Raw genomic sequence first — 56,422 nt, forward strand, 5'->3', positions numbered from 1 at the left:
CCCAGACCAGCCATCGCATGAGGGCCAGAGGCCGCCAACTTCGCCCCGCCTCAGAACCCAACTAAAACAACCAACGTCCAAAAAACAAACCCGCCGAAAATATCGGCGGGTTTGTCAGCAGTCTGAGCCCCGGATTTTGGTCCGGGGCTTTTTGTTGTCAGTTTATCTTCGGGGGCTGGCTGAGGTCCGTTGCAGGCGGCGCGGGCGTTGCGGGTGCCGGCGCGGGCGGCTGGCCGGGCAGGCCGTTCATCGGCGGCAAGCTCAGTCCGGGCATTTGCGGTGGGCCGCCGCCCGGGGCTCCCAGCGGGGGCAGCGACAAGCCGTTGCCGCCGAAGCCCGGCACTTCGATCTTGATCGAGTTCGGATCGACTTTCGGTCCCTTGTCCAGCCAATACGTTACCGATTGTGGCCAGAAGATCACGATCGCGACGAGGACCAGCTGCATGCAGACCCAGGGCAGGGCGCCCATGTAGATGTCCGACGTCTTGACGCTGCGATCGGCAATGGAGCGCAGGTAGAAAAGCGCGAAGCCGAAGGGCGGGTGCATGAAGCTCGTCTGCATGTTGACGCAGATCAGCACGCCGAACCAGATCAGGTCGATGCCGAGGGCTGAGGCGACCGGCGCCAGCATCGGAATGACGATGAAGGCGATCTCGAAGAAATCGAGGAAGAAGGCCAGCACGAATATGAAGATGTTGACGAAGATCAGGAAGCCGACCGGGCCGCCGGGGATGCCCGACAGCATGTGTTCGATCCAGCGCGAGCCGTCCATGCCTTGGAAGACCAGGCTGAAACAGGTCGAGCCGATCAGGATCATCACCACCATCGAGGTGATGTGCATGGTGGAGCGCATGGCCTCCTGCATCAGCGGCCAGGTGAGGCGGCGGTGCATGGCGGCAAGCACCATTGCGCCGACAACACCGAGCGCACCGGCTTCGGTGGGGGTTGCGAGCCCCATGAAGATCGTGCCGAGAACCAGGAAGATCAGCACGATCGACGGGATCATCCCGGACAATACCCGCAGGAGCAGCGCCCAGTTGAAGTCGCCCCGCACTTCTTTCGGCAGCGGCGGCATAGAGGCCGGCTTCAGGATCGACAGGATCAGGATATAGCCCATGAAGATCGCGACCTGCAGGATCGATGGGCCGATGGCGCCGAGATACATGTCGCCGACCGATTTGCCGAGCTGGTCGGCAAGGACGACCAGCACCAGGGACGGCGGAATGACCTGGGTAATGGTGCCGGAGGCGGCAATGACGCCGGTGGCCAGCCTCGGGCTGTAGCCGTAACGCAGCATGATCGGCAGCGAGATTACGCCCATGGTGATGACGGATGCCGCAACGGTGCCGGTGATGGCGCCAAGCACGGCGCCGACGAGGATTACCGCGTAGGCAAGGCCGCCGGGAACGCGGCCGAACAGCTTGCCTGTTCCCTCGAGCAGATCTTCAGCCAGTCCGCAGCGCTCCAGTATGGCGCCCATGAAGGTGAAGAAGGGGATGGCGAGCAGCAGGTCGTTGGAAACGATCCCGAAGAAGCGCAGCGGCAGGGCCTGCAGGAAGGCCTCGGTGAAATGTCCCGTGGCGATGCCGATGATGCCGAAGAACAGGCCGACGGCAGCCAGCGAAAAGGCGACCGGAAAGCCGTAGAGCATGAATAGAACCATGCCCACGAACATCGCCGGCGGAATAATGCCGAAATCAAACAATGGTGTTCCTCCGGTCCGGCTTACTGCAGCGGTTTTTCGTATTTCGTATCGATCAGGATGTAGCCGGTCAGGGCGGCGATCCGCTTGATCAACTCGGAGATCCCCTGAAGCGACAGCAGCCCGAAGCCGAGAACGAGGATGAACTTGACCGGCCAGCGGATCAGGCCGCCGGCATTGGCAGAGATCTCATGCTGTTGGTAAGAGGACAGGAAAAAGGGCCAGCAGAGCCAGGTCAGGAAGATGCAGGCCGGGATCAGGAAGACGATGAGGCCGATGATATCGATCCAGATCCTCGCTTTGTCGGAAACGGAGCCGTAGATGAGGTCGACGCGTACATGTTCGTTCATACGCAGCGTGTGTGCTGCACCGAGCACAACGATGAAGGCGAAGAGATACCATTGGATCTCGAGCCAGCCGTTGGAGCTATAGTTGAACGAGTAACGGATGAGTGCATTGGCGGCGCTGATCAGGCAGCAGAGCAGCACCATGTATTCGGACAGTTTGCCCATGAATTGGCTGACCGCATCGATCAGCCGGCTGACCGTCAGCAAAGCCGGCATGCCTTTCCCCCTTTTTATCGTGCCTGTTTCGACACGTTCTCCTCTCTGGATTGGTAGACTAGGGTGTTTCAAATTGGAAGATTAAAGGGGGCGTGTTGGAATATAGTCTTATGCGAAGCGCACGCCGCAGGCACTGCCGACGACTCCCTGGCACTGCCGACAATCGAGCATGGCGGGCCCGGAATCAAAGATCTCCTTGTAGCTGCGTAAACCTTTATGAAACCAGGATTTTCGCGTTATGGTTTCAAAAAATTCAACCAAATCTATGGTTTGGACGAAATCAATTTTTAAAGGGTTCGCAGTAAGGTCTCGCCGCACAGGAAAAGCATGGATGAAGCCACATAACCCGGGCAGGGTTCCAACGGATGTGTATCTGTCGTTTGTGAGTTCCCTTTCTGGGAACCGCATGACGTTGCTCGTCGGTGTTATCGTTCACGCGGCGACTTGCCTCGCAATCGCCGCCAAGACGCAGTCTTTCCTGTATCTCATCCTCGCCGCTGCCTTCGTCCTTGTGTTCGGCGGACGCATGGCGATCTTCTGGCAGTTCGATCGCGTCGACAAAGAAAGACTCTCGTACGCCGGAATCCAGCATTGGGAGCGAATTCTCGTGGCCGGCGCTGCCGGCACCACGACACTCCTGGGCATTGCCAGCGGTTATGCCATATTTTTCTTGGGCGATGGTTTTGCGGAGCTCGCCTGCATTGCCGTGACCATGGCCACCATGGTTTCCGTCGTCGGCCGCAACTACGGTTCGCGCATGGCGATCGACCTGCAGACCTTCTCTTGTTGCCTGCCGATGATCATCTGCAGCCTGATGGCGCTGGACTTCTATCGTGGAATCCTGTCGATTTTTCTCATCCCATTCTGGCTGACGACACGGGCCATGGCCAACGGGGTGCGCGAGTTTCTCTACGAGAATGTCATTGCGCGCCGGGAAATCACCGTGATCGCCGACCGTTTCGATACAGCGCTTAATAACATGCCGCATGGCCTCGTCATGGTCGATCCCGAAAACCGTATCCAGGTAATCAACCGCAAGGCCTGCGAACTTCTGAAGATCGGCGACCCCGAGCGCTTGAAGGAGCGCGACCTCAGCGCGGTCCTGCGTTACGGCGCCCGCTACAGCTTTATGGATTCCACGCAGCCGGAGCTCATCCTCCGCCAGATGACCCAGGTCGCCGATGGCAAGCTGTCACGCATGCTCATCCATTTTCCCGAGGATCTGTCGCTTGAATTCTCCGCAAGCCGCCGGCCTGATGGCGGCGCGGTGCTGATCTTCGAAGACGTGTCCAGCCGCGTGAAGGCAGAGCAGAAGATCTTGCACATGGTTCGATTCGATGCTCTGACCGGGTTGCCGAACCGCGAGTATTTCAGCCATCTCGTGCAGGACTATCTGAACAAGCACCCGAAAAAACGCGGGCCTGTTGCGTTCATGGTGCTTGATATCGACGAGTTCAAACACGTCAACGACATGCGCGGCCATATCACCGGCGACCATCTTCTCTGCGCTATCGCCAACCGCATCGAGGAGCAGGCGCGCAAGGCCATCGTCGGCCGTCTGATGGGTGACCAGTTCATCCTGTTCTTCCCGCATGCGAAGGATATGGAAGCGCTGGACGCAGAAGTTCGTCGTTTGCATGCTGCCATCCAAGGCAACTACGAAGCCGATGACGTGACCTTCTTGGTTTCGCTGAGCGGTGGCTTTGCGCTTCTTGAAAGCGATGCCTTCGCGATGGAAGAGTGGAGCATCAAAGCCGACCTGGCATTGTTCGAAAGCAAGTCGAAACAGCGCGGCGGTATTGCAAGCTTCGAGCGCGAGATGGATGGCCGCTACATCGAGCAGCAGAAGCTCAAGGCCGATCTGCGCGAAGCGGTCGGGATGCAGGGGCTCAGCATTGCCTACCAGCCGATGTTCAAGGCCGACGGCTCGCGTATTGAATGCGCCGAAGCGCTTGCTCGCTGGGTGCATCCGGAAAAGGGTGCCATTCCGCCCGACGTGTTCATCCGCCTGGCGGAAGAGATGGGCATCATCTCGGACATCACACGCTTCATCCTGATGAAGGCCTGCGCAGATTGTATGACTTGGCCCGAGCATATCGCGGTCTCGGTGAACCTTTCCGCCAGAGATCTGCGGGATGCAGACATTCTTTCCGCGGTTTCCGAAGCACTGAGCGCCTCGGGTCTGGGGCCCGAGCGACTGCATCTCGAAATCACCGAGAGTTGCTTGATCGACGAGCCGGCCGCTGTGCGCGCCATCCTGGCGGACCTGCGGGCGCGCGGCATCACGATCGCCATCGATGATTTCGGCACGGGTTTCTCGAGCCTCAGTTACCTCGACACGCTTCCGCTTGATATCGTCAAGATCGACCGGTCCTTCCTGCGAAACATCGTCGAGGACGACCGCCGCCTCAAACTGCTGCGCGGTACCGTCAATCTGGCGCGTGAACTTGGCCTCAAGATCGTCACCGAAGGTGTAGAGACGACCGAGCAGTTGGCCCTTCTCAACAAGTATCGTGCGACCGATCTCGTGCAGGGCTATGTTTTCTCGCCGGCCGTTCCGGCGCAAAATATCGCGATCCTTTCGCAGAGCCTTGCGGGCGGCCCCACCCCGCGCCGCCGCCCTAAGGTAGCCTGAATCTCAAATTTTCAGCTTGTGGAAGCGGCCCATGCCGCTCCGTTCCCTGGCGAACGCCGTTAACCTTAACAATTCAAATATAACGCAAATTATCGTTGGTTCCTTGCCGTCGGCTGTTTTTTCGGATGATTAATGAATTATTAACCGATCAGCCGAGGAACCATGGTGGATACTCCTGTAACAACGAGCGATTTCAGTAATAAGCTTCTTGGAATTCTAGATCATATTGAATACCGCCGCATGGAAAGCAGCGAGGACATGATCGAGGTGGAGCGCCTGCGCTACAAGGCTTACAAGGCCCATGACGTGCTGGCACTGGCTCCGAAGGGACTGTTGGACGCGACCGATTTCGACAGTCACGCGCATGTCTTCGGTATTTATTATTACGGCGAGTTGGTCAGCACGATACGGCTCCATTATGTTACACCTGAGCATCGCGTCAGCCAGTCCGCGGGTGCCTTTCCGTGGGCGATGGACGCGCTGCTCGATGCCGGGCTGACACTGATCGATCCGGCGCGGTTTGCCGCCGATCCTGATCTGACGGCCGATCTGCCTTGGATTCCCTATCTGACGTTGAGACCCAGTATCGTCGCGGCCGCATACTTCCGCGCGGACCGCGTCCTTCAGTTCTGCCGGCCTCCGCATGCCGCATTCTACAAGCGGGTCTTCTATGCCGATACGATCGTGCCCGGTCAGCTGGCAAAGAACTACGGAATCGACATGACGTTGATGGCAACGAACGTGATTGAAGTGGGGCGCAAGCTGCTGACGCGCTATCCGTTCTTTATCTCCAGCGCCAGCGAACAGCGCATGATGTTCTCGCGCATTCCGGAGGACACGCTGCCGCCCCTCACGATCATCCCCACAGCTCGCTTCGTGCCGAACGGTCAGCTTGGGACGGATCTCCCCCTCTGATCTGCGATGCATCGCGAAATGGAGAGTGTCGCACCAACTGCGGCATTCTCCTGCATTGCGCTTTTCCCAGGCTTTGTGTAATGCCTGACAAGGGAATTTCCAGGCGCAAGCCTTGGGAAATAATGGCATTCGTGGCCGCGTCTCAAACCGGCCAGGCATTTTGAGGGAGACGATATTCATGGCTGAGCATCACACCGGACCTGCAGAAGTCGGCGCGCCGATGGACTATAAGGAACACGAGCAGACCTACCTCATGTTCCTTGCCGCTGCTAAGTACGGCACGCTGTTTCTCGTCGCTCTCCTGCTTGGCATGACGGCTGGCTTCTTCACCGGTGCTGGCTTCCTCGGCGGCCTCGTTGTCCTGCTAATCGTCTTCATCGCCGGCCTCGTTCTGCTGCGTTAAGCGCGGCGCGGGGAGGGCGCTTTTCCAAGCTTTGACTGAATGTTCGGGCTGAGCAGGGGGACCTGCGGCAGGCTGGCTGACCCGGAGGAGGGGCGGTTGGGCAATATTGTTTTTGTGGCGAAGGAAACCACGGGGGATGAGACGCGCGTCGCTGCGTCCGTCGAGACCGTAAAGAAGATGATTGGGCTCGGTCTCGACGTCGTCGTCGAGTCCGGAGCGGGCACCAAGTCGAAAGTTCCGGATGCGGAATTCGAAGCGGTCGGCGCGCGGATTGGCTCGATCGGTGCGGCGGCGACCGCGGATGTGGTATTGAAGGTCCGTCGTCCGACGGACGAGGAGATCGGCGGCTACAAGGGGGGCGCGGTCGTCATCGCGGTCATGGATCCCTACGGCAATGACGAAGCGATCGCCGCCATGGCCAAGGCCGGGCTCTCCAGTTTCGCTATGGAGTTGATGCCGCGCATCACCCGAGCGCAGTCCATGGACGTTCTTTCCTCGCAGGCAAACCTCGCAGGCTATCAGGCGGTCATCGAAGCGGCTGCGGTTTATGACCGTGCCATGCCGATGATGATGACGGCGGCCGGCACCGTTCCCGCGGCCAAGGTCTTTGTCATGGGCGCTGGTGTTGCCGGCTTGCAGGCTATCGCCACGGCGCGCCGTCTCGGCGCCGCGGTGTCGGCGACCGACGTTCGCCCCGCGGCCAAGGAGCAGGTTGCCTCTCTGGGCGCCAAGTTCATCGCCGTCGAAGACGAAGAGTTCAAGGCGGCCGAAACGGCCGGCGGCTATGCCAAGGAAATGTCCAAGGAATACCAGGCGAAGCAGGCCGCCCTTGTGGCCGATCATATCGCCAAGCAGGACATCGTCATCACCACGGCCCTGATCCCGGGGCGTCCGGCTCCGAAGCTGGTCTCGCGTGAGATGCTGAAATCGATGAAGCCGGGTGCGGTTGCGGTCGACCTTGCCGTCGAGCGCGGCGGCAATATCGAAGGCGTCAAGCCGAACAAGGTCGCCGACGTCGACGGCGTGCGCGTCATCGGCTTTTCGAATATGGCCGGCAGGATCGCTGCCAGCGCCTCCCAGCTCTACGCCAAGAACCTCGTCACCTTCCTTGAGACCATGGTCAACAAGGAAACGAAGTCGGTCACGCTCAATCTCGAGGACGAACTGATCAAGGCGACGATGCTGACACATGCAGGCAATGTCGTGCACCCGGCGTTCGGCGCAAAGAAGGGGGATAACTGATGGCCAGTGAAGCAATGGACAAGGCGCTGGAGCAGTTGAACCAGGCCGTGAATGCCGTGGCGGCCGCGGCCGCCCATGCTCCAGAGGCGGCAAGTGCTGCAACCGGCGGTGCGATCGATCCCTTCGTGTTTCAGTTCGCGATCTTTGTGCTGGCGATCTTCGTCGGCTATTACGTCGTCTGGTCGGTGACGCCGGCGCTGCATACGCCGCTGATGGCGGTGACCAATGCGATCTCGTCAGTAATCGTTGTCGGTGCGCTTTTGGCGGTCGGCATTTCGACCAGCGGGCTTGCGACCGGCTTTGGCTTCATCGCCCTGGTCCTCGTCTCCGTGAACATCTTTGGCGGCTTCCTTGTCACCCAGCGCATGCTGGCGATGTACAAGAAGAAGGACAAGTGAGGACCGCATGAACAGTATCGCAGCCTTTCTCTATCTTGTTTCCGGCGTGCTTTTCATCTTGGCATTGCGCGGTCTTTCCCATCCGGCCACCAGCCGCAAGGGCAATCTTTACGGCATGACCGGCATGGGGATCGCGATCCTCACCACGTTGACGCTGGCGACACCCTCGTTCGGCGGGCTGGTGCTGATCGTCTTAGGTCTCGCCATCGGTGGCGGCGCGGGCGCCTATATCGCCCGCGTGATCCCGATGACCTCGATGCCGCAGCTGGTTGCAGGGTTCCACTCGCTGGTCGGCCTTGCCGCCGTGCTTGTGGCGGCCTCGGCGCTCTATACGCCGTCATCCTTCGGCATCGGCAATATCGGCGGCATTCACACCGAGGCGCGGATCGAAATGGCGCTCGGCGTTGCGATCGGCGCGCTGACCTTCACCGGCTCGATCATCGCTTTCCTGAAGCTCGACGGGCGCATGTCCGGCAAGCCGATCCTGCTGCCCTTCCGTCACCTGATCAACATCGCCCTGCTGGTGTTGATCGTGCTCTTCATCATCGGCCTCGCCGCAACGGAAAGCCATTTCGATTTCTGGGCGGTCGTCGCGCTGTCACTGGCACTCGGCGTACTGCTGATCGTGCCCATCGGCGGCGCCGACATGCCTGTCGTCGTGTCGATGCTCAATTCCTATTCGGGATGGGCGGCCGCCGGCATCGGCTTCACGCTTGGCAATCTGGCGCTGATCATCACCGGCGCGCTGGTCGGTTCGTCCGGTGCGATCCTCTCCTACATCATGTGCAAGGGCATGAACCGCTCCTTCGTTTCCGTCATCCTCGGCGGCTTCGGCGGCGAGACGGTCGCGGGCGGCGCGGATAATTCCGACAAGACGGTCAAGCTCGGTTCGGCCGAGGATGCCGCCTACCTGATGGCAAATGCCTCGAAGGTCATCATCGTGCCGGGTTACGGCATGGCGGTGGCGCAGGCGCAGCATGCGCTGCGCGAAATGGCCGACAATCTCAAGAAGAACGGCGTCGAGGTGAAATACGCGATCCATCCGGTCGCGGGCCGTATGCCGGGTCACATGAACGTGCTGCTTGCTGAAGCGAACGTGCCCTATGACGAGGTCTTCGAGCTTGAGGACATCAACTCGGAGTTCGCGCAGGCTGACGTCGCCTATGTCATCGGCGCCAACGACGTCACCAATCCGGCGGCGCGCGATGACAAGACCTCGCCGATCTACGGGATGCCGATCCTCGATGTCGACAAGGCCAAGACCTGCCTCTTCGTCAAGCGCTCGCTCGGCTCCGGTTACGCCGGTATCGACAATACGCTGTTTTACAAGGACGGTACGATGATGCTGCTCGGAGATGCCAAGAAGGTCACCGAAGAAATCAACAAGGCGATCGGCCACTGAAGCGTCGCCAGCATGCTTGATCTCGATTAAACTACAAGGGCGCGGACTTGGACCGCGCCCATTGTTTTGCACGGTGATGTCATGTCCCTCGAAACGCTGCTCCTCTACGTTCCCGCCTGTTTTGCGCTGAACATGGCGTTTGGTCCGAACAACCTGCTCTCGGTGACGATCGGTGCGCGCGCAGGAATGGGCATGGCAATTGCAGCCTCCGCCGGGCGCATCGTCGCCTTTGCGATCATGATCGCCATCACGGCCTTCGGTCTCGGCGCCCTCCTGATGGCTTCAGGCGTGGCCTTCTCGATCGTGAAGTGGCTGGGTGTCGCTTATCTGCTCTGGATTGGTTTCAAGCTGTTCCGCGCGAAGGTGGATGTGTCGGAACTGGCGGCTGCCCATCACCCTTCAACGTTCAGGGCGTATGTGCGGCAGGAGTTTCTTGTTGCGTCGAGCAACCCCAAGGCGATCCTGATCTTCACGGCTTTCTTGCCGCAGTTCGTCGAACGCAATGCCTACTGGCAGAGTTTCTTCACGCTCGGAGCAATCTTCCTGGTCTTGGAGGTCGGGGCGATCAGCATTTATGCCTTCGTCGGCTCGCGACTGCGTGGCGTCATGCGCAATGCCTGGGCGGTTCGCCTTGTCAATCGGATCAGCGGCTCGATGATGATGTTGTTCGGCGGCGCTCTTGCGCTGACGCATCGTTCCGCTTGACACGGAAAGGAGAGAGGCGGGTGCCTCTCTCCTCTTCGGCGCGACCTGAGATCAGGTGGCGGCCGGCGCCAGCGTCAGTTTCTCCACGCCGAGCGCGAGATTCAGGCCTTCCTGAGCCTGAACGTTCAACGGCTGGAGCATGAAGGATTGGTTGGTGCCGCCGGCAATGACCTTGGCACCAGCGCCGGCGCCGAAGCTTGCATCGACCCCTACGCCGTAATACTCACCGGCCAGCGCGTAATCGGGAATGTCGGTTCCGGTCTTGGCCAGAACCTGCCAGATCATCACAGTCTTGCCGGTCTGGCCGACATCCAATCCGAATTTCTGGATCGTTCCGGCATAGACGACCTTCGGGCCACCCTCCGCCGGCGTAAAGGTGCAGAGCAGGTTCTTCTGCGAGGTGACGATCAGTCCCTGACCACCCTGCGATCCGCAGACGAGCTGGCCGAGGGTGATGTAGTTTGCGGCACTTGCCGGGTTTGCGATGGCGGCTACTGCGGCAGCCGCCGCGGCAATCATCGTTTCCCTGAACATGGACTTCTCCTTTCGAGTAGCCTGTCGGAAACGAAGGTCCAGTGTTAATTGTTCCGTGCGTTATGCACGCTCGAGGTTGCGACGAGGAGCCGTCAACGCCCAGTAAAAGCCTTCTGGCGGGAAGTCGATTTCCACGGTCCCACCAAAAGCGGCGGCGGCGTGATTCTTGATGATGGTCGTCCCAAAGCCGGAATTCTCGGGAGCGCGCGCTACCGGACCGTCACGCTCCTCCCACGTGAAGACAACAAGAGGTTCGTTGCGCTCTTCGTTCTGGGCATCCCGCCAGCTCAGCCGAACGCGGCCATGCGGCACGGAAAGGGCACCGTACTTTACCGAGTTCGTGGCAAGTTCATGCAGGACGAGACCGAGATTTTGCACCACGTCGGGTTTGAGGACAAAATCCTTGCCAGATATCTCGGTCTGCTCGGCAGCCTGCGGAAAGCCCTTGAAGTGGATGTCGATCACGCGGCGCAGCGATGCGCCGGCCCATTGCTCGCTGGTGAGCAGGTCGATCGACCGGGACAGGCCTTCGAGGCGATCGACAACCGCTGCCTGGTATGCCTCCACGCTGTCCGCGCGCTTGGCGACTTGGCGCATCATCGCCTGCACCAGGGTCAGCAGGTTCTTGGTGCGGTGCACGAGTTCGTTCATCACGAAGTGCAGGCGGTCTTCCGTCTGACTCCGGTCGAAAGAAGCGTTGGAGAGCGCGACCGCAACTTGGTTCGCTTCGATGACGCTGGTCTCGATGGGGGCCACGATGTGGCCTTCGCCCATCCGAATGGCCATGTCGGCGATTGAGCGGATCGTCGTGCGCACCTGACGCGCAACGATATAGGCGGCCAGGATCGCGACAAGCATCAGCGCCAGGCCGCCGATGATCAGAAAGCGCCATGTCGTCAGGATAGAAGACTGCGCCGTGGCGACGGGGCCCCATATCACGGTCTTCCAGGACCAACCCGGAATCTGCGCATAGCCGAGCATCGCGTTCGGCAATACCTGCTTGTTCTCGTAGACGCCGCTGAAATTGACCAGGGAAGGCAGGATGTCTGGATTGAAAGGTTGGCCGAAGCCAATATTCGTGGCGCCGGCGGAAGCCACCACATGCCCACTCTGATCAATGACCGCCGCAGACCAATCGTTCGGCAGGCCTTCGGTGGTGACCAGCTTCGCAAGGTCCCCGGCGTTCTGTGTTATGATCAGCGCCCTGACCTTGCCGGCCTGCATCGGCATGGTGACGTTGTAGACGAACTCGCCGCTAGTTCGTCCCATGAACACATCGGACGCTTCGATTCGGCCGGATTTGATCGCGGCCTCGACGGACGGGAGATTGCCGGCCTTGCCCAGCGGTTCGCCATAGTCCCGACGGGTGTTCAAGAGCTGTTGCCCTGTTTCATCAACTGCGATGACGTAGAGATTGTCTGTACGCAGGGACGTCTCGGTGCGAGCGTGGAAGGAGGCGAAGTCGTTATTCTCCAGTTCCGGCGAGTTCGATAGCAACCTTAAAGTTGTGGCCATGTCCTGAAGCTGGCGATCGATGGAGCGGGCGAGAGCGGTCGCATCCTGGGCCGTTTCACGCCTCAGAGTTGAGCGCTGGTTGTCTTCCAGCTGCGCGAGCAGAAGTGCCACCAGTGCGAAAATCGGCAAGGCCGTCGCAAGTGCCATCGCGATCAGGTAGGTCCCGATCGATGCCTTCGGAAAGAAGCGGAAACGGCCTTTCATGAGCCGGTACCCCGCTGACTTATGCAGCCGAAATCACCGGTTCGCCAACCGTTTACAGGCATGAAAGCAAAAATCTGGACCACCGCAATTGCCTTCAACGCGCCCCCGGCTCTCCTGATAGCCTGCTATCGAAACCCACGGCAATGTTAGGGACAGGTAATGGTGCTTGCAACACACTAAAACATGTCGTCCGGCAATTCGCAAATTTTTGTTCAACCGTGGCGTCAATCGAAGCTTCCGAGGCGGAAGGGAACGAAAAACGGAGGCCGCATCGCTCATAAAAATCTCGTAAGAGGCGAGTGGTTGACAAACGGCGCCAAGCTCACTCGGGAGCGCGCCAGGCACCGCAAGGCCGTTCGGGCCCGATCGCGATGAGGGGGGAGGAAAGGGCCGGGGCGGCGAAAGATCCACGCCGAGCCGCGTGCTGCCGGCACCAGGTGCCGCTGAGCGGCGATGATGTTACCGTCGGCCCGTTTGGCAGGTCGCCTGTAGTGCCTTAGCCGGTGGCCGCGCCGACGCGGGCAAGACCGTCCTTCGCCGGCTGGTACTTCGGGTCGAGCCCGATTGCATGGCGGTAGGAGCGGGCGGCCTTGTCCTTTTCGCCACGACGCTCGTAGACCAGCGCCTGGTTGGCCCAGGATTCGGCGACGTTGCCGTTGAGCTCAATCGCGTGATTGAAGTCGGCAAATGCGTTGTCGTCGTCGTTCAGCGCGATGTAGGAAATGCCGCGGCCGTTATAGGGTTCAGGCGCATTCGGCGAGAGCGAGATCGCCTTCGAGAAGTCGTCGATCGCCTTATCCTGCTGATTGCGCTTCTGATAGATCAGACCGCGATTGTGATAGGCGCGGCCGTCGGTCGTGCCGTTCTGGATCGCCTTGTTGAAGTCGTTGTAGGCGGCATCGTCCTGGCCGGCGGAGCGGTAGACATTGCCACGGCCGATCAGCGCCACGTCGTAGTTCGGGTTGATCTGCAGGGCGCTGTTGTAGTCCTGGATCGCCTGCTGCTGCTGACCCATGTTGCGGTAGACCAGCGCGCGGTTGGCGTAGGCCTGATAGAAGCGTGGGTTGATCTGCAGGGCCTTGTTGAAGTCGTTCAGCGCCGCGCGGAAGTCGCCGCCGCGACCGTAGGCCGAGCCCCGGACGTTGTAGCCTTCCGGATCCTGAGGATTGGCATTGATGACTGAGGTCAGCGAGGCGATGTTTTCCTGCGAACCCTGCGCCTTGTCGATGCGGATGACGGCATCCGAGGTGCTGCCTGTCGTGCAGCCGGCAAGGCCTAGCGCGGTGACGATTGCGAAAACCGGTAGAACGGCGATTTTCGGCGAACGCAGAGAGCGGGTCTTGGTGATGTCAGCCATGCGGGCTCGTTTTCCCCCAGTGCAGCCGGTCCGCTTCAAGGACGGGCAAGCTTCAGCAGCAATAAAAAGGCGGTGGCGAATAGTTCGCCCCCGCCAACATGCATCTGAAAACGTCGAAATAACGACAGCTACGCTTAGCGTGCGACGAGACCTTCGCGCTGTGCCCGCTTGCGAGCCAGCTTGCGAACACGGCGAACGGCTTCGGCCTTTTCGCGAGCGCGCTTCTGCGACGGCTTTTCGTAGTAGTCGCGCATCTTCATTTCGCGGAAAATACCTTCGCGCTGCATCTTCTTCTTGAGAGCGCGGAGAGCCTGATCGACATTGTTATCGCGGACAAGTACCTGCACGAGAATCACGTTCCTTTGGTTTGGTTGATGCCGGCGTCAGCACGGCGCCAGAGGCAAAAAATATACAGTTCGCGCGGCAGCAGCCTTGCGATTGAGGATGCGGATAGCAGAACGGTGGGGCGAAGTCCATATGTTCCGGCGGTTCTTGCCGCAAAAAACGGTTTCTTATCCCAGGGAAGGCGCTTTTATGGGAGCGCAATGGGGCCATTCAGCGTAGCTGGGTGTTTCGGAGTGCTGTCGATCCGCGTTGCGCGAACTGCCCAAAACCCCGATAGCACGCTTCCTTGCCTTGTTTATTTCGTAGTTTGCGCTATATGTAGCTAATCGACTATTGGTTGTGACCTTTGTGAAAGAGCGTCAAGCTCCGTCAGATTTCCTCTCAAAATCGATCTTAGCCTTGTGAATGAACGCATGGCAGTAACGACTATGAAAGGAGATCGTTATGAATTCAGGTACCGTTAAGTGGTTCAACAGCACCAAGGGCTTCGGCTTCATTCAGCCGGATGACGGCAGCACGGACGTTTTCGTCCACATTTCCGCTGTTGAGCGCGCTGGCTTGGGAAGCCTGTCCGATGGACAGAAGATCACCTATGATCTCGTTCGCGACAAGAAGTCTGGCAAGAATTCTGCCGACAACCTGCGCGCAGCCTAATTCTCATTCGGCCCGGCTGACCACGGATGTACTGGCAGCTGAGAGCCTGATGGCGGAGGTCGGGGTCAAACCCGGCCTTTTATGTTTTTGACGCTCAAGACAGTTCGGTGGAACCAAATGGCACGAATGCCAAGATACGCTGTCGGCGACACTATCGTTCTGAAAGACGGTCTCGTTCGCACCGAAGAGGCGCGCAGGACCTGCAAGATCGCGGTAGTTCTACCGTCAGACGGGAGTCGCCCGCAGTATCGGGTCCGGTTCGAGACGGAAAACTTCGATCGGCGGATTCTTGAGAGCGATATCGACATGAACCAGTCGGTATCCCCTACGCCGAGAGTTGACGCCGACGCGGATATCCAGGGCGGATCCTGGTTGAAAACTTCAAGCATCAGGGTACGGAAGTAGCTTCCACTCTGACCAACCGGCAAACAGATTTGCCGCACGAAAGGAAAGAATTTGCAGGTTCTCGTTCGAGATAACAATGTCGACCAGGCACTCCGCGTCCTGAAGAAGAAGATGCAGCGCGAAGGTCTGTTCCGCGAGTTCAAGGCGCGTAGCGCTTATGAAAAGCCGTCCGAGAAGCGTGTTCGCGAAAAGGCGGAAGCGGTTCGCCGTCAGCGCAAGCTGGCGCGCAAGAAGCTGCAGCGCGAAGGTCTCCTTCCGGCTCCGAAGAAGGCAGTCCGTCCGGCTCGCTGAGCTGCCATGAGGCGAGCTCCGTCTAGATAGAGAGACCAGATGACTTCAAAAGACGAACTCTTCAATCCGGCCAAGCTCTCCCCGCGCGACAAGGCGGCTGCCACTGATACGACAGCGAAAGCAATCATCACGGCAGAAGCCGCGGCTCGCGAAAAGAAGACCGAGAAGCTCAGGGCGCTACGCTTGCAGCAAGAAGCCGAAGCACCAACAGCCGCCGCCCCTGCCAAGAAGCGGCGGACTGCGCCCAAGTCGGTTTGATCCTCCCAGCAGCCTCGCGCCAGCGCGCGAGGGCCCTCTCAACCCAATGGGGATACCCATGTGGATCGCTCGAGGCACGCGCGAAATCGCTACTGTGCTGTCACCTGTTGGAGCGCGGGCACCAGTTCGACGACCGGCGGGTTCCACTTTCCTGTCAAGGCTTCGCTCTCCGGTCCGTAGAGGCGCATTGTCAGGTTGAACGGCCCGGCAGGTGCCGGTAGCCAGTTCGCTTCCTTGTCCTCGCCCGGGCTCTTGTTCTGGAAGTAGAGATCAAGAGAACCGTCCGCATTGTAGGCGAAGGGCATCCAGCTGCTGACGGCAAATCGGTTCAGGCTGTTGGCGACTTGAAATCCCTCGGGATCGTAGAGCGTGACGGACCAGAACGCTTTGACCGGTGGCAGGTTCGCCTTGTCGAAGTGGATTTTGTAGCTGTTCGCTCCGTTTAGCGGGTTTCCCTTCTCGTCGCCGAGGTTGAGCGGATAGATCGCGTCCTCTGGCAGGTTTGCGCCCAGCCCGAGCTGCGCGACGATCGCCCGCTTCAAGTAGTAATTGCCGTAGACGCCCATGGTGTCGGTGTTCATCGACCAATTGTTGGCGACGCGGGCAAGCGTCGGAACTTTCCAGTCCATCAGCTTCTGGGCTTTGGCGGGAACCGCTTCCAATGCCTTGGCGACGGTTGGATCGATCTTGGTCTTATCGAAGCTTTTTCCCGGCTCTATGCCGATCCGTTTCATTAGCGCGATGATCGGTTGGTCGGTGATGTGAGGCGGATTATGTTTCATGACCTCGGACGCATAGGCGAAGAAATCCGCCGCGGTCATGCCGTCGACAGTCTTCTTGGGAGGCGTCGTCATATCGATCTTGGGATCGATCGTGACCTTCACCGGTTCTGCCGCCTTCCCCCATTGCGACAGCGGCGTGACCTTGTAGCCTGCCTGGATCTTGTGGACCGTGTCATAGTCGGCCGGCCCATCCGTTTTCGTGCGCCCAATGACCCAGACGAAGGGCGTCGGTGCGTCAATGCGCTGTACGCCGGCCGGCAGGTCCTTGCCGCTCCATCCAGGCGGCACAATCGCGAAATCCGCCTTCGCGGTTCCGGTCGTCCGCCATCCGGGCGAGGCGAATACGTCACTCCACATGTCGAGCATCGGCAGCAGGAAGTAGCGACCGTCGGTATCAGGCGCCGACACGATGACTGGTTCCTTGGTCATGTCGAGCCACGCAACGGAATAGAGCGTGTCAAAGTTCGGTCGGACGACATCTCGAAATTCAGCAGTTGGGAATTCCGGTACATTGGTGAACGCATTGGCCGGTCCACGGCCCATCTTCTTGCCCGCTTCGATATTTGTCGCCTGCGCACGGGTCACATCCATGGTGACTAGCGGATAAAGATAGACGTAGGCATCAACCCCGATGGCCGCGGCTTCCGCCTCGGTTATGGGGTCGGCGGCCATACCAGGCCCGGCAATGCACGCTCCGGTTAAAAATAGACCGGCAGCGAAATTGATAGCACGCAATGTCATTGCAACCCTCCCAACGACCGGCGCAACAATCCTCCTTGTTGAGGCGGTCCGTTCCAATTGATGCAAACCTGGGGTGGTGGCGCGTGTTGTAGATTATTCCCGAGGCTGCACCGGTTCGACTCATGCGAAAGACGTGATTTTCTGGTGCGCGAGGGCGGTCTCGCGCTGACTGAAAATATGCGCTCAGGAATTGTAAATTCAAGTGTTCTAAAATGCATTGAGGGTTGACCACTGTTTGCACGGGTCGGTTTGCGCGGGTCGGAAAGTGACTCAACGTTTTTCAAGTCGGGGTGAGAACGACCCGACGTCTCCTGCTGCATTCTCCCGTCGTGTCAAAACAAAAGCCGGTCCGCGTCGCAAAAGAAACGTTGTGCCGCTTTTGGATTTGCGATTTGTATGGCCGACGAGAAGGGACCTTTCCCCTGAAGGAGATGAAGGCGGATGCGCAGATACTCGGTTTTTGCCGTGGCGAGGGAGGCCCTGAGGGGTCACAAGGGCTGGGAGAAGCAGTGGACTTCACCGGAACCGCGCGCCGAATACGACGTCATCATCATCGGTGGCGGCGGGCATGGTCTGGGTGCGGCCTATTATCTCGCCAAGGAGCATGGCATCACAAATGTTGCGGTGCTCGAAAAGGGCTGGCTCGGCGGCGGGAACACGGGTCGCAATACGACCATCATCCGCTCGAACTATCTCTATGAAGAGAGCATGCACATCTACGAGCATTCGATGAAGCTCTGGGAGAACCTCTCGCAGGATCTCAACTACAATGTTATGTACTCGCCGCGCGGCGTGATGATGCTATCGCACAATGTGCACGACCAGCAGTCTTTCAAGCGCCACATTCATGCCAACCGCCTCTACGGCATCGACAATGAATGGCTGACGCCGGAGCAGGCGAAGGCTTATTGTCCGCCGCTCGATATCTCAGCCAGCGCCCGCTACCCGATCAACGGTGCCGCCCTCCAACGTCGCGGCGGCACGGCGCGTCACGATGCTGTGGCCTGGGGCTACGCGCGTGCGGCGTCCGATCGCGGCGTCCACATCATCCAGAACTGCGAAGTCACCGGCATCCGACGCGGCCCTGATGGTCGCGTTACCGGTGTCGAGACATCACGTGGCTTCATCGGCGCCAAGAAGGTCGGCGTTTCGGCCGCAGGTCACACGACCACGGTCATGAAGATGGCCGATGTGCGCGTGCCGCTGCAATCGAGCCCGCTGCAGGCGCTGGTGTCCGAACCGCTGAAGCCGATCTTCCCCTGCGTGGTCATGTCCAACACCGTGCACGCCTATATCTCGCAGTCCGACAAGGGTGAGCTCGTCATCGGCGCCGGCACCGACCAGTACAATTCCTACAGCCAGACCGGCGGCCTGCAGATCATCACGCACACGCTCGATGCCATCTGCGAGCTCTTCCCGATGTTCCGCCGCGTCAAGATGATGCGCCAGTGGGGCGGCATCGTCGACAACACGCCGGACCGTTCGGCGATTCAGTCGAAGACGCCGGTTCCGGGTCTCTACGTCAACTGCGGCTGGGGCACCGGCGGCTTCAAGGCGACGCCGGGCTCGGCCAATCTCTTCGCGCACCTCATCGCCCGCGATGAGGAACACAAGTTCAATGCCGGCCTGACGCTGGACCGCTTCCGCACCGGCCGTCTGATCGACGAAGCCGCCGCCGCCGCCGTCGCGCACTGACACGAGGACATCATGCTTCTTATCTACTGCCCATACTGTCAGGAAGAGCGTTCCGAGCTCGAATTCCGCGGTGCCGGCGATGCCCATATCGCCCGTCCCACCAATATCGCCGACATCTCCGACGAGGCGTTCGAGGAATATTTCTTCCTGCGCGACAACCCGAAGGGGCTGATCTTCGAGCGCTGGCGCCACCAGCACGGATGCGGCCGTTTCTTCAATGCGGCGCGCGATACCATCAGCGACAAGTTCATCAAGACCTACAAGGCAGGCGAGCCGAAGCCCACGATCGGCGAAGCAGCCGTTCCGCATGCTCCCGTCGAGACCTACGAACAGCTCGAAGGAGAGGCACAATGAGCGGCACGAACCGTATTGCAGGCAAGGGTCGCCTGACGCCGGCCAGAACCGCGCGCTTCACCTTCGATGGCAAGAGCTACACGGCGCTCGAAGGCGATACCGTCGCCTCGGCGCTGATCGCCAACAACATCCATCTGGTCGGCCGCTCGTTCAAGTATCACCGTCCGCGGGGCATCCTTTCGGCCGGCGCCGAGGAGCCGAATGCGCTGATCGACGTTGCGCGCGACAGCGCCCGCAAACAGCCGAACGTGCGTGCCACCGTGCAGGAAGTCTTCGACGGTATGATCGTCGAATCGCAGAACCGTTTCCCATCGCTCTCCTTCGATATCGGTGGCATCAACAATCTGATGTCCCCGTTTTTCGCGGCGGGCTTCTACTACAAGACATTCATGTGGCCGAAGGCGGCCTGGAAGCACCTCTACGAGCCGATGATCCGTCGTGCGGCGGGCCTCGGCGTTGCGCCGAAGGAAGCCGATCCCGATCACTATGCCGGCCGTTATGCGCATTGCGACGTGCTCGTCGTCGGTGCCGGGATCGCCGGTCTTTCGGCGGCACTGGCGGCGGCGCAATCCGGTGCCAAGGTGATCCTCTGCGACGAGCAGGCGGATGTCGGCGGCGCGCTGCGCTACGACAGCGGCGTCAAGATCGACGGCCTTTCCGGTTATGAGTGGGCGCAGAAGACGGTCGCCACGCTGAAGGCAATGGACAATGTGCAGGTTCTGACCCGCACCACTGCTTTCGGTTACTACAACCACAATTTCGTCGGTCTCGCCGAGCGCGTGACCGACCATGTCGCGAACCCTGGCCGCCACCTGCCGCGCGAGCGTCTGTGGCAGCTGCGCGCCAAGCGCGTCATCCTCGCCAACGGCGCGATCGAGCGCCACATGGTGTTCCCGAACAACGATCGTCCGGGCATCATGCTGGCATCGGCTGCGCGCATGTATCTCAACCAGTATGGCGTCGCCGTCGGCCAGAAGGTCGGCGTTTATACGGCGCACGACTCGGCCTATGAGGCCGCCTTCGACCTGAAACGATCAGGCGTCGAGATCGCCGCGATCGTCGATTGCAGGCAGACGCCGGGTGCGGCCGTTCTGGCGGAAGCCCGTTCGCTCGGCATCGATGTTCTCACCGGTCAGTCCGTGGTCAATACGTCAGGCAAGCTCCGCATCTCGTCGATGACCGTTGCCCGCAATGGCGGCGGCTCGCCGCGCAAGATCGCGGTCGACGCGCTGCTGGTCTCGGCCGGTTGGACGCCTTCGGTGCACCTGTTCTCGCAGTCGCGCGGCAAGGTGGCGTTCGAGCCCGAGACGCAGCGCTTCCTGCCCGGCACGTACGCGCAGGATTGCCTTTCTGTCGGCGCCTGCAACGGCACGGACGATCTGCAGCAGACGATCGAGGAATCGCTGGCGGCCGGCGAGCTGATGGCGCAGGCAGTTGGGAAGCCCTCCGGCGGCAAGATCAGCATCACGGCTGAGCAAGCCCATCAGTGGACGGGCGGCATGATTGGCGCTGCTGAAGGCGCAGGTCCCGAGACCAGCGCCAAGGCGTTCATCGATTTCCAGCACGACGTCTGCGCCAAGGACATTCGCCTTGCCGTGCGCGAGGGGATGCACTCGATCGAGCATATCAAGCGCTTCACGACGAACGGCATGGCCTCCGACCAGGGCAAGCTCTCCAACATGCACGGCCTGGCGATCGCCGCCGAGATGCTGGGCAAGGAAATCCCGCAGGTCGGTCTCACCACCTTCCGCGCGCCGTACACGCCTGTCACCTACGGCACGCTGATCGCGCATTCGCGCGGCGATCTGTTCGATCCGGCGCGCAAGACGCCGCTGCACCAGTGGGAAGAGGCCCATGGCGCGGTGTTCGAGGATGTCGGCAACTGGAAGCGTGCGTGGTTCTATCCGCGCGCCGGCGAGACGATGCACCAGGCGGTCGCCCGCGAATGCAAGACGGCGCGCGATGTCGCCGGTGTGTTCGATGCCTCGACGCTCGGCAAGATCGAGATCGTCGGCCCCGATGCCGCCGATTTCATGAACCTCATGTACACCAACGCCTGGGACACGCTGAAGCCAGGCAAGTGCCGCTACGGCATCATGACGCGCGAGGACGGGTTCGTTTATGACGACGGCGTTGTCGGGCGTCTGGCCGACGATCGCTTCCACGTGACGACGACGACGGGCGGCGCGCCGCGCGTTCTCCACCACATGGAAGACTATCTGCAGACAGAGTTCCCGCATCTGAAGGTGTGGCTGACCTCGGTGACGGAACAGTGGGCCGTCATCGCTGTACAGGGTCCGAAGGCGCGCGAGATCATCGCCCCGCTGGTCGAAGGCATCGATATCTCCAACGAGGCCTTCCCGCATATGAGCGTTGCCGAGTGCACGGTCATGGGCGTGCCGGCGCGGCTGTTCCGCGTGTCGTTCACCGGTGAAACCGGCTTCGAAATCAACGTGCCGGCCGACTATGGCCAGTCCGTTCTGGAAGCCGTGTGGGCCAATGCAGAGCCGCTCGGCGCCTGCGTCTACGGCACCGAGACGATGCACGTTCTTCGCGCCGAGAAGGGTTACATCATCGTCGGCCAGGACACGGATGGCACCGTCACGCCTGACGATGCTGGTCTTTCCTGGGCGGTCTCGAAGAAGAAGACTGACTTCGTCGGCATTCGTGGGCTGAAGCGCCCGGATCTGGTGAAGGCAGGCCGCAAGCAGTTGGTCGGCCTCGTCACCAAGGATCCGAAGCTGGTGCTGGAAGAAGGCGCGCAGATCGTCGCCAATCCGAACGAGCCGAAGCCGATGACGATGCTTGGCCATGTGACCTCGTCCTACTGGTCGGAAAATCTCGGCAGGTCGATCGCCTTCGCGCTGGTCGCCGATGGCCGCAAGCGGATGGGCGAGACACTTTATGTGCCTATGCCCGACAAGACGATCGCCGTCGAGGTGACTGACATGGTGTTCTTTGACAAGGAAGGAGGCCGCATCAATGGCTGATACGGCAGTTCGCAAGTCGGTGCTCTCAGGTCGTCATGGCGGCTCGGCGACGGTACGGCTGACGGCAGCGCCGGCCGCCACCCGCATCGCGCTCCGTGCGCCCGCCGGATCCCTCAAGGCTCTGTCCTCCGCTCTTGGGGTCACGGTTCCGTCTTCGCCGAAGACCTCCGGCCGCAAGGGTGGCCGTGCCGCCCTCTGGCTCGGGCCGGATGAATGGCTCGTTATCGATGAGTCCGGTGCAGACCTGATGGGCGCGCTCACGAAGGCGGACGTGCTGCATTCGGCAACTGATGTCTCGCACCGCAACGTCGCGATCATCGTCTCCGGTCCCGGGGCCGAGGCGACGATCTCCGCGGGTTGCCCGCAGGATCTGTCGCTTGATGCCTTCCCGGTCGGCGCCTGCTCGCGCACGATTTTCGGCAAGGCCGAGATCGTGCTCTTCCGCACCGAGGACGATACGTTCCGTGTCGAGTGCTGGCGTTCGTTCGCCGATTTCGTATTCGGCCTGCTGGCCGAGGGTGCCGAAGACGCCGCGCATTAAGCGCCACGGAACTGGAATTCCCGATTGGGGGACGGTGCTCTTGTGCCGTCCCCATTCGGCTTCAAGTTGCAAGACCGGTGTCATTCATGCCATCATTCGCCATCGCGTGCGGCTTTGTCGGAGCGTAGCCGCAACGTTGCGGGGTGTCCTCAATGATGCTGCATCACGTTTCCATCGTCACGACGGATCTCGACCGATCGGTTGCCTTCTATCGCGATATCTTCGGTCTCGAGCGGATCGAGAGGCCTCCTTTCAGTACCGACGGAGCCTGGTTTGCCTGCGGAGCGCTGCAGGTCCACATCATCGTCAATCCGGTTGGGACGTTCCGGCGGGTGGCGACCATCGATACCGCCGACGGACATTTCGCCTTCCATACCGATGACTTCGAGGGATGTATCCGGGGACTGATCGCAAAGGGTTTTCGCGAGGATGCGCCCGAGGGAGATCCCCGGCGGCTGCGTGTGAGGCGTACCGGGCCGGCCGGTTTTCCGCAGGCCTACCTGCTCGATCCTGATCGCAACATCGTTGAAATCAACGGTGCACCATAGCGCAATCGCCGCAGCCTAAAGTCCTGTTGCGGTTGGCTTTTGCGAGCGGTTAGTCTGCCGGAACCGTTCGCGGGAGGAGTTCATGAAAATACGTGCCGCGGTTTTGCGCCGATCGCCGGTCGCGCCGCCATTTGCGGTGAGCCGGCCGCTCACGATCGAAGAACTCGAGCTCGCGCCGCCGGGGCGGGACGAGATCCTTGTTCGAATTGGCGCGGCCGGGCTCTGCCATTCCGATCTCTCCGTCATCAACGGCGACAGGCCGCGTCCGGTGCCGATGGCGATTGGACATGAGGCGGCCGGCACCGTGGAAGCGGTCGGGCCCGATGTCCATGACCTGACGCCCGGCGATCATGTGGTGATGAGTTTCATGCCGAGCTGCGGCCATTGTCTGCCCTGCGCCGAGGGACGCCCGGCGCTGTGCATTCCCGGCGCCGATGCCAACGGAAAGGGCACGCTGCTGTCGGGCGAGTGGCGACTGAGCTGCGATGAGGTGCCGATCCATCATCATCTCGGCGTCTCGGGCTTTGCCACCCATGCCGTGGTCTCGCGCCATTCGGCGATTCGCATTGACCGCGATATCCCGTTCGCTCACGCCGCGTTGTTTGGCTGCGCCGTGCTGACGGGCGTTGGCGCCGTGGTGAATACCTGTCATGTGCAGCCGGGGCAGACAGTCGCTGTTGTCGGTTTGGGTGGTGTCGGCTTGGCCGCGGTGCTTGGCGCCGTGGCGGCCGGGGCCGAACGCGTTGTCGCGGTAGACCTTGCTCCTGACAAGCTCGAGATCGCGCGTTCGCTTGGGGCGACAGACGTCTTTCGCGCCAGTGACCCTGACGTTGTGGAGCAAATCCGCGAGGCGACAAAGGGCGGCGTCGACCACGCGCTCGAGATGGCCGGAGCCGTCAAGGCCTTTGATCTCGCGTACCGCATCACGCGGCGCGGCGGAACGACGGTTACCGCAGGGTTGGCTAGTCCATCCAGTCAGTTCGCAATCCCCGCAGTCAGCCTGGTCGCCGAGGAGCGGCGCGTGCTCGGGAGCTATCTCGGCAGCTGCGTGCCAAGCCGGGATATTCCGCGCTTTGTCGGGCTCTTCAGGCGTGGAAAGCTGCCGGTGGATCGCTTGTTGTCTTCAACAGGTCCGCTGGAGGGGATCAACGAAGCCTTCGACCGGCTGCATGCCGGGGAGGTGATCCGGCACGTCATCGATTTCGAAGCGCACTAGGCTTCTTCGGGCCGGTCTTTTGGGTCGAATTGGATGATGGTGATCCACCGCGCGGTGAGCGCCGGCTTCTTCTCGTTCTCGATCTCGATCGAGACGTCGTAGGTCGTCATCAACATGCCGGCGCCGCGAAAGCGGGCTTCGGCAAGGATAAAGTGGCCGCGGATGCGTGCCCCCGATTTGACAGGCGAGAGGAAGCGGACGTTCTCGAAGCCGTAGTTGATGCCCATCGTCTGCTCACGGACTTTGGGCAGGCTGTTGTAGTTCATCGCTGAAAGCAGCGAGAGGGTGAGGAATCCGTGGGCGATGGTGCCGCCGAATGGGCTCGTGGCGGCGCGCTCTGGGTCGACGTGGATGAACTGATGATCGTCGGTTGCATGCGCAAAGGCATCGATCATTGCCTGATCGACGACAATCCAGTCCGAGAGGCCGGTTTCAGTGCCGATGAGCCCGCGCACATCCGCGAGCGAAATTTCCTTGACCATTGATTCCTCATGAGAAAGCGGCTGCGCAAGCCTTACAATGGGATTGTGACAATTGCGACAAGGAATTGCAGGCAGGGGCCTGGCCGGTTAACTATCCGAGATAGAAAGCGACCGAGCGGCGCGGCACGATGGCCGATGTCGCGGATTTTTCCTGACCATTGGGGGCGAGCAGCCGCCATGAGGACGGCCCGGGCAATGCAAAAATTTCCTCGCCGCCCGAGCGATTGAAAAGCACGGCCAGCCGTGCGGGCTTTCCGCCCTGCCCATCGCGCGTCGACAGCACCATTCCAAGCGTGGAAAAGTTCGGGGTCTCCCACTCCTGCACGCTCATCGGCTGGCCCGAAGGCGATATCCATTCGACGTCGCCATGGCCATCGAAGAAACCCGTTTCCGAGAACACGGAGAAGCGCTTGCGCAGGCTTGAGATCAAAGCGGTATGGGCGATGAGCTCATCGTCGAGCGCCGCCCAGTCCATCCAGGTGATCTCATTGTCCTGGCAGTAGGCATTGTTGTTGCCGCGCTGGGTGCGGCCTGCTTCGTCGCCTGCCGTCAGCATGATGCTGCCGCGCGTAGCAAAGAGCGTGGAGAGCAGCGCCTTCAGGTCATCGCGGCGTCTGCGAATGATATCGGGGTAGTGCGTTTCGCCCTCGGCACCATTGTTCCAGGAGTGGTTCTCGTTGTGGCCGTCGCGGTTCTGCTCGCCGTTCGCCTCGTTGTGCTTGCCGCTATAGGAGACGAGATCGCGGAGCGTGAAGCCGTCATGGGCGGCAAGAAAGTTGACGCTGCGCGTCCCGGTCGCACCGTTGCGGGAAAATATGTCCGAGGAGCCGGCCAGCGCAGTTGCGAGCGGTCCGGTCTTGTGATCGTCGCCGCGCCAATAGCACCTGACGTCATCACGTACGCGGTCGTTCCACTCGAGGAAGGGGGCTGGGAAGTTACCGAGCTGGTAGCCGCCAGGACCGATGTCCCAAGGCTCGGCGATCATTACGCGGTCCGACAAGACGTCATCGGCGAGCATTGCCATCAAGGTTTCGCTGTTGGCCTCGAAGCCACCAGCGGTTCGGCCAAGAACGGGGGCAAGGTCGAAGCGGAAACCGTCAACGCCCGCGCCGAGCACGAAGTGGCGGAGGCTGTCGATGATCAGTTGCCTGACATAGGGGTTATCACAGGCGACGGTGTTGCCCGTTCCGGTATCGTTGACCAATTCGCCTGGCCGGTCGGTCAGATGCCGATAGAAGGAGAGGTTGTCGAGGCCGCGCAGCGACAGCGTCGTGCCAAAGCGGTCGCTTTCGCCGGTGTGGTTGAAGACGAGGTCGAGGACGACACCAATGCCTTCGGCGTGGAGCTTCGCCACGGTGTCGCGGAGCTCCGCCATGCCGCCGGGCACGAGCCGCGGGTCGAGCGCCATGAAGGCGACGGGGTTATAGCCCCAGCCGTTTCTGAGGCCGAGCGGCGGCAGGTGGCGCTCGTCGATCCAGGCGGTGATCGGCATCAACTCGACCGCATCCACGCCGATGCGCTTCAGATGCGCGATCACTGAAGGATGCGCCAAAGCCGCGACGGTGCCGCGCTGCGCTTGGGGAACATCCGGATGCAGCATGGTGAACGGTCGGACGGCAACCTCGTAGATGAAGCCACCCGGCTTGAAGAGCGGCTTTCCCGGCTTCACGGGGACATCGCGGGTGACGATCGCCTTCGGCACGAGGTGCTGCGTCTCGGCGCCGGAGGTGCCGAGCAGGGGATCGTAGTGGAAGGGGCGATCGAGTTCCTTGGCGTAGGGATCGACCAGCAGCTTCGACGGGTCGAACCAGAGGCCGTCGTCGGGCGCATAGACGCCGCCGGCGCGGTAGCCGTAGCGCGCACCTTCCTTCAAGCCGTCGACGAAAAGGCGATGAACATCGTCATCGCCTCGTTTCATCGGCAGGCGGGCCAGTTCCTTGTCGTCGTCGCCGAACAGACACAGCTCGATCTGTCCTGACTTGCGCGACCAGACGGCGAAATCAACGCCGGTCTCGAGGATGGTTGCTCCGCCTTGCCCGGGTCTACCCGCCGCCATGCCGTTCGGTCAGGTGATCACGGAAGGAGCGTCGCGGCCCGTGCGGCTGCGAATGCCCGCGATGGTCTCGGCGGCAGCAATAAGATCGGCGAGCGCTTCCTGCGTCTCGATGTTGTGGCGGGTCGAATCCGCCTCGTACCGCTCGAGATAGACACGCAGCGTGGCGCCGGATGTGCCGGTACCGGAGAGACGGAAGACCACGCGCGAACCGCCTTCGAACAGGACGCGAATGCCCTGATGCTCGCTGACCGACTTGTCGACTGGGTCGTGATAGGCAAAGTCGTCGGCCTTCTCGACCTTCAGCGGGCCGAAGCTCTGGCCCGGCAGCGACGCAAGCTGGCTGCGCAGGTTTGCGATCAGGCCGTTCGCCGCGTCAGTATCGACGCCTTCATAGTCGTGGCGCGAATAGTAGTTGCGGCCGTAGGTCTGCCAGTGCTGGGTGACGATGTCCTGAACGCTTTCGCCGCGAACGGCAAGGATGTTCAGCCACAGCAGAACCGCCCAGAGGCCGTCCTTCTCGCGCACGTGGTTGGAGCCGGTGCCGGCGCTTTCCTCGCCGCAGATCGTCGCCATGCCGGCGTCGAGCAGGTTGCCGAAGAACTTCCAGCCGGTCGGCGTCTCGTACATGCCGATACCGCGGCGCTCGGCGACGCGATCGGCCGCACCTGAGGTCGGCATGGAGCGGGCGATGCCGGCGAGACCACCGGAATAGCCGGGCGCGAGGTGGGCGTTGGCGGCAAGGATCGCGAGGCTATCGGAGGGTGTGACGAAGATGCCGCGGCCGATGATGAGGTTGCGGTCGCCGTCGCCGTCGGATGCCGCGCCGAAGTCGGGCGCATCATCACTCATCATCTCGTCGTAGAGTTCCTTGCAGTGAACCGGGTTCGGGTCCGGATGGTGGCCGCCGAAGTCGGGCAGCGGCATGAAATTGCGGACCGAACCGGACGGCGCGCCGAGACGGTTTTCGAAGATTTCCTTGGCATATGGGCCGGTGACGGCGCTCATTGCGTCAAAAGCGATGCGGAATCCGAGGCTGATGAGGTTGCGGATCGCGGGGAAGTCGAACAGCTCTTCCATCAGAGCCGTGTAGTCTTCCACCGAATCGAGCACCGAGAGGATCATGCCGCCCGGCAGTTCGTCCTTGCCGATGCGGTCGAGGTTGACGTCCGCGAAATCGGCGATCTTGTAGGTGTCGATCACCTTCGTGCGCGCATAGATCGCGTCGGTGATCTTCTCCGGCGCGGGGCCGCCATTGTTGATATTGTACTTGATGCCGAAATCTTCGGTTGGACCGCCGGGATTGTGGCTGGCCGAAAGGATGATGCCGCCGAAGGCTTTGTATTTGCGAATGATGTGGGAGGCTGCCGGGGTCGACAGGATGCCGCCCTTGCCGACGATCACCTTGCCGAAGCCATTGGCGGCGGCCATCTTGATCGCCTTCTGAATGACTTCCCGGTTGTAGTAGCGTCCGTCGCCGCCGATGACGAGGCACTTGCCATGAAAGCCTTCCAGCGAATCGAAGATCGACTGGATGAAGTTCTCGGCATAGTTCGGCTGCTGGAATACCGGAACCTTCTTTCGCAGGCCGGAGGTACCGGGCTTCTGATCCTGGTAGGGCGTAGTGGGTACGGATTTTATCATTTTCTCTCACTTGCCTTTAGGGGCGAGGCTTGAATAGAGGGCGGCATAGCGCTCGGCGCTCTTCTCCCACGAAACATCCGATTTCATGCCCTGCTTTTGCAATTGGGTCCAGACTTTTTGATCGGCGTAGAGATGTAGCGCGCGGCGGACCGCCTGCAACAGACCGGATGGAGTTACAGGCGAGAATTGTATCCCGGTTGCCGCTTTCGCCGCAAGCGCGGCATGGTTGGCGTCAATAACGGTGTCGTTCAACCCGCCGGTGCGGGCAACGATCGGCACGCATCCATAGCGCAATCCGTAAAGCTGCGTCAGGCCGCAGGGCTCGAATCTGGACGGGATGATGATGGCGTCGCAACCGGCCTGCATGAGATGGGACATCGGCTCGTTGTAGCCGATGGAAACGCCGATCCGCCCGGGGTGACGGGCGGCGGCGGCAAGCAGTGCCCCTTCGAGCGCCGCGTCTCCGGAACCCAGAATGGCCAGCTTGCCGCCCATGTCGACGATCTGGTCGGCGGTGGCGGCGATGACATCCATGCCCTTCTGCCAGGTCAGGCGGCTGATGATGCAGAAGATCGGCGCGTTGTCGTGGTGAAGTCCGAAGAACTCAGCGATAGAGCTGCGGTTTTCGACGCGGCTCTTCAGCATGCTGCTGTTGTAATGCGTGTGGACAACCGGGTCGGTCGAGGGGTTCCAGACTTCGGTATCAATGCCGTTGACGATGCCGTGCAGTGAATCGATTCGGCTTGCGATGACACCCTGGAGGCCCATGCCGAACTCGGTGGTCAGGATCTCGCCGGCATAAGAGGGGCTGACAGTGGTGATGGCGTGTGCAGTCTGCAGGCCGCCCTTCAGGAAGCCGATATTGCCGTAATATTCGATGCTTTCCGTTGCGAAGGCGTGCGGCGGCAGACGAAGACCCGGAAAGATATCGGCGCCGAACTGCCCCTGGAAAGCAATGTTGTGGATGGTCAGGACGCTCGGCAATTCCGGCGTCGGATTGTAGCGCATGTAGACCGAGGTCATTGCCGACTGCCAGTCATGCGTATGCACGAGGTCCGGCCGCCAGTCCAGCATCAACCCCGCGGCAATCTCGGCGCCGGCCAGGGACAGAGCCGCGAAACGGCGCCAATTGTCGGGGTAATCCTTGCCGGTGGCGTCGAGATAGGGGCCGCCCGACCGGTCGTAATAGGCGGGGGCGTCGAGCACGAGGATATCGAGCCCGTCGTGCTTGACTTCGAGCACGGTTGCCGGTTCGCCGAGCAGATCGTCGAATTGGAGTCGGACTACAGGATTGCGGATAGCCCTCATGACGGCCGGATAGCCCGGCATGAGGGTCTTGGTTTCGATGCCGAAACGCTCAAGGGCGATCGGCAGGGCACCCGCCACATCGGCGAGGCCCCCTGTCTTGACGAGCGGGAAGACTTCGGACGAAACCGAAAGAACTTTCATGGCTTACAGGCCCAGCTTGTCGATCATCGGTTGGGTAATGAGGCAAATGCCGCCCTCGCTGCGGCGGAAACGCTTGGCATCTAGAACCGGATCCTCGCCGACGATGAGGCCTTCAGGAATGACGACTCCGTGGTCGATCACGACGTTTCTGAGTTGGGCGTGCCTTCCGATCTTGACGCTCGGGAGAACGACGGCACCTTCGAGCTTGGAGTAGGAATTGGCGCGAACGCCGGTGAAGAGGAGGCTCTTGTTCAGCGTTGCGCCGGAAATGATGCAGTCGCCCGCGACGACGGAGGATGTGGCAGAGCCGCGGCGGTCTTCGTCGTCATGGACGAACTTCGCCGGGGGCGAGATTTCTGCATAGGTCCAGATCGGCCAGGACTTGTCGTAGATATCCAGTTCCGGAACGATCGCGGTCAGGTCGATGTTGGCCTGCCAATAGGCGTCGATCGTTCCAACATCGCGCCAGTAGGGCTCGTGCTCGAAATCCGACCGGACGCAAGAGTTGGCGAAACGATGGGCGACGGCCTTACCGTTCTTGACGATGTAAGGGATGATGTCCTTGCCGAAATCCTTGCTGGAGTTCGGGTCAGCGGCGTCGCGGCGCAGTGCGTCGATCAGGAATTTCGTGTGGAACACGTAGATGCCCATCGAGGCAAGCGCGAATTCGGGCTTGTCGGGAATGCCCGGCGGATCGGCGGGCTTCTCGACGAAGTCGATGATCCGGTCGGTCGTGTCGACGTGCATGACGCCGAAGCCGACGGCTTCCATGCGCGGGACTTCCAGGCAGCCGATCGTGACGTCGGCGCCGGAATCGACATGCTGCTGCAGCATGTATTCGTAGTCCATCTTGTAGACATGGTCGCCGGCGAGGATGACCATGTATTCGACGCCATAGTCCTCGATGATGTCGATGTTCTGGTAGACCGCATCGGCGGTGCCTTCATACCACTGCGTCTCCGAGACGCGCTGGGAGGCCGGCAAAATGTCGAAGCTTTCGTTCCGCTCGGGGCGGAAGAAGTTCCAGCCGCGCTGCATATGGCGGATCAGCGAGTGCGCCTTGTACTGGGTGGCGACGCCGATGCGGCGGATGCCCGAGTTCAGCGCGTTCGACAGCGCAAAGTCGATGATACGGGTCTTGCCGCCGAAATAGACCGCCGGCTTGGCGCGGCGATCGGTGAGCTCTTTCAAGCGGCTTCCCCGGCCGCCAGCGAGAACATAGGCCATTGCGTCGCGGGCAAGTGGCTGAACACGTCTTTCTACCATTTTTATCCTCCCACCAGTCGTCAGTTCTCGGGTTCAAGCATGATCGTCGCCAGAGGCGGCAAGGTGATGGATGCAGCAATGCTGCCGCCGGCGTTGACGGCCTGCACGCGGCCACCATTGCCCTTGCCGCTGCCACCATAGATATCGGCATCGGTATTCAGTATCTCGCGCCAGCGCCCCTCGGTCGGCAGGCGCACGGAATAGTTCTCGCGATAGACAGGCGTCAGATTACAGATGACGGCGACCGGCTTCTCTCCTGGCGCCTTGCGCAGCCAGGAAAAAACGGAGTTCTCGTGGTCGTCGGCGATCAGCCATTCGAAGCCATCGCCCTCGCAGTCGCGGGCGTGCAGGGCCGGCTTGCTGCGGTAGGTGAAGTTGAGGTCGCGCACCAGCCGGCGCATGCCCTCGTGCATGCGGTACTGCAGCAGGTTCCAGTCGAGCGAGGTTGCCTCGTTCCACTCGCTCCACTGCGCGAATTCCTGACCCATGAAGAGCAGCTTCTTGCCCGGATAGCCCCACATGAAGGCGTAATAGGCCCGCAGATTCGCAAATTTCTGCCAGTCGTCGCCGGGCATCTTGGCGATCAGCGAGCCCTTTCCGTGCACCACCTCGTCATGGGAGAGCGGCAGCACGAAGTTTTCCGAATAGGCGTAGAGCAGGCCGAAGGTCAGCTCGTTGTGATGATGCTTTCTGTGGATCGGCTCACGGCTCATGTAGCTCAGTGTGTCGTGCATGAAGCCCATGTTCCACTTGAAGCCGAAGCCGAGGCCGCCTTCATGCACCGCCTGCGACACCTTCGGCCAGGAGGTCGATTCTTCGGCGATGGTCATGACGCCTGGATGCTCGGCGTAGATACGGGTGTTCATGTTCTGCAGGAAGCGCACAGCCTCCAGGTTCTCATTACCGCCGTACTCGTTCGGGATCCATTCGCCGTGCTTGCGGGAATAGTCGAGGTAGAGCATCGAGGCCACGGCATCGACGCGCAGACCATCGAGATGGAACTTCTCGGCCCAGTAAAGCGCGTTGTTGACCAGATAGGAAACGACTTCGGTGCGGCCGAAATTGTAGATTGCCGTATTCCAGTCGGGGTGGAAGCCCTGGCGCGGGTCGGCATGCTCGTAGAGCGCCGTGCCGTCGAACCAGCCGAGACCGTGTTCGTCGGTCGGGAAATGGGCTGGCACCCAATCGAGGATGACGCCGATGCCGACCTTGTGGCTGCCGTTGACGAAGCGGGCGAAACCCTCCGGCTCGCCGAAGCGGGCGGTCGGCGCATAGAGCCCGGTCGTCTGGTAGCCCCAGGAGGGATCATAGGGATGCTCGGTAATCGGCAGGAACTCGATATGGGTGAAGCCCATGTCGACGCAGTAGGGGATTAGACGGGCGGCAAGCTCGTCCCAGGAGAGGAACGAGCCATCGTCGCGCCGCTGCCAGGAGCCGGCATGAACCTCGTAGATCGAGATCGGCTGACGACGCTTGTCGGTTTCGCTCCAGTGCTTCAGATGCGCTGCGTCGTCCCATTCCTGCAGCAGCTCGGATGCCGCGACCGAGGCCGTCTGTGGGCGTAGTTCGCTGCGTCGGGCGAAAGGGTCGGCCTTTAGCGGCAACAGCACACCGTCGTGGCCGCGGATTTCGAATTTGTAGGCGACACCGGTCGGAACGTCAGGAGCGAAGATCTCCCAGATACCGGCGCTGGAGCGGAAGCGCATTACATGGCGGCGACCATCCCAGCCATTGAAGTCACCGACAACCGAGACACGCTGAGCATTCGGCGCCCAGACGGCGAAATGGATCCCCTGCGCGCCCTCGTGCTTGATCCAGTGTGCGCCCATCTTGTCGAAGAGGCGCAGATGGGAACCTTCCCGCACGTAATAGTCATCCATCGGGCCGAGGACGGGTCCGAAGCTGTAAGGGTCGGTCACCGCCCATTCGGCATCGCCGCGTCGCGCGCGATAGCGCACCGGCTGCTGCTTCGTCACCGAAACCTCGCCGGCGAAAAAGCCGTCAGAATGCTGCTGCTTCAATTCGCCGATGACGCTGCCATCGAGCGCCATCGCGGTCACCTCTTCGGCGCCCGGAATGAAGCAGCGGGTGACGTAGGCGTTTCCCGATTTGTGAACGCCGAGAACGGCGAAGGGATTGGAATGCGACCCTGCGAGGATTGCCGCTATCTCGTCTGCCGAAATCTCCCAGGGAAGTCTGACTTCAGGGGTGGCTTTCGGCGCTTTCATCCGGCTCTCCAGATTTCCTTGGCATATTGCCGTATCGTGCGGTCGGATGAGAACCAGCCCATCCGAGCCGTGTTGCAGATCGCTTTCTTGTTCCACGCCGACGGATCGGTCCAGAGCTGGTCGATATCGCGCTGCGCCTGCGCATAGGCATCGAAATCGGCCGCCACCATGAACCAGTCATGCGCGTAAATGCCTTCGATCAGCGCCGCGTATCGGCTTCGATCGTCGTGCGAGAAGACGCCGGAACTGATGGCCTGGAGTGCCTGAGACAGTTCACGCGACGCTTCGATGATGGCGCGGGGATTGTGGCCATCTGCACGGGCGGCGGCGACTTCGTCGGCACGCAGGCCGAAAATGATGATGTTGTCCTCGCCGACATGGTCGCGCATCTCGACATTGGCGCCGTCGAGTGTCCCGATCGTCAGCGCGCCGTTCAGCGCGAACTTCATGTTGCCGGTGCCCGATGCTTCCATCCCAGCAGTCGAGATCTGCTCAGACAGATCGGCGGCCGGCACCATGACCTCGGCAAGGGAAACGTTGTAGTTCGGCACGAACACGACCTTCAGCAGGCCGCGGACGGCCGGGTCGTTGTTGATCGTGCGGGCGACGTCGTTGATCAGTTTGATGATCAGCTTGGCGTTATGGTAGCTCGGCGCCGCCTTGCCGGCGAAGAGCTTGACGCGCGGCACCCAGTCCAATTCTGGATGTGAGCGGATCTGGTCGTAGAGCGCGACTGCTTCGATAATGTTGAGCAGCTGCCGCTTGTACTCGTGGATGCGCTTGATCTGGATATCGAACATAGCCGACGGATCGAGTTTGATGCCCATGCGGCTGGCGACGAGATTGGACAAGGCCACCTTGTTGGCGCGCTTCACCGCCGCGAACTTCTCCTGGAAGCTTGCATCATTCGCGAACTTGTCGAGCGGCTTCAGCTTTTCGGCGTCATCGAGGAAGTCGTCGCCGATCGTTTCGCGGATCAGCGAGGTCAGGCCGGGATTGCACTGCTGCAGCCAGCGGCGCGGCGTGATGCCGTTGGTCTTGTTGTTGATGCGGTCGGGATAGAGCTTATGCAGGTCGGCAAAGACGGTGACCTTCATCAGGTCGGTGTGCAGAGCCGAAACGCCGTTGATCGAATGAGCGCCGACGAAGGCGAGATTGCCCATGCGTACACGGCGCTCGCCGCTTTCCTCGATCAGGGAAATCGAGCGGATTTCCGTTTCGGAGAAGGTCTTGGTCTTGCGCGCCTCCAGCAGCACCTTGGCGTTGATCGCGTAGATGATCTGCATATGCCTCGGCAGCAGGCGCTCGAACAGTGGGATCGGCCAGCTTTCCAGCGCTTCCGGCAGGAGGGTGTGATTGGTGTAGGCGATCGTGCCGCGGGTGATGTCCCAAGCCTGGTCGAAGTCGAGACCATGCACGTCGCACAACAGGCGCATCAGTTCCGCGACCGAGACCGCCGGATGCGTGTCGTTCAGTTGGACCGCCACCTTGTCGGGCAGCGAGGTGAAATCGTCATACTGCTGCAGGTGACGGCGCAGGATGTCCTGCAGCGAAGCGGAGGAGAAGAAGAATTCCTGGCGCAGGCGCAGTTCCTGGCCGGCCGGCGTCGCGTCGGCGGGATATAGAACGCGCGTCAGGCTTTCGGCCTTGTTGCTCTCACGCAGCGCGCCGATATGGTCGCCGGCGTTGAAGGCGTCGAGCAGGATCGGGTCGATCGGCTGCGCGGACCAGAGGCGCAGCGTGTTGACGCGCTTGCCGCGCCAGCCGACCACCGGAGTGTCGAAGGCGGCGGCGATGACACGCTCGGCGGGTTTCCACACATAGCGCGGCTCGCCCTCGGGGCTATTGACCACGTCGACGGTGCCGCCGAAGCCGATTTCGTAAGCGCTCTCGCGACGCTCGAATTCCCAAGGATTGCCGTGCGCCAGCCAGCTTTCCGGCAACTCCACCTGCCAGCCATCGGCAAGCTGCTGCCGGAAAAGACCGTGGACGTAACGGATACCGTAGCCATAGGCCGGGACATCGACGGTCGCCATGCTTTCCATGAAGCAGGCGGCGAGACGGCCAAGGCCGCCGTTGCCAAGAGCGGCGTCAGGCTCGAGGCCGGCGATGACAGAGACATCGACGCCGAGCGAGGCGAGCGCGTCGCGAACCTGTTCCATGAGGCCGAGGTTCGAGACGGCGTCGCGCATCAGGCGGCCGATGAGGAATTCGAGGGAGAGGTAGTAAACGCGCTTGTCGCCTGTTGCGTAGACCTTGCGGGTCGACTCCATCCACTTGTCGATGATGCGGTCGCGTATGACGAGGATGGTCGCCGTCAGCCAGTCATGCGGCTTGGCGACCTTCGCATCCTTGCCGATGCGGTAGGTCAGGCGTTCGATGATTTCTTCGGCGAGAATTTCTGGCTTGGAGCTGCGCGGCGCGGGGGAGGGGATTGTCGGCTTCGAAACGGTGTTCATCGTCAGTCCTCGCCAATTCTGTTTGGTTTCAGTACGTTATGCCAATTTCAATCGGTTTGCCGCGCACTAAACACGCAGTTTATGCATCGTTACAACGCACTTGCAACAAAGGAATTACCCAAACGAAAAAATTGCCGAGGCTTGGCGCTCCGCTGCGGAAAGAGCTTGATTTCAATCGGTTTTCCGAATTTGATATGCGCGTTTTTGCAGGCAAACGAAAAGCCGCTCCGGTTTGTTCCGGGGCGGCTTTTGTTGTTTGCGGGTCTTTGCTGTTACCAGTTCGTCAGGCGGGTCGCGAGCTCGTCGCCTTGGCGGCCATGGCCCAAGTCCGCAACCAGCTGAGCCATGCTATTGGGCTGATAGGCGTTGCTCGGGGTGGTCCCGCAGGAGGCAAGGAGGTCCTTGACCTTTTGCGGCACCATGAACGCCACGGTAAAGATCTGAATTCTATCGGCTATTCAATTATCCCAACGGAATGACATCCACGGCCTGGACAGCGCGTTGGCCGCCGTAGCTCTTCAGCACGCCGATGACCGGGGCGACGTCGGCGTAGTCGCGGCCATAGGCAACGACGATGTGGTCGGTGCCGGCCGGGATGTTGTTCGTCGGATCCAGTTCGACCCAGCCGATCGTTTCGCCGCACCAGACCCTGACCCACGCATGCATGGCGTCCGCCCCCTCCAGCCGTTCCTTGCCGGGCGGCGGAATGGTGCGCAGGAATCCGGAGACATATCCGGCGGGAATGCCGAGGCTACGCAGAGCAAGGATCATGACATGGACGAAGTCCTGGCAGACGCCGCGCTTTATTTGGAAGGCTTCAAGCGGCGTCGTATCGACGGTCGTCGCTTCGGCATCATAGGTGAAATCCAGATGGATTTTCGCGCATAGCGCAGTGGCGATCTGCAGCACGGTCCATGACGGTTCGGCGCAGGCCTTCGCATAGTCCGAGATCGCGCGTGTGTCCGAAAGGCGGGGGCTATTGCCGAGGAAATGATGCGGGGCGTCGGGCTTCAGCGACCAGACGCCTGCGACCTCATTCGGAAGCTTTGCGAGCACGGGGGAAAAATCCGCTGCGATGGAATGGCTCTCCACGTGCACGCGGGCATGCATGCGGATATCCAGCTTTTCATGCGGCGCGCGCAGCATGAAGGAAGTCGCGGGGTGCTCGAAGAAATCGACGAAGTGCGCCTGTTCATCCGGCGTCGGCGAAACCTTGATCGAGCCGGCCACCAGCCGTTGCCGGTTCGGCAGCGACAGCGGCATCAGCCGCATGATGTGGCGGGCGCCAGAGGCCGGCGTGTCGTAGATGTATCCCATGTGCAGCGAGAGATCGTAAAGCACCTGGGTCATCCGAGATATGTGTGGGCAAGGAGGTCGGACAGATGCTCCAGCTCGCGTTCGAGGCGGCGGTAGACATCGACGCTCATCGTCTCCGGCGTCATCACGGCAAGGCCGGAGTGCAACCGCATCGCTTCGCGATAGAAGGGCGACATCTGGCCGTTGACGAGTGCGTTCGGGAGCTGCTCCACCTCGCGGTGGATCTCGTTCATCTGGAAAAGAATTGAGCGTGGATTGAGCGGATCGAGCGCGAGCAGATCGGTGACCGTGAGGCGAGCGGTGTTGACGTTGTAGCGGCGGCGATGGGTCATGACGCTGTCGCCGATCTCCAGCAGCATGTCGAGCGCGCCATCAGGGGCGTCCGGCCCCGACATGTGCCCGAGCAGCCGTGTCATGTGCAGCCCGCGCTCGATATGGCGGCCGAGCGAGAGGAAACGCCAGCCGGTGAAGCGATACATGTTTTCGTGCACCAGACCGGCGAAGCCCGCGAGCTTGCGCAGCAGAATCGTCATCGCGTGGCTTGCATCGTCGCCGGGAGAAATCGTCTCGTGGAACCGTCGCGCCGTCTTGGCGAGATCAGTGAGCGCCAGCCAGCCATCCGGCGAGAAACGGTCGCGAATGTTGCTGGCGGAATAGACGGCGCTGTCGATGTTGCGCATTAGCGTATCCGGGACTGCTTCCTCGGTGTCGATATCGACGGCGGCCAGATAGGCTGTCACGTCGGCCAACAGGGGCTGGTTCGGATCGGCGGCTTCCGCAAAGCGGGCGTGCCAGGCGCGCAGGATGCGCAGCGCCCCTTCGGCGCGCTCGATGTAGCGGCCGAGCCAGAAGAGATTGTCGGCCGCGCGGCTCGGCAGGCTGCCCGGCATGTTGCGGGTGAAGCTGCCTTCCGCCGGCAGCAATGTGTGCTGCTCCACCGGCTTGTCGCTGACGATCCAGACGTCGGCGGCGGCACCACCCGATTGCATGGCGATGGCCGAAACGTCGTCGCTGCCGCCGATGCGGGCAAAGCCGCCCGGCATGATCTGCCAGCCATTGGCCGTGCGGGCGGCGAAGACGCGTAGCGACATCGGCCGCGGCGTCAGCTTGCCGTCGATCCAGGCCGGGGTCGTCGATAGCGTTACGACTTCCTGCCCGGCAAGTTTGGCGCCGTCGGAGTTCAACCAATCGCCGATCGAATCCTTGGTCGTGGCGCGCAAGGTCGAGCCGAGCACGGATTCGCCCCTGTCATCGAAGAACGGTGCGCGCGAATAGGCCGGACCGATCACCATCTTTTCGATGTTGGCCGCCACATGTTCGCGTTCGCCCTTCTGGCCGCACCACCAGGTCGCGATCGAGGGGAGCTTCAACTCTTCGCCAAACAGACGACGACAGATGGTCGGCATGAAGGCGAGCAGCGCGCGTGTTTCAATGATGCCGCTGCCGAGTGCATTGACGATGGTCACGCTTTCGGCGCGCAGAGCCTCGACGAGGCCGGGCGTGCCGATATGTGAATTCTGGTTCAGTTCCAGTGGATCCGAATAGGCCGAATCGAGGCGGCGCCAAAGCACGGTGATCGGCTTCAGGCCCGACACGGTGCGGACCATCACCTTGCCGTTGACGACAGCCAGGTCTTCGCCCTCGAGCAGCATGAAGCCGAGATAGCGGGCGATATAGGCGTGCTCGTAATAGGTTTCGTTGGCGGGGCCCGGCGTCAGCACGGCGATGCGGTCGTCGCCGCTGTGCTTCATGCCCTGCAGCGCATCGCGGAAGGCGCCAAAGAAGGAGGCGAGGCGATGAACCGGCGTCTCAGCGTATATATCGGAGAAGGCGCGGGTCGTCGCCACGCGGTTTTCAAGCGCAAAGCCGGCGCCAGACGGCGCCTGCGTACGGTCAGCGAGGACCCACCAGTTTCCATCAGGACCGCGGCCGATCTCGAAGGCGCAGAAATGCAGGTAGTGACCGCCGGCCGGGGTGACGCCGACAAGCGGACGCTGGTATTCGGGGTTGGCAGCGATCAGGGCCGGTGGCAGCACGCCCTCCGCGACAAGGCGATTTTGGCCGTAGACGTCGGCAACGATCGCTTCCAGCAGGTCGGCGCGCTGGACGAGCCCAGCCGAGACCGCCTCCCATTCGCGCGCATCAATGAGGACCGGAACGTGCGAGAGGGGCCAGGAGCGCTCGGCGCTTCCGGTGCTGCCGTAGGCTCGGTAGAAAACGCCGGCGTCGCGCAGGTAACGGTCGGCGCGGGTGAAGCGTTCGGTCAGCTCCTTTTCGGGCATTCCGCTCAGATGCGAAAAGAAGCGCTGCCAGACCGGGCGGATGGCGCCGTTGGTGTCGACCATCTCGTCGGCGACGCCGGGCAGAGGAGTATAGTCAAGCACGGCATCGTTTCCGGTGCGGATCGCTGGCTCTTCCCTCAGTTCTGCCGTCGGTTTCTTGCCCATTTCGCCCTAGTGCTTAGATTCCCACCGGTCGTCGAAGATCGAGCGTCAGCGGGAATTCCGGTGAAACTGTCTCGGCACGCGGAATGAATGCGCCTGCCGTATGCCCCCACGGCTCGAATCGCGCCAGCCGTCTCGCTTCCGCTTCGTTACCATTGACCGGGAAGGTCTCATAGTTACGCCCGCCCGGATGGGCAACATGATAGATGCAGCCGCCGATCGAACGCTTCGACCATGTATCATAAATGTCGAAGGTGAGCGGCGTATTGACCGGCAAAACCGGGTGCAATCCCGACGCAGGCTGCCATGCCTTGAAGCGAACGCCAGCGACCGAGACGCCCGCCGTGCCGGTCGAGCTCAACGGAACCGTGCGGCCGTTGCAGGTCACGGTGTAGCGGGAGGCATTGCTGGTTTCCAGCCGGACCTGCAGGCGCTCTACGGAGCTGTCGACATAGCGGACCGTGCCGCCGATCGCGCCCTCCTCGCCCATGACGTGCCAGGGTTCCAGCGCCTGCCGCAGTTCGAGCTTAGAGCCTTCGTATTCGACCTCGCCACAGAAGGGGAAGCGGAATTCAAGCTGTGCCTTGAACCATTCCGGGCTGAGGTCGAAGCCATTCTGCTTGAGGTCGCCGAGCACGTCGAGGAAATCGGCCCAGATGAAGTGCGGCAGCATGAAGCGGTCGTGCAGCGACGTGCTCCAGCGCACGAACTTGCCGTCCGCAGGGTGCTGCCAGAAGCGGGCGATCAACGCGCGGACCAGCAGTTGCTGGGCAAGCGACATACGTGCGTTCGGCGGCATTTCGAAACCGCGGAATTCGACGAGGCCGAGCCGTCCGGTTGGGCCATCCGGCGAAAACAGCTTGTCGATGCAGATCTCGGCGCGGTGCGTGTTGCCAGTGACGTCGGTCAGCAGATTGCGGAACAGCCTGTCCACCAGCCAAGGGAGGGGTTGCGCGCCGCGACCCGGCGCGGGGACCTGGGCGAGCGCGATTTCCAGTTCGTAGAGGCTGTCGTGACGGGCTTCGTCGATGCGCGGCGCCTGGCTGGTCGGGCCGATGAACATGCCCGAGAACATGTAGGAGAGCGAGGGATGGCGCTGCCAGTGCAGTACCAGGCTCTTCAACAGGTCAGGGCGGCGCAGGAAGGGGCTGTCGCCCGGATTGGCGCCACCAACGACCACATGGTTGCCCCCGCCGGTACCGGTGTGGCGCCCGTCGATCATGAACTTGTCGGTGCCGAGGCGGCTTTGGCGGGCTTCCTCGTAGATCGTCATCGTAATGTCGACGCAATCCTGCCAGTTGGAAGCGGGATGGATATTGACCTCAATGACGCCGGGATCGGGGGCGACGCGGATGACATTGATGCGCTCGTCCTGCGGCGGCGAATAGCCTTCGATATGGACGGGCAGGCCGAGTTCGGTCGCTGCATTCTCCGCGGCGGCGATCAGTTCGAGATAGTCCTCGATGCGCTCGACCGGCGGCATGAAGACGCAGAGCCTTCCGTCGCGCGGTTCGACCGAGATTGCGGTGCGCACGACGCCGCCGATCTCGCCGACGGTTTGCTCAACGCGGTTCTGGCTGCTGTCGTCGCTGTGGCGGGAGGCTTCCGGCATGGCGCGGCCGGATGGCACGAAGACTTCGGGCAGCGGATTGCGCGGAATCGACGGGTCGGCGGGGTGGATATAGGGGAAACGCGCCGGCGGCACATAGGGCAGGGTGCCGAGGGGCAGGCGATAGCCGACGGGGCTGTCGCCGGGAACGAGGAAGATCTTGCCGCGGCGGGTCTTCCATTTTTCGCTGACCCAGCGCGTGCTAGAGGCGCGCGCGTTCCAGGCCTGCACCGGCAGGATGTAGCCGGTCGGTACGGTCAGGCCGCGTTCGAAGACGCGGGCGATGCGGCTACGCTCTTCCGGGTCCTTCAGCTTGGAATTGGATGGGTCGACGTTTTCGGGCAGGCTGCCTTCCTTCATGATCCATTCGGCTGGATCCTCGTAGGCGGGCAGCACCATGTCGGTCTCGATCGCCAGTTCCCTGGCGATGGCATTCAAAAGGTTGGCGGCGTCATCTGCCTTTGCACCGGTGTCCTTGCCCTCGCCGGCGATGAGCTCCGGGTTCTGCCAGATCGGCTTGCCGTCCTTGCGCCAGTAGAGTGAGAAGGTCCAGCGCGGCAGGCTTTCGCCCGGATACCACTTGCCCTGACCGTAATGCAGGAAGCCGCCGGGAGCGAAGCGCTCGCGCAGTTTGCGGATGAGGACATCCGCCTTCTCGCGCTTGGTCGGGCCGACGGCGGCAGTGTTCCACTCCTCGGATTCGAAGTCGTCGATGGAAACGAAGGTCGGCTCGCCGCCCATGGTCAGGCGGACATCCCCGGCCTGCAGGATGCTATCGACCTTGGCACCGAGCTCGTTGAGCTCCTTCCAACTTTCGTCGGAGAAAGGCTTGGTGATGCGCGGGTGCTCCGCTACCCGCGAGACCTTCATCTCGAAGGCGAATTCGGTGTTGGCCTCGCCGTAAAGCGCGCCTGATATCGGCGCGGCATTTCGGTAGTGCGGGGTGGCGGCGAGCGGTATGTGGCTTTCGCCGGTGAGCAGGCCAGACGTGGGGTCGAGGCCGACCCAGCCGGCGCCGGGGAGATAGACCTCGCACCAGGCGTGCAGGTCGGTGAAATCGACCTCGGTGCCGGAGGGCCCGTCGAGCGCCTTCAGGTCGGGGGTGAGCTGGATGAGATAGCCGGAGACGAAGCGGGCGGCGAAGCCGAGATTGCGCAGGATCTCGACCAGCAGCCAGCTCGAGTCGCGGCAGGAGCCAAGCGCCAGCTTCAGCGTTTCCTCCGGCGTCTGGACGCCGGGCTCCATGCGGATGACGTATTCGACGTCGTTCTTCAGCCGCGCATTCAACCCTACGATGAAGTCGGTGGTCCGCATGGGAGTGCGGTCGATGCCGGCGAGATAGGCAGCCAGCGCCGGCTCCACCGGCTGCGGTTGCATGTAGATCTTCAGGTCGTCCCTGATCTCCTCGGGATAGGAGAAGGGCCACATCTCGGCGCTCTCCTCGATGAAGAAATCGAAGGGGTTATAGACCGTCATGTCGGCGACGAGGTCGACCTCGATCTTGAACTCCGTCACCGGGTCAGGGAAGACGTAGCGGGCCAGATAATTGCCGTAGGGATCCTGCTGCAGGTTCACGAAATGGTTCGACGGCGAAACCTTCAGCGAATGGCTGATCACCCGCGTCTTGGAATGCGACGCTGGCTTGAGGCGTATGATCTGAGGTCCGAGGCGGACCGGCTTGTCGTATTTGTAATGCGTCAGGTGATAGATGCTGGCTTTGATCGACATGGACGGCCTTATCCGCTGCCGTATCGTTGTACGGCATTTGCTGTTCCCGAAGGGTAGTGTGTGCAATGCAGCGAAAGAATGCAAGGCGGTAAGGCCGAGCCGGCTAAGCCTTTACGTCGCCTTCGCAAACGTCACGGAGGCCGTGAGACCCCTGCCATGTGCGCCGGGCTCCAGCGTCAGCGATGCGTTGAAGAGGCCGGCGATTTCCTCGACGATCGGCAGGCCAAGCCCGGCGCCCGGCGCGCCGGAGTTGCTGCCGCGCGAGAAGCGCTGCCGGACGGCCGCGAGCGTCTCTGCGGGAATGCCGGGGCCGTTGTCCTCGACTTCGAGGCGGACGGCATCGTCGGTCTCGGATATCCGAACGGTCACCTCAGCGCCCTTGCCGGCATAGGCGATGGCGTTTCCGGCAAGGTTGCGCAAGAGTTCGCCGATCAGCAGCGGCTCGGCACGGACGAGGGCAGGGCGGTCGCCTTCGAAGCCGAGGTCGATGCCGGCCTCGGCGGCGGTCGGGATAAGTTCTCCGGTGATGTCCTGGGCAATGGCTGTCAGGTCGATCGACGATGCGGTCAGCGCCTCCTTCGCCGTTGCAGCGTCGATTTTCGCCATCAGCAGTAATTGCGCGAGGATGCGTTCGGCATGGGCGACGGCCTGATCGCCTTTCAGGGCGGAGCCCTGCGCTTCGGCCAATGTGCTCGCGCGAGCGGAGAGGGCGAGCTGCGTGCGGATGATCGCAAGCGGCGTGCGCAGCTGGTGGCTGGCGTTGCCGGTGAAGTTACGAAGTGCATCGAGCGCCGATTGCAAGCGGACCATGAAGCCGTTGACGGTATCGACGAGCGGCTGGACCTCGCTTGGTACTGCCTGTTCGATCGGGTGCAGGTCGTCGGGACTGCGTTCGCCGATCGCATCGCGCAGCTTGTACAGCGGACGGAGCGCGACCGTGACCGAGATCCAGACGATGACGGCGGCGCCGGCGATCATAAGGGAGAGACGCAGCGCCGAGCGGAAGAGGATGGCGCGGGCGAGCTGACGGCGGGCGATCGTGGTTTCGGCAACGGTCACGGCGAAGGGGACGGAGCGAATGCCTGTTGAGGCTGACCGCTTGAGGGTTGCGACACGGATCGGTTCGCCGCGGAAGGTATCATCGGCAAAGCCTGCCGTGTCGCCTACGGTTTCGGCGAGGACCGGAAGCGCCTGATAGCCGGTGATGAATTTTCCGGGCGGTCCGTCGACGCGATAGAAGACACGGTCCTGCGCGGCCGATGTCAGCATCTCAAGGGCCACATAGGGGATGTCGACCTCGAGAGTGCCGTCTTCCGCCACGACCACGCGTTCGGCGATGGCGAGTGCCGAGCCGGCCAGCACGCGGTCCGAAACGATGTTGGAGGTCTGCACCGCTTCGCGATAAGTGTCCGCGAGCGCGACCATGCCGATGATGGCGGTCGAGATCAGCAGCCAGAACAGGAGCCTTCGTCGGAGCGAATAGGCCGTTGTCATGAGGCCTCTGGCAGTTTGTCGAGATAGTAGCCAATGCCGCGCGCAGTCCTCACCGTCAGCCCATAGGGCGACAGGCGCTTCCTGAGGCGGCTGACATATTGCTCGATGGCATTGGCCGAGATGTCGTCGTCGAAGGCGGTCAGCGACTGAATGATCGCTTCCTTGGCGACAACCTTGCCGGCGCGCATGAAGAGGATTTCCAGCAGGCCGAGTTCGCGGGCGGGAATGTCGAGCGGCGTCGAGCCGGCGGAGAAGGCGCGTGAATTTAGATCGAGTGAAAGGCCGCCGAAACTGACAGTCGCCGAATGCAGACCCGCCTGGCGGCGCAGGAGCACGCGGACGCGGGCCTCGAATTCGGAGATATCAAAGGGCTTGATAAGGTAGTCGTCGGCACCAAGATCGAGACCCTTGACGCGCTCTTCCGGCGTGCCGCGCGCCGTCAGGATCAGCACTGCCGACTGGTTCTGTCTGGCGCGCATGGCGCGCAGCACCTCGAGGCCATCCATTTCCGGCAGGTTCAGGTCGAGCACGACGAGATCGAAATTCTCGGCCGCCGTGACAGCGTTGGCGGAGGCACCATCATGCACGACGTCGACGGCATGGCCGGTGCCTCGCAGGATGGCCGAAAGCCCGTCGGCCAGCGCGATATTGTCCTCCACCAATAGAATGCGCACGGATGTTCCCTTGATTTTTGAAGAGGATACAGGGTGGCGGCGAAGATGTCATAGCCATTTTTTGTGTCTGGTGAGTGTGCTGCTGCTGCGGTCGTACCAGCCGCCTTCGGGGCGCTGCGGGTGGATGCGGCTCGCTTGCCGGATCCCGGTTGCTGGTGCATTGTCCTCTCATGAGGAGACTTTCTTTACTTGCGTGCCTGTTGCTCTGTCCCGGCTTAGCCACTGCGGACGAGGTGTTCTACCCGGCGCGTTCCGGCAATGCCGAGGCCCCGACGCTGGTTGTCTATTCATCGCTCGACGAGCCACTGGCGCAGCCGATGATCCATGGGTTCCAGGAAGCCAATCTGGACGTGGCGGTCAGGTACGAGGATATGCTGACCGGGGAAATTTATGACCGCATCGTGCGGGAGACGGATGCCGGCCAACGCACTGCGGACTTCGCCTTCTCCTCGGCCATGGATCTGCAGGTCAAGCTCTCCAACGACGGCTATGCGCAGGTGAGCAACCTGCCGATGAGCGCGCGCTGGCCGAAATGGGCCAACTGGCGCAATACCGCCTACGCGCTGACCTTCGAGCCGGCGGTGTTCGTCTACCACAAGCCGAGCTTCGCGACGGAGCCGCCGCCGAGTTCGCGGGCGGAATTCGTCGATTACCTCAAGCGCAAGGGTGACGCGATCCATGGGCGGATCGGCACCTATGATATCGAGCGCTCCGGCGTCGGCTTCCTGTTCATGGCACGCGACCAGGAACAGTTCGGTGACATATGGTCCGTTATCGGCGCCATGGGGGCGGCCGGCGTCAAATTATACTCCACCAGTTCGGCCATCCTGGAGCGCGTATCGGACGGCCGCTTCGTGCTCGGCTACAACATCCTCGGGTCCTACGCCGCCGATTGGGCCAAGCGTCATCCCGATGTCGGGATCGTGCTGCCGAAAGACTATACGGTCGTGATGTCGCGCATCGGCCTGGTGCCGCAGGCGGCGGGCGAACCGGAACTCGGACGGCGCTATCTATCCTTCTTCATGTCGAAGGAGGGCCAGACGATCATGGCGCGGGAGTTGCAGATTCCCGCTGTCAGCCCGGAGGTCGCCGGCGAGAATACCGCCAACACGATGCAGGAGCTCTTGGGCGCGCAGTTGCGGCCGGTGCCTGTCAGCCCGGGCTTGATGGTTTATCTGGACCAGGTGAAGCGCGCGCGATTGATCGCGCACTGGAACGAAGTTCTGCGGACGCAGTAAAATCGCCGTGGATGATTAGCGGAAGATGCAGGGCCGCTGGGCGTTGGCCAGCAGTTCCTGCTTCGTCGCGTATGACCCAAAGAGCGAGCGAAGACGTTTCTCCTCCTGCTCGTCCAACCGGTGCCGGCGTGCAAAATCGTGCACACTCCACACCTGGCGTAAGCCCTCATTTTCGATCTGCTTGTTATCGATGTGAGAACTCATGGGGCAATCCTCCTGAGCGCCATAACGCACAAACCGCCTCCAGGTTCCACGGATGGTGGCATTTTGCGTCTGTTTTCGCCCAGGGTAATTGCGGCAAAAAAGTGTCATCGCGGGGTGGATAGTTGATCGATGTCAGCTAAATGACAGCTTGTTGTGGTCCGCTTTGCAGAACTTCAGCTCCGTGGAGGCGGAGAGGTGAAGTTTCGGGAGGAGCTTGCCAGCCATATCGGACCTTGGAGTCCGTCTGCGGTGTCCTTCCCGATTCCATCGAGAACAACGCGCGGTTTCTCAGCCGCGCCCACGGAGGACACACTCGTGAAGCATACTCTTCTTGCAACCATTTTCGCGGCTGCGGTCGCCCTGCCGGCCTATGCGGCGGACTACACCATCATGGCGCCGGCCGCTCCCGGCGGTGGCTGGGACCAGACGGCCCGCTCGCTGCAGACCGTGATGCAGAAGGAAGGCATCTCAGGCAACGTTCAGGTACAAAACGTTCCGGGCGCCGGCGGCACCATCGGTCTCGCGCAGTTCACCGGCCAGAACAACGGCAACCCGAACGCACTGATCGTCGGCGGCTATGTCATGGTCGGCGCTATCCTGACCAACAAGTCGCCGGTCACGCTGAAGGACGTCACGCCGATTGCCCGCCTTACCGGCGAGTATGAGGCGATCGTTGTCCCGGCTGCGTCCGACATCAAGACGATGGCCGATCTCGTTGCCAAGCTGAAGCAGGATCCGGGTTCGGTTTCCTGGGGTGGCGGCTCGGCAGGCGGTACCGACCACATCGCGGTCGGACTGATTGCCAAGGCTGCCGGCGTCGATCCGACGAAGATCAACTACGTCGCCTTCTCCGGCGGCGGTGAAGCGCTGGCCGCTATCCTCGGCGGACAGGTGACCGCGGGCATTTCCGGCTACGGCGAATTCGAATCGCAGGTGAAGGCTGGTCAGCTCCGGCTCCTGGCTGTCTCCAGCGACAAGCGCATCGAGGGTGTCGACGCGCCGACGCTGAAGGAATCGGGCCTCGATGTCGCTGTCGAGAACTGGCGCATGGTTGCCGCCGCCCCTGGTCTTTCGGCCGAGCAGACGGCTGCAATCACCGCTGATTTCGATAAGCTCTCGAAGTCCGCCGGTTGGCAGGAAATCCTGAAGAGCAAGGGCTGGGCTGATACCTACCTCGCCGGCGACGCCTTCAAGGCGCAGCTCGACAAGGACGTTTCGGCTACCGAAGGCATCCTTAAAGAGATCGGACTTGTTCAATGAGCAGGGGTAACGAACCCTTGGCAACGAAGCGCCGCCCTGACTGGGCGGCGCTGGTCATTGCCATCTGTCTTTTCGTCGTCGCTGCCGTCATGCTTTGGGATGCCTCGCATATGCGCGCCATCGCTCAGTATGACCGCATCGGTCCGGCAACTGCGCCCAAGGTGGTCGCCTTCGGCCTGATCGGCCTCGGCATCTGGACCATCTTCGAAGCCTGGCGTGGCGAGTTTCCCGAGCGCGAGCATCAGGAAATCGCGCCTGTAGTTTGGGTCGTCGCCGGCCTTGCCGCGCAGATGCTGCTTCTCAAGACGGCAGGCTTTTCGATCGCAACCGGCCTTCTCTTTGCCTTTACGGCTGCCGGCTTCGGACGCCGCAAGCTCTGGATCTCGATCCCTGCGGGCATCGCTTTCAGCTTCGTCGTCTGGGTGATCTTCGCAAAGCTCTTGCAGTTGACCCTGCCGGCCGGGCCGTTCGAACACATCTTCTTCTAGGATTGGATGCGATGAGCACCTTCGAATTCCTCTTCCAGGGCATCCTGGTCGCCATGCAGCCGATGAACCTGCTCTATGCGCTCGTCGGCGTGACGCTCGGCACCGCGGTCGGCGTGCTGCCGGGGATTGGCCCGGCCCTGACCGTCGCCCTTCTTCTTCCTGTTACCTACAAGCTCGATCCGGCTGGCTCGCTGATCATGTTTGCCGGCATCTATTATGGCGGCATGTATGGCGGCTCGACGACGTCGATTCTTCTCAATACGCCTGGCGAAAGCGCCTCGATCGTTACGGCCCTTGAGGGCAACAAGATGGCCCGCGCGGGCCGCGGCGGGCCGGCGCTCGCGACAGCGGCGATTGGTTCGTTTGTCGCCGGCCTGATCGCGACGCTCGGCCTTGCCTTCATCGCTCCCTACATCGTCAAGCTGGCCCTGATTTTCGGGCCGCGTGAATATTTTGCGCTGATGGTACTCGCCTTCGTGACCGTCTCGTCGGCCTTCGGGGATTCGGCGCTGCGCGGGCTTACATCGCTGTTCATCGGCTTTGCCCTTGCCATGGTCGGCATCGACCAGCAGACGGGACAGGCGCGTCTTTCCTTCGGCGTCCCCGATCTGCTCGATGGCGTCGAGGTGACGACGCTTGCGGTCGCGATGTTTGCGATCGGCGAGACACTCTATATCGCCGCCCAGGGCAACAGCATCGAGGAGAAGGTCGAGGCGGTCAAAGGCTCGCTGTGGATGACGGCGCAGGACTGGGGCCGCTCCTGGAAGGCGTGGCTGCGCGGCACGCTGATTGGCTTCCCGATCGGCGCGATGCCTGCCGGCGGTGCCGAGATCGGGACCTTCCTTTCCTATGCCACGGAAAAGCGCTTGGCGAAGAACCCCGAGGAGTTCGGTCACGGCGCGATCGAAGGCGTGGCTGGTCCGGAGGCCGCGAACAATGCGTCGGCGGCAGGGACCCTGGTGCCGCTGTTGACGCTCGGCCTGCCGACGACGGCGACGGCCGCGATCATGCTCGCCGGCTTCCAGCAATACGGCCTGCAGCCCGGCCCGCTGCTGTTTGCGAACAACCCGCAGATCGTCTGGGGCCTGATCGCCAGCCTGCTGATCGCCAACGCGATGCTGCTTGTGCTCAACCTCCCGCTGATCGGCCTCTGGGTGCGCCTGCTGACGATCCCGAAGCCGTGGCTTTATGCCGGCATCCTGCTGTTTGCGACACTCGGCACGATCGGCGCCAACCCGTCGGTCTTCGAACTGGGCATGCTGCTCGCCTTCGGCATCCTCGGCTACATCATGCGGCTCTTCGGCTATCCGATCGCGCCTGCTGTTGTCGGCCTCATCCTTGGCCCGCTGGCCGAGCAACAGTTGCGCCGCGCGCTTGCGATCAGTCAGGGCGACGTGACGACTCTGGTGATGTCGCCGATTGCGGCCGGCCTGCTCATCGTTGCTGCGGCCGCCTTCATCATCCCGCTGATCCTGCGCCTGCGTGGACGCGGCGAGGTTCTGTCGCAGCTTGCGGCGAACGAGGACTAAAGAAAAAGACTGCCCGAACCCCACAACTGCGGCCGGCGATGGAAACATCGCCGGCCTTTTCGTCTGGTGACGATAAGGTGTTATTGGTGGTTGCTGCGGACGGCACGGGTGCTTCTGCGGCGCATCCAATGCGGAGTTTCTGCTGTTCGGCAGTCACGTGTGCTGGCCGCGCCGTTCAGCTGTTAGGCCGCTCGGCCAACTTCATTTCCATCACCAGGTCGCTCTGCAAATCCTGACCGACCGCGAAGATCGTATTGCCCGTCACGACAAAGCCGGCCCTCTCATAAAACGCAATGGCTCGTGCGTTTCGCTGGTAGACGGTCAGCTCCAGGCGAGTTGCGCCACGTTGATGCGCGTCGTGCAGCACCGTTTTGAGGAGGGCCATAGCCAATCCGCGTCCCCTCCAATCGGTGTGGACATAAATTCGATTGAGGAAGGCCGATCGTCTGTCGACTGTATCCAGCATGAGGTGAGCATATCCGATGACGCGATTATCAAGCATGGCGAGGAAAACAGCGGCTGAGGGGTCGCCAATCTCCGCATTCTGCTGTTCGGCGCTGAAATTCGCCTGGATGTAGGACTCAAGATCCGATGCGGGCGTGTCGCTGCGGTAGGTCGCCCGAAACTGCTGGCCGCAAATTCGCAAAGCGCTTCGGCGTCCGATGGGCGCGCGCGTCTGATTGTGAACGAGCCTGTCAATTTGATGCCTCCATTCATTTTGTCGCGTGTTCTCAACCACATGGCGCGTTTTGCGCTCGATCGCTTGTTCTTGCATGGCAGGGCTGAATTTCTGTCGCTTGTGAAGACGCGCTTCCGTTCACATGTATGAGTGGTCAATCATAAAGCAAAGCGAGAGAGAAAATGTCCTTCCGTAAGTCCATTCGCGATGGTTTCCTTGGTCGCGCCTTTGCGATGATCGGTGCTGCGAATGCTGTGAGCGCCACCATCGAAGCTGGCCGCCGCCCGAAGGCGCGCGATCTGCGCGAACTCGGCATCGACCCGAGCATGTTCGGCAGAATCAACCACTAGCTTATCTGCGCCTTAGGCGCGGCTGGCGGTCTCTGATCGCCGGATACGAAACAGCCCGCAACCGGATGGTCGCGGGCTTTATTTTTGTTCTGATGAAGCCGCATCGGTGAATGCGGCTTGCAAGCTCAGGCGTGCAGTTCCTTATGCGCCTCAGCGCGCTCTTCCGCCTGTTCCTTCTTGTTGTGGCGGATGGAAGACCAGAGTGAGATGCCGATCAGGGCGGCACCACCAAGGCCGGTAATGACCTCGGGAATATGGTACATCGTCTGCACATACATGATCACCGAGAGGATCAGGATTGCGTAGAAGGCGCCGTGCTCGAGATAGCGGTACTCCGCGAGCGTGCCCTTTTCGACGAGCATGATTGTCATCGAACGCACATACATGGCGCCGATGCCGAGGCCAATCGCAATAACGAAGAGGTTCTGCGTCAGCGCGAAGGCGCCGATGACGCCGTCGAAGGAGAAGCTGGCGTCGAGCACTTCGAGATAGATGAAGGCACCGAGACCGCCTTTGGCGGCGGCGCTCATCGTCTGCTGCGACGCATCGAGCAGGCCGCCGATCACCTCGACCGCCAGGAAGGTCAGAAGACCATAGATGGCGCAATGCACGAAGGTTGTGGCCTCTTCTTCTCCGAGGAACGACGAGAACACCAGGACCAGCGCCAGCACGAAGGCAATCTCGATGCCCTTGATCGTGGCCGAGCGGGCCATGAGCTTTTCAAGCCCTGATATCCAGTGGACGTCCTTCTCATGATTGAAGAAGTAGTTGAGACCAACCATCATCAGGAAGGTGCCGCCGAAGGCTGCGATCGGCAGGTGTGCGTCGTTCATGATGCGGGCGTATTCCGCAGGGTCGCGGGCAGCGAGCACCAGAGCTTCCCACGGGCCGATTTGGGCGGCGATCGCGACGATTGCGAGCGGGAAGACGATACGCATGCCGAAGACGGCGATGACGATGCCCCAGGTGAGGAAGCGATGCTGCCAGACCGGTGTCATCTCCTTGAGCTTGTTGGCATTGACGATGGCGTTGTCGAAGGAGAGCGAAATCTCCAGCACGGCGAGCACCGTGCAGATGAAGAAGACGGTCGCCATGCCGCCGATCGTGCCCGTCGTCTGCCAGCCGAGGGCTGCGCCCAGGACGAGGCCGAGGAAGGTGACGATGAAGGCCCAGCGGAAATAGCTGAGCGTCGATTTTTGCGGGGAACCGTTGGTCATGGCCGCACCTCGCAGCCACGAAGGTTGTCGAACAAGGATGTGCGGGAAAAAAGCGACATACCACAAAGGGCATGCGCGTGAGGCATGGTGAGCTTTTTCATCAATGAAAAATCCGCCGGCTTAAGCTGCAGGCGGTACCGACATCACGAGAGCGCCGTAAAAACTCTCGCCAGAGGGGCCCGGCACCAGGTTGACCCGTCGGCCGATGTCCGAGGCCTCGGGATAAGTCGAAGGTAGTGAACTTGCCACGCCAGTCAAGGCGGCGCGATGCGGTTTGTTCTTTTCCTCGGAACTATTCGGCGCCGAGGTCGTTAGTCCTTCGTTCACCAGTGGCATGCGCAATAAAAAGGAGGCCGATGATGCACCCCTCGACCCACACTCCCGACACGCGCACGGAAAAATCGGACCGCATGAAGCGTGCGCGCCCCAACCGAATGCAAAAGGCACAAGTGCTGCCGCCGCATCACGTCGACCTGACGCTGCCGCATGGCGTTTTCGATGACGTCCATATCCCCGCTCACTGCACCGGCGGCGATCTTTCGAAAGGCGGGCCGAAGCCTGCTGCCGAGGAGGATTCCACGATCGCAAGGCCGATCCGCTGACCTATCGACGCCTGCTGCCCTGTATTATCGACAACCGGTGAGGAAAGATGAAGACGACTTTGGTGCCGCACGACATTTGCCTGAAGCACGAGATCGAATGGCAGGCGCTTCGCGCGGCCGCTGATATCCAGATCGATCTGGAAAGAATCGAGATCACGAATTCACTGAGGTCTCGTTGGAGCCCGCCGACGCACTCAAGGCCGGACTCCACGTTCCCGGGCGCCCGGCTCTAGATATCTTGTACTTTTGCGACTGCGCGCCCGTTCGCAGGAGCGTTGGATCATCACGTCTGTACCAAAATGACGTGGTCGCCAACCTTTCGGAAAGGATTGCCCGGCGATAATCCGTGTGTTCACGGGAATCGGATAGATGGCAAAGACTGCGACACGCCGCCGCAAATCATCGGCACGATCGAAGGCAAGGGGAGGCGGAAGCGCTCTCCCCTGGACAATCATCGGCGTCATCGCCGTTGGGGGCATTGCGACTTACGACAATTGGAAGAGCGTGAAGCCGATGCTGGCCACGCATGCGCCAGCCTCGATCGTCTCTCGGGCAGCGCCGGTCGCGCGAAGCGAACCTGCACGCGATCCGAGCCCGAGGCAGACCGCTTCAATCGCGCCAGTGTCCCGCATGGTGCCGCCTGCAGCCGTGCCCATTCCGGCCAAGGCACCTGTCGTCCTTGAAAAAGCGGTGCCGGTTTCCCTCTCCCCTGCGCAGGCGCAGACCGGCAAGGCCGCCTTCGGCTATTGCGGCCAGGGCGAGCACATCAACTGCGTCGCCGATGGAGGCACGTTCTGGTACAAGGGCGAGAAGATCGCCATTGCCGACGTCGTGAGCCCCGGCATTGAGACGGCCCGTTGCGACAACGAGAAGCGGCTAGGCTTCGCCGCGAAGCTGCGGCTCCTGAATATCCTGAACTCCGGATCCTTCGCGATGAACCCGGCAGGGCAGCCTGGCAAGGGCGGCGTCCCGCATGTCGTGTCTCGCGATGGTCGGTCGATCGGCGCGCAGATGATCAACGAGGGATTGGCCCGCAAACCCGGCGCAAATGGCGCGTGGTGCGCCTGAGGCGAGCCCGCGGCGTATGCCGGCCTACTTCTGCTTCGGCGCCTTGCCGTTGGTGCGAAAGCTGCCGGTAAAGGCGGTGTCCTTGCTCTCGGCCGAGCATTCGATGGCGACCGGCTTGCCGCCGTAGGGGTTACCCATCGTGCAGGTGCCGGCAACTTTGACCTGACCTGTCATCTTCTGGCCGACGCCCGTGACCACCAGGTTGAGCGGCATTCGGGCATTGCCGTTGGCAGCAGGCTTGATGGCCGTGCCGTCACCCTGGAAGCCCAGCATCTTGCCGCCCGAGGTGAAGATGAAGGTGACCTGTCCATTTACGAGCGTCACGCTCGCGAGTTCGCCTTCGCAGCCCTTCGTCGCGTCGACCTTGCCGACGACGAGCTTGGCGCATTTGCCGGTGAGCGTCAGTGCCCCCGGAGCGCCGGGGAAGTTCTGCGGGGCTGCGTCCGCTGCGGTTGTCAGTGTTGCGGCGAGCAGCGAAGCGGCGGCCAAAGTTGCCAGTCTCATCTCTATACCTCGTAGTGCTTATGTCGGCGGTGCAGTATGTCGGCAGCGGCTTGCCATTCTTCTGTGTTCGAAATTGGTCGATAGGCTTGGCCTGTGGACTTGGCAATCGACTGCCTTCCTGCGCGGTCGTTGGTCCGGACATGAGAGCATGCGATGAAATGCCGCTTCGTCAAATTCATCGGGCGCGATAGCTACGCTTTGGTCTGGCAGCGAGACTGCCGGCCGATTCAAGATGGAGGAATGCGATGATCAGGAAAATCGCTCTGAGCGTAACTATCCTGGCCTTCGGCGTCGCACCGGCGCTGGCCGCAAGCAGCCACTACTACGTAGAACATTCTCCGAACAACAGTAAATGCAGCGTCGTGTCGAAGCGTCCTGATGGCAAGACCGCCATGGCTATCGGCGGCGCGCACAAGACGAGGGCGCTTGCCGAGGCGGCAATGAAGTCCGCGTCTGCCTGCATGTAGCATGGGCTGCTGTTGTGCACGAAAGCCGAACGAAGCGCCCGCCCCTTGGCGGGCGTTCCGCATTGGCAAGGAATGGAGCGCCGTTTTGTTGCTTCGCCGAAAACGAGTATATTCAAGCTTCGATCACACTTACGGGCAGGGCGAGATGGGCACGCCATTCAATAAGGCTTTCGGTGCGGGGGTCTTGGCCGCTGCGTTGATGCTTCCGTCCGCGGCATGGTCTGCCGGAGCACTGAACGTCGATGCCCGCGCTTACACGTGCAGCCAGATTTCCCAGATCATCCGCCAGAACAAGAAGGTTTTCGTCCGTTCCGGTTTCGGCGGCAGCAGCTTTCGCTATCCGCCCGCCAAATGCGGCTTGGGCTACGCGCGCACCACCGCGAATTTCCGGGATAAGACCGGCAAGCAATGCGCGCTCGACTACGCCTGCACTTACGACAGTGGGTCCTTTTACAATAACCCGTAGGTGCCGACGCAAAGGCGAAGACGGCCATCCGTCTCTTGCCGCGCGTCGGCTGCGTGCAATCAATGTTTGGGCTGGCCCAGAAACGAAAAAGGCTTAGCGGTTTCCCGCTAAGCCTTTGAATTCGAATGGTGGGCGTGACAAGGATCGAACTTGTGACCCCTACGATGTCAACGTAGTGCTCTCCCGCTGAGCTACACGCCCATCCGATGGCGGCGCATAGACCACAAACCCTTTTTGCCGTCAATAGGCTTTTTTCGGTTTTGTGACATGCTTTGCCGGAAGCCTTATGCGGCAAGCATTTTATTCACTTCCTCGACGAGGTCACGCAGGTGGAAAGGCTTGGAAAGAACCTTCGCGTCCTTCGGTGCCTTCGAATCAGGGTTGAGGGCGACGGCTGCGAATCCGGTGATGAACATCACTTTCAGGTCCGGATCGAGTTCGGTGGCGCGGCGCGCCAGTTCGATTCCGTCCATTTCGGGCATGACTATATCGGTCAGGAGCAGCGAGAAGGGTTCTTCACGAAGCCTGTCATAGGCGCTGGCGCCGTTGTCGTAGGAGAGGACCTTGTAGCCTGCCTTTTCAAGCGCCTTCACAAGGAACCGGCGCATGTCATTGTCGTCTTCTGCAAGAAGTATCTTCTGAGTCATTATCCAGACCGCTAATCAATAATTTATGCGTTGGGCTCCAGCCATTTACACTAGAGTTCGCCCAGTAAACAACCGGTGAAGAGGCCATCCGGGCCGTCATCCCCATGAGATAGTATGGACTTGGAGTGCTGCAACTGGCAACATGGTCGAAGCAATGGCCTCCTGATGTGGTAAAGAGGGAAAAAAGGGTGCACGAAATCCCTGAATACGCACTTTTCGAGGTCCGGGAGCCTGCGTCGCACGCCATTCCATTCGTCTACAACTCGCCGCACAGCGGGCGCATCTATCCCCCCGAATTCATCGCTCAGTCCAGGCTCGAGGGCATTTCCATCCGCCGCTCCGAGGATCACTATGTCGATGAGCTGTTTGCCGATGCGAGCGCGCTTGGGGCGCCGCTCCTGCTTGCAAACTTTCCGCGCGCCTATCTCGATGTGAACCGCGAGCCCTACGAGCTCGATCCG

52 protein-coding genes and 1 tRNA gene (1 of these 53 cut by a window edge) are annotated in these 56,422 nt (G+C 61.4%); 28 read left to right on the top strand and 25 right to left on the bottom strand.

All coding sequences use genetic code 11. The features are described 5' to 3' along the window. Positions 1 to 157 precede the first annotated feature (157 nt). Complete coding sequence (locus IB248_RS20630) at positions 158 to 1,705, bottom strand: TRAP transporter large permease subunit (RefSeq protein WP_018856574.1); 1,548 nt, start codon at positions 1,703 to 1,705, stop codon at positions 158 to 160. Between the two features lie 20 nt (positions 1,706 to 1,725). Further along, the gene (locus IB248_RS20635) at positions 1,726 to 2,265 is read right to left on the bottom strand and encodes a TRAP transporter small permease subunit (protein WP_018856575.1); all 540 of its coding nucleotides are present in this window, start codon (positions 2,263 to 2,265) and stop codon (positions 1,726 to 1,728) included. A 331-nt stretch (positions 2,266 to 2,596) separates the two neighbouring features. Here IB248_RS20635 and IB248_RS20640 point away from each other — a divergent pair, with 331 nt between their 5' ends. From IB248_RS20640 to IB248_RS20670, 7 genes are all read left to right on the top strand, one after another. After that, positions 2,597 to 4,900, top strand: coding sequence for an EAL domain-containing protein (locus tag IB248_RS20640; protein ID WP_026371718.1), 2,304 nt, complete (start codon positions 2,597 to 2,599; stop codon positions 4,898 to 4,900). Between the two features lie 162 nt (positions 4,901 to 5,062). Then, complete coding sequence (locus IB248_RS20645; RefSeq protein WP_025658921.1) at positions 5,063 to 5,815, top strand: hypothetical protein; 753 nt, start codon at positions 5,063 to 5,065, stop codon at positions 5,813 to 5,815. A gap of 178 nt (positions 5,816 to 5,993) precedes the next feature. Beyond that, complete coding sequence (locus IB248_RS20650; protein WP_018856578.1) at positions 5,994 to 6,218, top strand: aa3-type cytochrome c oxidase subunit IV; 225 nt, start codon at positions 5,994 to 5,996, stop codon at positions 6,216 to 6,218. Between the two features lie 96 nt (positions 6,219 to 6,314). Then, entirely contained in the window at positions 6,315 to 7,460 is a 1,146-nt protein-coding gene (locus tag IB248_RS20655; protein WP_018856579.1) for a Re/Si-specific NAD(P)(+) transhydrogenase subunit alpha, read from the top strand. Further along, positions 7,460 to 7,858, top strand: a complete 399-nt coding sequence (locus IB248_RS20660; protein WP_018856580.1) for a proton-translocating transhydrogenase family protein — start codon at positions 7,460 to 7,462, stop codon at positions 7,856 to 7,858. Before IB248_RS20655 ends, IB248_RS20660 begins: the two co-directional genes overlap by 1 nt. Before the next feature lie 7 nt (positions 7,859 to 7,865). After that, the gene (locus IB248_RS20665; protein ID WP_018856581.1) at positions 7,866 to 9,260 is read left to right on the top strand and encodes an NAD(P)(+) transhydrogenase (Re/Si-specific) subunit beta; all 1,395 of its coding nucleotides are present in this window, start codon (positions 7,866 to 7,868) and stop codon (positions 9,258 to 9,260) included. An 81-nt stretch (positions 9,261 to 9,341) separates the two neighbouring features. Next, positions 9,342 to 9,965: a LysE family translocator gene (locus IB248_RS20670; protein ID WP_018856582.1), complete on the top strand. Its 624-nt coding sequence runs from the start codon at positions 9,342 to 9,344 to the stop codon at positions 9,963 to 9,965. Positions 9,966 to 10,016: 51 nt separating this feature from the next. Here the strand turns inward: IB248_RS20670 and IB248_RS20675 are convergent, their stop codons facing one another. The 4 genes from IB248_RS20675 to rpsU (IB248_RS20690) all read right to left on the bottom strand — a co-directional run bounded on the left by IB248_RS20675 (position 10,017) and on the right by rpsU (IB248_RS20690) (position 13,922). Beyond that, positions 10,017 to 10,499 (bottom strand): DUF992 domain-containing protein, encoded by a 483-nt coding sequence (locus tag IB248_RS20675; protein ID WP_018856583.1) that lies wholly within the window; start codon positions 10,497 to 10,499, stop codon positions 10,017 to 10,019. Between the two features lie 60 nt (positions 10,500 to 10,559). Continuing rightward, positions 10,560 to 12,218 carry a sensor histidine kinase gene (locus IB248_RS20680; protein ID WP_018856584.1) on the bottom strand — a complete coding sequence of 553 codons (1,659 nt, stop codon included), beginning with the start codon at positions 12,216 to 12,218 and terminating at the stop codon, positions 10,560 to 10,562. 496 nt (positions 12,219 to 12,714) lie between these two features. Then, positions 12,715 to 13,575, bottom strand: a complete 861-nt coding sequence (locus IB248_RS20685) for a tetratricopeptide repeat protein (protein ID WP_018856585.1) — start codon at positions 13,573 to 13,575, stop codon at positions 12,715 to 12,717. A gap of 134 nt (positions 13,576 to 13,709) precedes the next feature. Further along, complete coding sequence (gene rpsU, locus IB248_RS20690) at positions 13,710 to 13,922, bottom strand: 30S ribosomal protein S21 (protein ID WP_003585885.1); 213 nt, start codon at positions 13,920 to 13,922, stop codon at positions 13,710 to 13,712. 442 nt (positions 13,923 to 14,364) lie between these two features. On the opposite strand from rpsU (IB248_RS20690), the gene IB248_RS20695 reads away from it, so the two are divergent. The 3 genes from IB248_RS20695 to IB248_RS20705 all read left to right on the top strand — a co-directional run bounded on the left by IB248_RS20695 (position 14,365) and on the right by IB248_RS20705 (position 15,528). After that, positions 14,365 to 14,574, top strand: a complete 210-nt coding sequence (locus tag IB248_RS20695; protein ID WP_018856586.1) for a cold-shock protein — start codon at positions 14,365 to 14,367, stop codon at positions 14,572 to 14,574. Between the two features lie 456 nt (positions 14,575 to 15,030). Then, positions 15,031 to 15,270, top strand: a complete 240-nt coding sequence (gene rpsU, locus IB248_RS20700; protein WP_007527643.1) for a 30S ribosomal protein S21 — start codon at positions 15,031 to 15,033, stop codon at positions 15,268 to 15,270. Between the two features lie 39 nt (positions 15,271 to 15,309). Further along, positions 15,310 to 15,528 (top strand): hypothetical protein, encoded by a 219-nt coding sequence (locus IB248_RS20705; protein ID WP_018856588.1) that lies wholly within the window; start codon positions 15,310 to 15,312, stop codon positions 15,526 to 15,528. An 89-nt stretch (positions 15,529 to 15,617) separates the two neighbouring features. On the opposite strand, the gene IB248_RS20710 is transcribed toward IB248_RS20705, so the two are convergent. After that, complete coding sequence (locus tag IB248_RS20710) at positions 15,618 to 16,982, bottom strand: DUF1254 domain-containing protein (RefSeq protein ID WP_113470634.1); 1,365 nt, start codon at positions 16,980 to 16,982, stop codon at positions 15,618 to 15,620. Between the two features lie 510 nt (positions 16,983 to 17,492). Between IB248_RS20710 and IB248_RS20715 the strand changes: the two genes are divergently transcribed. The 6 genes from IB248_RS20715 to IB248_RS20740 all read left to right on the top strand — a co-directional run bounded on the left by IB248_RS20715 (position 17,493) and on the right by IB248_RS20740 (position 24,395). Continuing rightward, positions 17,493 to 18,746 carry a sarcosine oxidase subunit beta family protein gene (locus IB248_RS20715; protein ID WP_018856590.1) on the top strand — a complete coding sequence of 418 codons (1,254 nt, stop codon included), beginning with the start codon at positions 17,493 to 17,495 and terminating at the stop codon, positions 18,744 to 18,746. Positions 18,747 to 18,758: 12 nt separating this feature from the next. Next, entirely contained in the window at positions 18,759 to 19,100 is a 342-nt protein-coding gene (locus IB248_RS20720) for a sarcosine oxidase subunit delta (protein WP_018856591.1), read from the top strand. Next, positions 19,097 to 22,090, top strand: coding sequence for a sarcosine oxidase subunit alpha (locus IB248_RS20725; RefSeq protein WP_018856592.1), 2,994 nt, complete (start codon positions 19,097 to 19,099; stop codon positions 22,088 to 22,090). The genes IB248_RS20720 and IB248_RS20725 overlap by 4 nt, the downstream gene beginning before the upstream one ends. Beyond that, positions 22,083 to 22,631 carry a sarcosine oxidase subunit gamma gene (locus IB248_RS20730; protein WP_018856593.1) on the top strand — a complete coding sequence of 183 codons (549 nt, stop codon included), beginning with the start codon at positions 22,083 to 22,085 and terminating at the stop codon, positions 22,629 to 22,631. Before IB248_RS20725 ends, IB248_RS20730 begins: the two co-directional genes overlap by 8 nt. 152 nt (positions 22,632 to 22,783) lie before the next feature. Continuing rightward, positions 22,784 to 23,179, top strand: a complete 396-nt coding sequence (locus IB248_RS20735; protein WP_018856594.1) for a VOC family protein — start codon at positions 22,784 to 22,786, stop codon at positions 23,177 to 23,179. A gap of 82 nt (positions 23,180 to 23,261) precedes the next feature. After that, on the top strand, positions 23,262 to 24,395 hold the full coding sequence (locus tag IB248_RS20740) for a zinc-dependent alcohol dehydrogenase family protein (protein WP_113470635.1): 1,134 nt from the start codon (positions 23,262 to 23,264) through the stop codon (positions 24,393 to 24,395). On the opposite strand, the gene IB248_RS20745 is transcribed toward IB248_RS20740, so the two are convergent. From IB248_RS20745 to IB248_RS20775, 7 genes are all read right to left on the bottom strand, one after another. Beyond that, positions 24,392 to 24,877 (bottom strand): MaoC family dehydratase, encoded by a 486-nt coding sequence (locus IB248_RS20745; RefSeq protein WP_062374398.1) that lies wholly within the window; start codon positions 24,875 to 24,877, stop codon positions 24,392 to 24,394. The genes IB248_RS20740 and IB248_RS20745 overlap by 4 nt on opposite strands. A gap of 91 nt (positions 24,878 to 24,968) precedes the next feature. After that, on the bottom strand, positions 24,969 to 26,933 hold the full coding sequence (gene glgX / locus IB248_RS20750) for a glycogen debranching protein GlgX (RefSeq protein ID WP_113470636.1): 1,965 nt from the start codon (positions 26,931 to 26,933) through the stop codon (positions 24,969 to 24,971). 9 nt (positions 26,934 to 26,942) lie between these two features. Continuing rightward, positions 26,943 to 28,574, bottom strand: coding sequence for an alpha-D-glucose phosphate-specific phosphoglucomutase (locus IB248_RS20755; RefSeq protein WP_018856598.1), 1,632 nt, complete (start codon positions 28,572 to 28,574; stop codon positions 26,943 to 26,945). Positions 28,575 to 28,580: 6 nt separating this feature from the next. After that, a complete protein-coding gene (gene glgA / locus IB248_RS20760) occupies positions 28,581 to 30,023 on the bottom strand; it encodes a glycogen synthase GlgA (RefSeq protein ID WP_113470637.1) in 1,443 nt (480 codons plus the stop codon). Positions 30,024 to 30,026: 3 nt separating this feature from the next. Next, positions 30,027 to 31,289 (bottom strand): glucose-1-phosphate adenylyltransferase, encoded by a 1,263-nt coding sequence (gene glgC, locus IB248_RS20765; RefSeq protein ID WP_113470638.1) that lies wholly within the window; start codon positions 31,287 to 31,289, stop codon positions 30,027 to 30,029. A 20-nt stretch (positions 31,290 to 31,309) separates the two neighbouring features. Next, complete coding sequence (gene glgB / locus IB248_RS20770) at positions 31,310 to 33,517, bottom strand: 1,4-alpha-glucan branching protein GlgB (protein WP_192241585.1); 2,208 nt, start codon at positions 33,515 to 33,517, stop codon at positions 31,310 to 31,312. Beyond that, positions 33,514 to 35,976: a glycogen/starch/alpha-glucan phosphorylase gene (locus IB248_RS20775; RefSeq protein ID WP_018856602.1), complete on the bottom strand. Its 2,463-nt coding sequence runs from the start codon at positions 35,974 to 35,976 to the stop codon at positions 33,514 to 33,516. The genes glgB and IB248_RS20775 overlap by 4 nt, the downstream gene beginning before the upstream one ends. 38 nt (positions 35,977 to 36,014) lie before the next feature. On the opposite strand from IB248_RS20775, the gene IB248_RS20780 reads away from it, so the two are divergent. Then, entirely contained in the window at positions 36,015 to 36,455 is a 441-nt protein-coding gene (locus IB248_RS20780; protein WP_162763411.1) for a hypothetical protein, read from the top strand. On the opposite strand, the gene IB248_RS20785 is transcribed toward IB248_RS20780, so the two are convergent. The 5 genes from IB248_RS20785 to IB248_RS20805 form a co-directional block, all read right to left on the bottom strand. Next, on the bottom strand, positions 36,439 to 37,326 hold the full coding sequence (locus tag IB248_RS20785; RefSeq protein ID WP_018856604.1) for a transglutaminase family protein: 888 nt from the start codon (positions 37,324 to 37,326) through the stop codon (positions 36,439 to 36,441). The two genes, IB248_RS20780 and IB248_RS20785, sit on opposite strands and share 17 nt — an antisense overlap. Continuing rightward, on the bottom strand, positions 37,323 to 39,740 hold the full coding sequence (locus tag IB248_RS20790; RefSeq protein ID WP_169682337.1) for a circularly permuted type 2 ATP-grasp protein: 2,418 nt from the start codon (positions 39,738 to 39,740) through the stop codon (positions 37,323 to 37,325). The genes IB248_RS20785 and IB248_RS20790 overlap by 4 nt, the downstream gene beginning before the upstream one ends. Before the next feature lie 13 nt (positions 39,741 to 39,753). Further along, complete coding sequence (locus tag IB248_RS20795) at positions 39,754 to 43,074, bottom strand: transglutaminase family protein (protein ID WP_192241586.1); 3,321 nt, start codon at positions 43,072 to 43,074, stop codon at positions 39,754 to 39,756. A 111-nt stretch (positions 43,075 to 43,185) separates the two neighbouring features. Next, complete coding sequence (locus IB248_RS20800; RefSeq protein WP_018856607.1) at positions 43,186 to 44,568, bottom strand: sensor histidine kinase; 1,383 nt, start codon at positions 44,566 to 44,568, stop codon at positions 43,186 to 43,188. Then, a complete protein-coding gene (locus tag IB248_RS20805) occupies positions 44,565 to 45,242 on the bottom strand; it encodes a response regulator transcription factor (RefSeq protein ID WP_018856608.1) in 678 nt (225 codons plus the stop codon). Before IB248_RS20805 ends, IB248_RS20800 begins: the two co-directional genes overlap by 4 nt. Before the next feature lie 170 nt (positions 45,243 to 45,412). Here IB248_RS20805 and IB248_RS20810 point away from each other — a divergent pair, with 170 nt between their 5' ends. Then, a complete protein-coding gene (locus IB248_RS20810) occupies positions 45,413 to 46,480 on the top strand; it encodes an ABC transporter substrate-binding protein (protein WP_192241587.1) in 1,068 nt (355 codons plus the stop codon). Between the two features lie 15 nt (positions 46,481 to 46,495). Here the strand turns inward: IB248_RS20810 and IB248_RS20815 are convergent, their stop codons facing one another. Next, the gene (locus tag IB248_RS20815) at positions 46,496 to 46,684 is read right to left on the bottom strand and encodes a hypothetical protein (RefSeq protein ID WP_018856610.1); all 189 of its coding nucleotides are present in this window, start codon (positions 46,682 to 46,684) and stop codon (positions 46,496 to 46,498) included. A gap of 315 nt (positions 46,685 to 46,999) precedes the next feature. Between IB248_RS20815 and IB248_RS20820 the strand changes: the two genes are divergently transcribed. Genes IB248_RS20820 through IB248_RS20830 form a run of 3 tightly spaced genes read left to right on the top strand, consistent with a single transcriptional unit; the run spans position 47,000 to position 49,961 of the window. After that, entirely contained in the window at positions 47,000 to 47,944 is a 945-nt protein-coding gene (locus tag IB248_RS20820; RefSeq protein ID WP_025658942.1) for a tripartite tricarboxylate transporter substrate binding protein, read from the top strand. Beyond that, entirely contained in the window at positions 47,941 to 48,432 is a 492-nt protein-coding gene (locus tag IB248_RS20825) for a tripartite tricarboxylate transporter TctB family protein (RefSeq protein WP_018856612.1), read from the top strand. Before IB248_RS20820 ends, IB248_RS20825 begins: the two co-directional genes overlap by 4 nt. 11 nt (positions 48,433 to 48,443) lie before the next feature. Next, positions 48,444 to 49,961: a tripartite tricarboxylate transporter permease gene (locus tag IB248_RS20830; protein ID WP_018856613.1), complete on the top strand. Its 1,518-nt coding sequence runs from the start codon at positions 48,444 to 48,446 to the stop codon at positions 49,959 to 49,961. 175 nt (positions 49,962 to 50,136) lie between these two features. On the opposite strand, the gene IB248_RS20835 is transcribed toward IB248_RS20830, so the two are convergent. Continuing rightward, positions 50,137 to 50,736, bottom strand: a complete 600-nt coding sequence (locus IB248_RS20835) for a GNAT family N-acetyltransferase (RefSeq protein WP_245267938.1) — start codon at positions 50,734 to 50,736, stop codon at positions 50,137 to 50,139. 86 nt (positions 50,737 to 50,822) lie between these two features. Between IB248_RS20835 and IB248_RS20840 the strand changes: the two genes are divergently transcribed. Beyond that, positions 50,823 to 50,990, top strand: coding sequence for a hypothetical protein (locus IB248_RS20840; RefSeq protein WP_018856614.1), 168 nt, complete (start codon positions 50,823 to 50,825; stop codon positions 50,988 to 50,990). A gap of 125 nt (positions 50,991 to 51,115) precedes the next feature. Here the strand turns inward: IB248_RS20840 and IB248_RS20845 are convergent, their stop codons facing one another. Then, positions 51,116 to 52,207: a DUF475 domain-containing protein gene (locus IB248_RS20845; RefSeq protein WP_018856615.1), complete on the bottom strand. Its 1,092-nt coding sequence runs from the start codon at positions 52,205 to 52,207 to the stop codon at positions 51,116 to 51,118. A gap of 356 nt (positions 52,208 to 52,563) precedes the next feature. Here IB248_RS20845 and IB248_RS20850 point away from each other — a divergent pair, with 356 nt between their 5' ends. The 3 genes from IB248_RS20850 (at position 52,564) to IB248_RS20860 (ending at position 53,877) form a co-directional block, all read left to right on the top strand. Beyond that, the gene (locus tag IB248_RS20850; RefSeq protein WP_018856616.1) at positions 52,564 to 52,809 is read left to right on the top strand and encodes a hypothetical protein; all 246 of its coding nucleotides are present in this window, start codon (positions 52,564 to 52,566) and stop codon (positions 52,807 to 52,809) included. Positions 52,810 to 52,856: 47 nt separating this feature from the next. After that, the gene (locus IB248_RS20855; RefSeq protein WP_018856617.1) at positions 52,857 to 53,042 is read left to right on the top strand and encodes a hypothetical protein; all 186 of its coding nucleotides are present in this window, start codon (positions 52,857 to 52,859) and stop codon (positions 53,040 to 53,042) included. A 136-nt stretch (positions 53,043 to 53,178) separates the two neighbouring features. Then, positions 53,179 to 53,877, top strand: a complete 699-nt coding sequence (locus tag IB248_RS20860; protein WP_018856618.1) for a hypothetical protein — start codon at positions 53,179 to 53,181, stop codon at positions 53,875 to 53,877. A gap of 24 nt (positions 53,878 to 53,901) precedes the next feature. Here IB248_RS20860 and IB248_RS20865 read toward each other — a convergent pair whose 3' ends face one another. Then, positions 53,902 to 54,381, bottom strand: a complete 480-nt coding sequence (locus IB248_RS20865; RefSeq protein WP_018856619.1) for a hypothetical protein — start codon at positions 54,379 to 54,381, stop codon at positions 53,902 to 53,904. A 245-nt stretch (positions 54,382 to 54,626) separates the two neighbouring features. Between IB248_RS20865 and IB248_RS20870 the strand changes: the two genes are divergently transcribed. Together IB248_RS20870 and IB248_RS20875 are read left to right on the top strand one after the other, a co-directional pair. After that, positions 54,627 to 54,848 (top strand): hypothetical protein, encoded by a 222-nt coding sequence (locus IB248_RS20870; protein ID WP_018856620.1) that lies wholly within the window; start codon positions 54,627 to 54,629, stop codon positions 54,846 to 54,848. A 145-nt stretch (positions 54,849 to 54,993) separates the two neighbouring features. Further along, the gene (locus tag IB248_RS20875) at positions 54,994 to 55,314 is read left to right on the top strand and encodes a hypothetical protein (RefSeq protein ID WP_018856621.1); all 321 of its coding nucleotides are present in this window, start codon (positions 54,994 to 54,996) and stop codon (positions 55,312 to 55,314) included. Positions 55,315 to 55,440: 126 nt separating this feature from the next. Here the strand turns inward: IB248_RS20875 and IB248_RS20880 are convergent. Then, positions 55,441 to 55,515, bottom strand: a tRNA-Val gene (locus IB248_RS20880). Positions 55,516 to 55,598: 83 nt separating this feature from the next. Further along, complete coding sequence (cpdR1, locus tag IB248_RS20885; protein WP_007527565.1) at positions 55,599 to 55,961, bottom strand: response regulator CpdR1; 363 nt, start codon at positions 55,959 to 55,961, stop codon at positions 55,599 to 55,601. A gap of 188 nt (positions 55,962 to 56,149) precedes the next feature. On the opposite strand from cpdR1, the gene IB248_RS20890 reads away from it, so the two are divergent. Further along, positions 56,150 to 56,422, top strand: partial view of an N-formylglutamate amidohydrolase gene (locus IB248_RS20890; RefSeq protein WP_018859901.1) — the 5' end (the start) only. The gene runs 609 nt beyond the window's last position; the window shows 273 of its 882 coding nt (coding positions 1-273); it begins with the start codon at positions 56,150 to 56,152; its stop codon lies off the right edge, out of view.

It is taken from the genome of Rhizobium sp. RHZ01 (assembly GCF_014851595.1).
In the GTDB taxonomy this organism is placed as follows: domain Bacteria; phylum Pseudomonadota; class Alphaproteobacteria; order Rhizobiales; family Rhizobiaceae; genus Rhizobium; species Rhizobium altiplani.

Coding starts and splice junctions, on each gene's coding strand:
- IB248_RS20835 (WP_245267938.1), bottom strand. CDS start 50,736: ATGCAAGAACAAGCGATCGAGCGCAAAACGCGCCATGTGGTTGAGAAC.
- IB248_RS20860 (WP_018856618.1), top strand. CDS start 53,179: ATGGCAAAGACTGCGACACGCCGCCGCAAATCATCGGCACGATCGAAG.
- IB248_RS20745 (WP_062374398.1), bottom strand. CDS start 24,877: ATGGTCAAGGAAATTTCGCTCGCGGATGTGCGCGGGCTCATCGGCACT.
- IB248_RS20650 (WP_018856578.1), top strand. CDS start 5,994: ATGGCTGAGCATCACACCGGACCTGCAGAAGTCGGCGCGCCGATGGAC.
- IB248_RS20840 (WP_018856614.1), top strand. CDS start 50,823: ATGTCCTTCCGTAAGTCCATTCGCGATGGTTTCCTTGGTCGCGCCTTT.
- IB248_RS20720 (WP_018856591.1), top strand. CDS start 18,759: ATGCTTCTTATCTACTGCCCATACTGTCAGGAAGAGCGTTCCGAGCTC.
- IB248_RS20810 (WP_192241587.1), top strand. CDS start 45,413: ATGAGGAGACTTTCTTTACTTGCGTGCCTGTTGCTCTGTCCCGGCTTA.
- IB248_RS20850 (WP_018856616.1), top strand. CDS start 52,564: ATGATGCACCCCTCGACCCACACTCCCGACACGCGCACGGAAAAATCG.
- IB248_RS20670 (WP_018856582.1), top strand. CDS start 9,342: ATGTCCCTCGAAACGCTGCTCCTCTACGTTCCCGCCTGTTTTGCGCTG.
- IB248_RS20660 (WP_018856580.1), top strand. CDS start 7,460: ATGGCCAGTGAAGCAATGGACAAGGCGCTGGAGCAGTTGAACCAGGCC.
- IB248_RS20830 (WP_018856613.1), top strand. CDS start 48,444: ATGAGCACCTTCGAATTCCTCTTCCAGGGCATCCTGGTCGCCATGCAG.
- IB248_RS20855 (WP_018856617.1), top strand. CDS start 52,857: ATGAAGACGACTTTGGTGCCGCACGACATTTGCCTGAAGCACGAGATC.
- IB248_RS20645 (WP_025658921.1), top strand. CDS start 5,063: ATGGTGGATACTCCTGTAACAACGAGCGATTTCAGTAATAAGCTTCTT.
- IB248_RS20640 (WP_026371718.1), top strand. CDS start 2,597: ATGAAGCCACATAACCCGGGCAGGGTTCCAACGGATGTGTATCTGTCG.
- IB248_RS20675 (WP_018856583.1), bottom strand. CDS start 10,499: ATGTTCAGGGAAACGATGATTGCCGCGGCGGCTGCCGCAGTAGCCGCC.
- IB248_RS20715 (WP_018856590.1), top strand. CDS start 17,493: ATGCGCAGATACTCGGTTTTTGCCGTGGCGAGGGAGGCCCTGAGGGGT.
- IB248_RS20735 (WP_018856594.1), top strand. CDS start 22,784: ATGATGCTGCATCACGTTTCCATCGTCACGACGGATCTCGACCGATCG.
- IB248_RS20815 (WP_018856610.1), bottom strand. CDS start 46,684: ATGAGTTCTCACATCGATAACAAGCAGATCGAAAATGAGGGCTTACGC.
- cpdR1 (WP_007527565.1), bottom strand. CDS start 55,961: ATGACTCAGAAGATACTTCTTGCAGAAGACGACAATGACATGCGCCGG.
- IB248_RS20825 (WP_018856612.1), top strand. CDS start 47,941: ATGAGCAGGGGTAACGAACCCTTGGCAACGAAGCGCCGCCCTGACTGG.
- IB248_RS20685 (WP_018856585.1), bottom strand. CDS start 13,575: ATGGCTGACATCACCAAGACCCGCTCTCTGCGTTCGCCGAAAATCGCC.
- IB248_RS20680 (WP_018856584.1), bottom strand. CDS start 12,218: ATGAAAGGCCGTTTCCGCTTCTTTCCGAAGGCATCGATCGGGACCTAC.
- IB248_RS20755 (WP_018856598.1), bottom strand. CDS start 28,574: ATGATAAAATCCGTACCCACTACGCCCTACCAGGATCAGAAGCCCGGT.
- IB248_RS20775 (WP_018856602.1), bottom strand. CDS start 35,976: ATGAACACCGTTTCGAAGCCGACAATCCCCTCCCCCGCGCCGCGCAGC.
- IB248_RS20725 (WP_018856592.1), top strand. CDS start 19,097: ATGAGCGGCACGAACCGTATTGCAGGCAAGGGTCGCCTGACGCCGGCC.
- IB248_RS20780 (WP_162763411.1), top strand. CDS start 36,015: ATGCCAATTTCAATCGGTTTGCCGCGCACTAAACACGCAGTTTATGCA.
- IB248_RS20635 (WP_018856575.1), bottom strand. CDS start 2,265: ATGCCGGCTTTGCTGACGGTCAGCCGGCTGATCGATGCGGTCAGCCAA.
- IB248_RS20695 (WP_018856586.1), top strand. CDS start 14,365: ATGAATTCAGGTACCGTTAAGTGGTTCAACAGCACCAAGGGCTTCGGC.
- IB248_RS20875 (WP_018856621.1), top strand. CDS start 54,994: ATGGGCACGCCATTCAATAAGGCTTTCGGTGCGGGGGTCTTGGCCGCT.
- IB248_RS20705 (WP_018856588.1), top strand. CDS start 15,310: ATGACTTCAAAAGACGAACTCTTCAATCCGGCCAAGCTCTCCCCGCGC.
- glgA (WP_113470637.1), bottom strand. CDS start 30,023: ATGAAAGTTCTTTCGGTTTCGTCCGAAGTCTTCCCGCTCGTCAAGACA.
- IB248_RS20730 (WP_018856593.1), top strand. CDS start 22,083: ATGGCTGATACGGCAGTTCGCAAGTCGGTGCTCTCAGGTCGTCATGGC.
- IB248_RS20740 (WP_113470635.1), top strand. CDS start 23,262: ATGAAAATACGTGCCGCGGTTTTGCGCCGATCGCCGGTCGCGCCGCCA.
- IB248_RS20870 (WP_018856620.1), top strand. CDS start 54,627: ATGATCAGGAAAATCGCTCTGAGCGTAACTATCCTGGCCTTCGGCGTC.
- glgB (WP_192241585.1), bottom strand. CDS start 33,517: ATGAAAGCGCCGAAAGCCACCCCTGAAGTCAGACTTCCCTGGGAGATT.
- IB248_RS20665 (WP_018856581.1), top strand. CDS start 7,866: ATGAACAGTATCGCAGCCTTTCTCTATCTTGTTTCCGGCGTGCTTTTC.
- IB248_RS20785 (WP_018856604.1), bottom strand. CDS start 37,326: ATGACCCAGGTGCTTTACGATCTCTCGCTGCACATGGGATACATCTAC.
- glgX (WP_113470636.1), bottom strand. CDS start 26,933: ATGGCGGCGGGTAGACCCGGGCAAGGCGGAGCAACCATCCTCGAGACC.
- IB248_RS20795 (WP_192241586.1), bottom strand. CDS start 43,074: ATGTCGATCAAAGCCAGCATCTATCACCTGACGCATTACAAATACGAC.
- IB248_RS20800 (WP_018856607.1), bottom strand. CDS start 44,568: ATGACAACGGCCTATTCGCTCCGACGAAGGCTCCTGTTCTGGCTGCTG.
- IB248_RS20790 (WP_169682337.1), bottom strand. CDS start 39,740: ATGGGCAAGAAACCGACGGCAGAACTGAGGGAAGAGCCAGCGATCCGC.
- IB248_RS20845 (WP_018856615.1), bottom strand. CDS start 52,207: ATGACCAACGGTTCCCCGCAAAAATCGACGCTCAGCTATTTCCGCTGG.
- IB248_RS20710 (WP_113470634.1), bottom strand. CDS start 16,982: ATGGCCGCCGACCCCATAACCGAGGCGGAAGCCGCGGCCATCGGGGTT.
- IB248_RS20865 (WP_018856619.1), bottom strand. CDS start 54,381: ATGAGACTGGCAACTTTGGCCGCCGCTTCGCTGCTCGCCGCAACACTG.
- glgC (WP_113470638.1), bottom strand. CDS start 31,289: ATGGTAGAAAGACGTGTTCAGCCACTTGCCCGCGACGCAATGGCCTAT.